Origin of the sequence: Achromobacter sp., assembly GCF_049647645.1 — a bacterium.
Lineage (GTDB): Bacteria > Pseudomonadota > Gammaproteobacteria > Burkholderiales > Burkholderiaceae_B > Achromobacter.
Map to the genome: position 1 here is coordinate 1 of NZ_JBARYB010000074.1, position 57,671 is coordinate 57,671.

General features: G+C 63.3%; 44 protein-coding genes, 1 tRNA gene and 1 pseudogene (1 of these 46 running past the window's edge). 15 read left to right on the forward strand and 31 right to left on the reverse strand.

The window, feature by feature from the left end:
* The 5 genes from WBB14_RS08630 to WBB14_RS08650 all read left to right on the forward strand — a co-directional run.
* Window positions 1-4,984: VCBS domain-containing protein (locus WBB14_RS08630; protein WP_424239454.1), on the forward strand; the 4,984-nt coding region annotated here is incomplete at its 5' end.
* Window positions 4,985-5,146: 162 nt separating this feature from the next.
* Window positions 5,147-9,337: a retention module-containing protein gene (locus WBB14_RS08635; protein ID WP_424239455.1), complete on the forward strand. Its 4,191-nt coding sequence runs from the start codon at window positions 5,147-5,149 to the stop codon at window positions 9,335-9,337.
* A 160-nt stretch (window positions 9,338-9,497) separates the two neighbouring features.
* The gene (locus WBB14_RS08640) at window positions 9,498-12,701 is read left to right on the forward strand and encodes a retention module-containing protein (RefSeq protein WP_424239456.1); all 3,204 of its coding nucleotides are present in this window, start codon (window positions 9,498-9,500) and stop codon (window positions 12,699-12,701) included.
* A 104-nt stretch (window positions 12,702-12,805) separates the two neighbouring features.
* Complete coding sequence (locus WBB14_RS08645) at window positions 12,806-13,489, forward strand: transglutaminase-like cysteine peptidase (protein WP_013392874.1); 684 nt, start codon at window positions 12,806-12,808, stop codon at window positions 13,487-13,489.
* A 17-nt stretch (window positions 13,490-13,506) separates the two neighbouring features.
* The gene (locus WBB14_RS08650; RefSeq protein WP_424239457.1) at window positions 13,507-15,465 is read left to right on the forward strand and encodes a bifunctional diguanylate cyclase/phosphodiesterase; all 1,959 of its coding nucleotides are present in this window, start codon (window positions 13,507-13,509) and stop codon (window positions 15,463-15,465) included.
* A gap of 53 nt (window positions 15,466-15,518) precedes the next feature.
* Here WBB14_RS08650 and WBB14_RS08655 read toward each other — a convergent pair whose 3' ends face one another.
* The 3 genes from WBB14_RS08655 to WBB14_RS08665 are packed head-to-tail and all read right to left on the reverse strand — an operon-like array spanning window position 15,519 to window position 18,885.
* Window positions 15,519-16,358: a M48 family metallopeptidase gene (locus tag WBB14_RS08655; protein WP_424239458.1), complete on the reverse strand. Its 840-nt coding sequence runs from the start codon at window positions 16,356-16,358 to the stop codon at window positions 15,519-15,521.
* A 37-nt stretch (window positions 16,359-16,395) separates the two neighbouring features.
* On the reverse strand, window positions 16,396-17,466 hold the full coding sequence (gene aroC / locus WBB14_RS08660) for a chorismate synthase (protein ID WP_424239459.1): 1,071 nt from the start codon (window positions 17,464-17,466) through the stop codon (window positions 16,396-16,398).
* 36 nt (window positions 17,467-17,502) lie between these two features.
* A complete protein-coding gene (locus WBB14_RS08665) occupies window positions 17,503-18,885 on the reverse strand; it encodes a putative bifunctional diguanylate cyclase/phosphodiesterase (RefSeq protein ID WP_424239460.1) in 1,383 nt (460 codons plus the stop codon).
* 511 nt (window positions 18,886-19,396) lie between these two features.
* Here WBB14_RS08665 and WBB14_RS08670 point away from each other — a divergent pair.
* Window positions 19,397-21,370 carry an EAL domain-containing protein gene (locus WBB14_RS08670; protein ID WP_424239461.1) on the forward strand — a complete coding sequence of 658 codons (1,974 nt, stop codon included), beginning with the start codon at window positions 19,397-19,399 and terminating at the stop codon, window positions 21,368-21,370.
* Window positions 21,355-22,911 carry a sensor histidine kinase gene (locus WBB14_RS08675; RefSeq protein ID WP_424239462.1) on the forward strand — a complete coding sequence of 519 codons (1,557 nt, stop codon included), beginning with the start codon at window positions 21,355-21,357 and terminating at the stop codon, window positions 22,909-22,911. Before WBB14_RS08670 ends, WBB14_RS08675 begins: the two co-directional genes overlap by 16 nt.
* 15 nt (window positions 22,912-22,926) lie before the next feature.
* Here the strand turns inward: WBB14_RS08675 and WBB14_RS08680 are convergent, their stop codons facing one another.
* The 3 genes from WBB14_RS08680 to WBB14_RS08690 form a co-directional block, all read right to left on the reverse strand.
* Complete coding sequence (locus WBB14_RS08680) at window positions 22,927-23,646, reverse strand: response regulator transcription factor (RefSeq protein ID WP_054458575.1); 720 nt, start codon at window positions 23,644-23,646, stop codon at window positions 22,927-22,929.
* A gap of 214 nt (window positions 23,647-23,860) precedes the next feature.
* The gene (locus WBB14_RS08685; RefSeq protein ID WP_424239463.1) at window positions 23,861-25,348 is read right to left on the reverse strand and encodes a protein adenylyltransferase SelO; all 1,488 of its coding nucleotides are present in this window, start codon (window positions 25,346-25,348) and stop codon (window positions 23,861-23,863) included.
* Window positions 25,345-25,716 carry a DUF2069 domain-containing protein gene (locus WBB14_RS08690; RefSeq protein WP_424239464.1) on the reverse strand — a complete coding sequence of 124 codons (372 nt, stop codon included), beginning with the start codon at window positions 25,714-25,716 and terminating at the stop codon, window positions 25,345-25,347. Before WBB14_RS08690 ends, WBB14_RS08685 begins: the two co-directional genes overlap by 4 nt.
* 17 nt (window positions 25,717-25,733) lie before the next feature.
* Here WBB14_RS08690 and WBB14_RS08695 point away from each other — a divergent pair, with 17 nt between their 5' ends.
* Window positions 25,734-27,047: a YihY family inner membrane protein gene (locus WBB14_RS08695; protein WP_424239465.1), complete on the forward strand. Its 1,314-nt coding sequence runs from the start codon at window positions 25,734-25,736 to the stop codon at window positions 27,045-27,047.
* 38 nt (window positions 27,048-27,085) lie between these two features.
* On the forward strand, window positions 27,086-27,544 hold the full coding sequence (locus WBB14_RS08700; protein ID WP_424239466.1) for a CBS domain-containing protein: 459 nt from the start codon (window positions 27,086-27,088) through the stop codon (window positions 27,542-27,544).
* A gap of 29 nt (window positions 27,545-27,573) precedes the next feature.
* Here WBB14_RS08700 and dusA read toward each other — a convergent pair whose 3' ends face one another.
* Window positions 27,574-28,590, reverse strand: a complete 1,017-nt coding sequence (dusA, locus tag WBB14_RS08705) for a tRNA dihydrouridine(20/20a) synthase DusA (RefSeq protein WP_424239467.1) — start codon at window positions 28,588-28,590, stop codon at window positions 27,574-27,576.
* Between the two features lie 185 nt (window positions 28,591-28,775).
* Between dusA and WBB14_RS08710 the strand changes: the two genes are divergently transcribed.
* Window positions 28,776-29,744 (forward strand): homoserine kinase, encoded by a 969-nt coding sequence (locus WBB14_RS08710; RefSeq protein WP_424239468.1) that lies wholly within the window; start codon window positions 28,776-28,778, stop codon window positions 29,742-29,744.
* Window positions 29,745-29,809: 65 nt separating this feature from the next.
* Entirely contained in the window at window positions 29,810-30,613 is an 804-nt protein-coding gene (locus WBB14_RS08715) for a BPSS1780 family membrane protein (protein WP_424239469.1), read from the forward strand.
* A 6-nt stretch (window positions 30,614-30,619) separates the two neighbouring features.
* Here WBB14_RS08715 and WBB14_RS08720 read toward each other — a convergent pair.
* The 20 genes and pseudogenes from WBB14_RS08720 to WBB14_RS08815 form a co-directional block, all read right to left on the reverse strand.
* A pseudogene (locus WBB14_RS08720) lies at window positions 30,620-30,856 on the reverse strand (DUF192 domain-containing protein); the annotation flags it as partial.
* A complete protein-coding gene (locus tag WBB14_RS08725) occupies window positions 30,853-31,725 on the reverse strand; it encodes a type II secretion system F family protein (protein ID WP_424239470.1) in 873 nt (290 codons plus the stop codon). The pseudogene WBB14_RS08720 and the gene WBB14_RS08725, both read right to left, overlap by 4 nt.
* Window positions 31,726-31,738: 13 nt before the next feature.
* Window positions 31,739-32,584: a type II secretion system F family protein gene (locus WBB14_RS08730; RefSeq protein WP_424239471.1), complete on the reverse strand. Its 846-nt coding sequence runs from the start codon at window positions 32,582-32,584 to the stop codon at window positions 31,739-31,741.
* Window positions 32,581-34,275: an ATPase, T2SS/T4P/T4SS family gene (locus WBB14_RS08735; RefSeq protein WP_424239472.1), complete on the reverse strand. Its 1,695-nt coding sequence runs from the start codon at window positions 34,273-34,275 to the stop codon at window positions 32,581-32,583. The genes WBB14_RS08730 and WBB14_RS08735 overlap by 4 nt, the downstream gene beginning before the upstream one ends.
* Window positions 34,272-35,642: a type II and III secretion system protein family protein gene (locus tag WBB14_RS08740; protein WP_424239473.1), complete on the reverse strand. Its 1,371-nt coding sequence runs from the start codon at window positions 35,640-35,642 to the stop codon at window positions 34,272-34,274. Before WBB14_RS08740 ends, WBB14_RS08735 begins: the two co-directional genes overlap by 4 nt.
* Window positions 35,639-36,493 (reverse strand): Flp pilus assembly protein CpaB, encoded by an 855-nt coding sequence (gene cpaB, locus WBB14_RS08745; RefSeq protein WP_424239474.1) that lies wholly within the window; start codon window positions 36,491-36,493, stop codon window positions 35,639-35,641. The genes WBB14_RS08740 and cpaB overlap by 4 nt, the downstream gene beginning before the upstream one ends.
* Entirely contained in the window at window positions 36,490-37,209 is a 720-nt protein-coding gene (locus WBB14_RS08750; protein WP_424239475.1) for a hypothetical protein, read from the reverse strand. Before WBB14_RS08750 ends, cpaB begins: the two co-directional genes overlap by 4 nt.
* A 71-nt stretch (window positions 37,210-37,280) precedes the next feature.
* Window positions 37,281-37,898: a TadE/TadG family type IV pilus assembly protein gene (locus tag WBB14_RS08755; RefSeq protein ID WP_424239476.1), complete on the reverse strand. Its 618-nt coding sequence runs from the start codon at window positions 37,896-37,898 to the stop codon at window positions 37,281-37,283.
* Window positions 37,895-39,313, reverse strand: coding sequence for a pilus assembly protein TadG-related protein (locus WBB14_RS08760; RefSeq protein WP_424239477.1), 1,419 nt, complete (start codon window positions 39,311-39,313; stop codon window positions 37,895-37,897). The genes WBB14_RS08755 and WBB14_RS08760 overlap by 4 nt, the downstream gene beginning before the upstream one ends.
* Window positions 39,310-39,576: a hypothetical protein gene (locus WBB14_RS08765; protein ID WP_013392851.1), complete on the reverse strand. Its 267-nt coding sequence runs from the start codon at window positions 39,574-39,576 to the stop codon at window positions 39,310-39,312. Before WBB14_RS08765 ends, WBB14_RS08760 begins: the two co-directional genes overlap by 4 nt.
* 370 nt (window positions 39,577-39,946) lie before the next feature.
* A complete protein-coding gene (locus WBB14_RS08770; protein ID WP_424239478.1) occupies window positions 39,947-40,795 on the reverse strand; it encodes a MaoC/PaaZ C-terminal domain-containing protein in 849 nt (282 codons plus the stop codon).
* A 51-nt stretch (window positions 40,796-40,846) separates the two neighbouring features.
* Window positions 40,847-41,776, reverse strand: coding sequence for an SDR family oxidoreductase (locus WBB14_RS08775; protein WP_424239479.1), 930 nt, complete (start codon window positions 41,774-41,776; stop codon window positions 40,847-40,849).
* Between the two features lie 62 nt (window positions 41,777-41,838).
* The gene (locus WBB14_RS08780; protein ID WP_424239480.1) at window positions 41,839-42,864 is read right to left on the reverse strand and encodes a Bug family tripartite tricarboxylate transporter substrate binding protein; all 1,026 of its coding nucleotides are present in this window, start codon (window positions 42,862-42,864) and stop codon (window positions 41,839-41,841) included.
* Between the two features lie 42 nt (window positions 42,865-42,906).
* Window positions 42,907-43,119 (reverse strand): acetyl-CoA carboxylase biotin carboxyl carrier protein subunit, encoded by a 213-nt coding sequence (locus WBB14_RS08785; protein ID WP_424239481.1) that lies wholly within the window; start codon window positions 43,117-43,119, stop codon window positions 42,907-42,909.
* Window positions 43,116-44,483 (reverse strand): acetyl-CoA carboxylase biotin carboxylase subunit, encoded by a 1,368-nt coding sequence (locus WBB14_RS08790; protein ID WP_424239482.1) that lies wholly within the window; start codon window positions 44,481-44,483, stop codon window positions 43,116-43,118. Before WBB14_RS08790 ends, WBB14_RS08785 begins: the two co-directional genes overlap by 4 nt.
* A gap of 10 nt (window positions 44,484-44,493) precedes the next feature.
* A complete protein-coding gene (locus WBB14_RS08795; protein WP_424239483.1) occupies window positions 44,494-46,038 on the reverse strand; it encodes an acyl-CoA carboxylase subunit beta in 1,545 nt (514 codons plus the stop codon).
* A gap of 32 nt (window positions 46,039-46,070) precedes the next feature.
* Window positions 46,071-46,739, reverse strand: coding sequence for a 3-oxoacid CoA-transferase subunit B (locus WBB14_RS08800; protein ID WP_424239484.1), 669 nt, complete (start codon window positions 46,737-46,739; stop codon window positions 46,071-46,073).
* Window positions 46,726-47,415: a 3-oxoacid CoA-transferase subunit A gene (locus WBB14_RS08805; RefSeq protein ID WP_424239485.1), complete on the reverse strand. Its 690-nt coding sequence runs from the start codon at window positions 47,413-47,415 to the stop codon at window positions 46,726-46,728. The genes WBB14_RS08800 and WBB14_RS08805 overlap by 14 nt, the downstream gene beginning before the upstream one ends.
* Window positions 47,416-47,473: 58 nt before the next feature.
* Window positions 47,474-48,646, reverse strand: coding sequence for a thiolase (locus WBB14_RS08810; protein ID WP_424239486.1), 1,173 nt, complete (start codon window positions 48,644-48,646; stop codon window positions 47,474-47,476).
* Window positions 48,643-49,044: a Zn-ribbon domain-containing OB-fold protein gene (locus tag WBB14_RS08815; RefSeq protein ID WP_424239487.1), complete on the reverse strand. Its 402-nt coding sequence runs from the start codon at window positions 49,042-49,044 to the stop codon at window positions 48,643-48,645. The genes WBB14_RS08810 and WBB14_RS08815 overlap by 4 nt, the downstream gene beginning before the upstream one ends.
* Window positions 49,045-49,198: 154 nt before the next feature.
* On the opposite strand from WBB14_RS08815, the gene WBB14_RS08820 reads away from it, so the two are divergent.
* Window positions 49,199-50,131, forward strand: a complete 933-nt coding sequence (locus WBB14_RS08820; RefSeq protein WP_424239488.1) for a LysR family transcriptional regulator — start codon at window positions 49,199-49,201, stop codon at window positions 50,129-50,131.
* A gap of 15 nt (window positions 50,132-50,146) precedes the next feature.
* Here the strand turns inward: WBB14_RS08820 and WBB14_RS08825 are convergent, their stop codons facing one another.
* Window positions 50,147-50,740: a BPSL1445 family SYLF domain-containing lipoprotein gene (locus tag WBB14_RS08825; protein ID WP_424239489.1), complete on the reverse strand. Its 594-nt coding sequence runs from the start codon at window positions 50,738-50,740 to the stop codon at window positions 50,147-50,149.
* A 327-nt stretch (window positions 50,741-51,067) separates the two neighbouring features.
* Between WBB14_RS08825 and WBB14_RS08830 the strand changes: the two genes are divergently transcribed.
* A complete protein-coding gene (locus tag WBB14_RS08830) occupies window positions 51,068-51,226 on the forward strand; it encodes a DUF6726 family protein (RefSeq protein ID WP_424239490.1) in 159 nt (52 codons plus the stop codon).
* A 694-nt stretch (window positions 51,227-51,920) separates the two neighbouring features.
* On the opposite strand, the gene WBB14_RS08835 is transcribed toward WBB14_RS08830, so the two are convergent.
* Entirely contained in the window at window positions 51,921-52,778 is an 858-nt protein-coding gene (locus tag WBB14_RS08835) for a hypothetical protein (RefSeq protein ID WP_424239491.1), read from the reverse strand.
* A gap of 226 nt (window positions 52,779-53,004) precedes the next feature.
* On the opposite strand from WBB14_RS08835, the gene WBB14_RS08840 reads away from it, so the two are divergent.
* Together WBB14_RS08840 and WBB14_RS08845 are read left to right on the forward strand one after the other, a co-directional pair.
* Window positions 53,005-54,135: an acyltransferase family protein gene (locus WBB14_RS08840; RefSeq protein WP_424239492.1), complete on the forward strand. Its 1,131-nt coding sequence runs from the start codon at window positions 53,005-53,007 to the stop codon at window positions 54,133-54,135.
* Between the two features lie 64 nt (window positions 54,136-54,199).
* Entirely contained in the window at window positions 54,200-55,279 is a 1,080-nt protein-coding gene (locus tag WBB14_RS08845) for an acyltransferase family protein (RefSeq protein ID WP_424239493.1), read from the forward strand.
* 383 nt (window positions 55,280-55,662) lie between these two features.
* Here the strand turns inward: WBB14_RS08845 and WBB14_RS08850 are convergent.
* A tRNA-Ile gene (locus WBB14_RS08850) sits at window positions 55,663-55,741 on the reverse strand.
* A gap of 9 nt (window positions 55,742-55,750) precedes the next feature.
* Window positions 55,751-57,671 carry the 3' portion of an RNA polymerase sigma factor RpoD gene (rpoD, locus tag WBB14_RS08855; protein ID WP_424239494.1) on the reverse strand. The gene runs 344 nt beyond the window's last position, so the window shows 1,921 of its 2,265 coding nt (coding positions 345-2,265); its start codon lies beyond the right edge, outside the window; the stop codon is at window positions 55,751-55,753.

Consider the following 57,671-nt stretch of genomic DNA (forward strand, 5'->3'; position numbering starts at 1 on the left):
CGGCGCCGACGCTGGCAACATCAGCATCGCCGAGAACGCCACGCAACCGGTCACCGGCGAACTGACCGTCACCGCACCGGAAGGCCTGGCCACCGTCAAGATCGGCGACACCACCCTCACCGTCGCCGAACTGCAGGCGCTGGGCACCACCCCGCGCGTCATCGACGGCACCCAGGGCAAGCTCACGCTGACCGGCTACGACGCCACCACCGGCAAGATCACCTACAGCTACCAGCAGACCGGTACCTCGAAGGATCACTCCGCCGGCGACAACTCCGTCACCGACAAGTTCACCGTCACCGTCACCGATGCGGCCAACCAGGTCAAGTCCGATGACCTGGTGGTGCTCATCACCGACACCGCTCCTGAAGCCAAGAACGACACGGCGGGCATCACCGAAGACACGACCGCCCCCATCACCGGCAACTTGTTGGGCAACGACACGCTCGGCGCCGATGCAGTCACGACGGTCATCACCACCGGCGACGCCAAGTACGGCACGCTGGTGGACAATGGCGACGGTACCTGGTCCTATCAGCTCAACAACAGCCTGCAGGCTGTCCAGGGGCTGCAGGCCGGCCAGTTGCTGACCGAGACCATCCGCTACACCATCACCGACGCCGACGGCGACATCAGCGAAGCCGTGCTGACGATTACCATCACTGGCACCAACGACCTGCCCTCCATCAGCAACGCCAGCATCAACCTGTCCGAAGAAGGCCTGCCGCACGGCATACCGGACAACACGGGCACCACCGATACGACGAACGCCGTCACCTACTCCGGCAACCTGACCATCTCCGATTTGGATGTGAAGGACACCCATACCGTCACCTTGGTCAAGCCGGCGGACAACGCCCTGACCTCGCAAGGGAAACCTGTCGTCTGGACCTTGTCGGACAATGGCCACACCCTGGTCGGCAAGGACTTCCACGGAAACCCCGTCATCACCGTCACGATGACCGACGCGGGCGGCTACACCGTAACCCTGTCGGGCCAAGTGGATCACCCGACGAACTCGATCGAGGACGTGCTCCAGCTTGGCATCGGCGTGCAGGTCAACGATGGCCACGCCACCAGCAACGGCACCATCACGATCAATATCGAGGATGACAGTCCGGAATTCGGCGCCGTCACCAATACGGTGATGGAGAATGCCGCTACCAGCGCCACCGGTACTCTGGAGTTCCATACGGGCGCCGACGCCGTGGGCGCCACGCTGGTTGTGTCGTCTGTCGGTCAGCTGCCGCAGAACTGGACGACCAGCGCGCTCAACAAGTCTTCGGTCGACATCTTCTCGCCCAGCGGGACCAAGATCTTCACGGTGACCCTGAATCCGGAGGGCGGCTATACCGTCACCCAGCACGAAGCCCGGCCCGGGACGACCGCGTCGATCGACCTGGCCTCCTCGATCAGCAACAACCCCCAATCCACCTATGACCTCGGCTATGCCACGCTGAGCGCCGGCGGCGGAAAGACGTTCAACGCCAACACGTTCGGCAGCGGAAATTCGTTCGGGATCGGCAACACCTCCTTCGACTCGGGCGAAAGCTTCCGCATGGACTTCAAGAAAGCCCTCTCGGATTTCACGCTGAATGTCGCGGAAGTCAAGGGAAGCGGCACGCTCAATGTCACGATATGGAGCGATGGCGTTTCCAAGGTCATCACCGTACCCGTGAACAATACAACTGGCGCCATCCACATCACGAAGGAGATGTTGAGCCAGGGCACCCCCTCGTTCTCTCAATTCGATAGCATCGAGGTCACCGCGGGCAGCGGCGTCAAGATGTCCTTCCTCACGACCGGCTCCTATACGGAAAGCGTTCCCGCCGGCCCGATGGACTTCACGGTTGGCGTTACCGGAACGGATGGCGACGGCGACAAGGTGAACACGCATTTCAACGTGACCTCCACCGCGGAGTCCGCCGTTACGAACGCGACGAACAAGGTCGCGGAAGCCACTGGCGACACCGTTACGGGAACGATGCAGATTTCCGCAGCGTTGGGCATCGTGAGCGTCGACGTAAACGGCGTGGACGTCACCAAGGCGACGAATGCCAACCCCGTCAGCCTGACCACGGGCAAGGGCACGCTGAAGATCACCGGCTACGATCCGGCTACCGGCAAGCTCACTTACACCTATACCGAGAAGGGGAAATCCCAGGATCACTCTAACGGCAAGGACAGTGTTCATGACGACTTCACCGTGACCGCCAAGAATGCTGGCGGCCACGGTAGCAGCGGCAAGCTGACCATCCAGATCACCGACAGCGCGCCCGAGGCAAAGCCGGACACGGCCAGCGTGACGGAAGACAAGGTCTTGGAAGCCACGGGCAACGTCATCACCGGCACCGGTGCGGACGCCGTGGGCGCCGACGTGACCACCGTGGTCGGCGTGGCCAAGGGTTCGGCCAACCAGAACAAGGCGATCGAAGGCAACGTCAACGCCGAGGTCAATGGCGTGTACGGCAAGATCACAATCCACGCCGATGGCTCCTATACCTATACCCTGAACAACACCGATCCGCGCGTCAATGCACTGGGGCAAGGCGACAAGCTCTCGGACGTGTTCTCGTACACCATCCGTGATTCCGACGGCGACTTCAGCACCACGACCATCACCATCACGATCAACGGCACCAATGACGTGCCGGTGATGACCAACGACTTCCGGTCGGTCACGGAAGATGTGAACGTCACGGGCGGAAATCTCACCGTCAAGGGCGCGGTCACGATCACGGATCCCGATGCAGGCCAGTCGACCTTCGACACCGCCACCCTCAAGCTCGCCAGCAGCACGCATGCGGGCGGAGCGCTGGGCGTCATCGTAATGAAAGCCGATGGCACCTACACCTACAACGTCAACAACGCCGCGATCCAGTTCCTCAAGGCGGGCGAAAGCATCGTCGAGACCTACACGGTCGCCTCCGCCGACGGCTCGGCCACCAGCACCATCACCATCACCATCAATGGTGTCAACGACGCGCCCACGACCGTGGACGGTTCCGCGAACCTGGAAGCTGGCGATAACCAGTACGTCTTCTCGTTGAACGATTTCCGCTTCGACGATGGAGCCGAAGGCAATAGCCTGCAAAGCGTCATCATCACCCAACCGCCCACCAGCGGCACGATGACCTATAACGGCAAGCCGGTCACGGCCGGCATGGAGATTCCGAAGTCGGCCATCGAACAAGGCCTGCTGAAGTTCACTCCGGGCGCCGACAAGCAGGACAGCTCCTTCAATTTCCAAGTGAAGGACAATGGCGGCACGGCGAATGGCGGCAACGACACCTCGACCGAGCACAAGTTCGTCATCTCCGCCGATCACCTGGTGACCAACAGCAATGACGACAGCGGCAGCGGCGGCAAGCCGCCGCTGAACGGCGGGTCGGGCGATGACATCATCCTGGCGGACCAGGGCGGCTACGTCACGACCGTCAACCCCGGCACGAACTACAACATCGCGCTGGTGGTGGACCGTTCGGGCAGCATGTCCGCGCAATCGGGTTCCGGTGTCAACCGCATGCAGCTGGTCAAGGACGCGCTGGTCAAGCTCGCCAACGATCTCGAGCACCACGACGGCATCGTCAATGTATCGCTGATCGGCTTCGCAACCCATGCTCAAGATCCGATCACGATCAACAACCTCACGAAGGACAATCTGAGCCAGTTGATCAAGGCGATCAACGATCTGACTATCGCGACGGGTAACACTGCGGGGACCAACTACGAAGCCGCCTTCAACGCGACCGTGAAGTGGTTCGCCGATCAGGGCAAAGCAAATTCCAGCGGTACGAAGTTCGAGAATCTGACGTTCTTCCTGACCGACGGAAACCCGACACAGTACTACTACAACGACAAGAAGGGGGTGGACGGACCGGGTAACGATACCGACTACAACACCATGAAGGAATCCGTCGACGCCTTCAAAGCCCTGAGTGGCACCAGCAAGGTCCACGGCATCGGTATCGGGACTGGCATCGACGGCAACATCCTGCGCTTCTTCGACAATACAGACAGCGCTGGCGACGGCCAGATCAGTTTTCCCACGAAGTGGAACTTTTGGGGAACCCCAATTGAATGGACAGCCGTCTCTGGCAAGACTGGCTCCATTGACATCGTCAACACCGCCAACGACCTGGCGGCCGCGCTCAAGGGAGGCAGCAGCACGAGCAATCCGGCTGAAGTCGGCCACGACACCGTCTACGGTGGCGACGGCAACGACATCATCTTCGGTGACGCGATCAACACCGACCACCTGGCGTGGGCCGGCAATCCCGCGGGATCCCACAATGGTGGCGGTCTCGACTCGCTGAAGGACTACCTCAAGGCGGTGGACGGCGTCGCCCCGACGAACGAACGGATATACGAGTTCATCAAGCAGAATCCGGGTCAGTTCGATGCGGCTGGCGACACGCGTGGCGGCAATGACGAATTGCACGGCGGCAAGGGCGACGACATCATCTACGGCCAGGGCGGCAACGATGTCCTGTGGGGTGATGACGGCAACGACAAGCTCTATGGCGGAACCGGCAACGACGAGCTCCACGGCGGCGCCGGCAACGACATCCTGGTCGGCGGCAAGGGCAACGACACCATGTGGGGTGACGGCGGCAGCGACACGTTCAAGTGGCAGCTTGGCGACCAGGGCACCACGGCGCAGCCTGCGATCGACACGATCAAGGACTTCTCGAAGGCCTCGGTCGCCGACGGCGGGGATGTGCTGGACCTGAAGGACCTGCTCGTGGGCGAGAAGGACGCCAACCTGTCGCTGTACCTGAACTTCAAGCAGGATCCGGCCAACTCCAACAACACGCTGATCGAGATCAATACCCAGGGCAAGCTCGCCACCCAGGGCGCGGATCAGAAGATCGTGCTGGAGAACGTCGACCTGACTCACGACGCCAACGGTCAGGCCATGAGCAACCAGGCCATCATCAACGATCTGCTCCTGAAGAGTAAGCTGAACGTCGACCACAACTAAGCAGCAAGCCCCGGGAAGGCCCGCAACGGCCTTCCCGGCTTGGCAAATTTTTCCCTAGCAGCAACGTTGCTGCTAGGCACTATCAGTGTTGCCAGTATCGAGCTCTGGCAACGCCATCTAGTATCTGGCCATCTTGGATAACGCCCTGGAAAGGGAACCAACATGGCCGATACGTCTCCCGCTATCGTCAACGAAATCTCCGGTCGCGCGTGGCTGCGCCATGGCGATGGATCTCTGACCGAACTGCATCAAGGCAGCAAAGTCCCTGCCGGCAGCGATATAGTCACTGCCTCGGGCGCCACGGTTTCCCTTCAGGTTGAAAACGGCATGCCGATCGTCATCGGCGAAGACCGCATGGTCGCGTTGACCAACGAGATGACCGCCACATTGGACGACCCGTCCGAAGCCGCATTGGCGCCGCCCTCGGGCACCGACTCCGATCGTCTGTTGGCTGTCCTGCTCGACAGCCGCGACCTGTTCGATGAACTCGATCCCACCGCCGCCGCCTTGGCCGGCGGCGGTGGCGACGGCGGCAGCAGCTTCGTACGCCTGGCTCGCCTTCTTGAAACCACCAGCCCGCTCGATCTGACCTATTCGAATCCCAGCCGCAGTGACATGAACTTGCCCCGCATGTCCGGCGCTGGTGCCATCAGCAACGACGACGACGAACCGCCCACGCCAGTCAGCGTCAACACCGCGCCCGGCGCGCGGGATGACGCGGGTCTAGGCGATCAGAACAGCCAGGTACGCGGCAACCTGCTCGCCAACGACGCGGACCCAGACGGCGATCCGCTCGCGATAACGTCGGTCGGCGGCCGGTCCATGACCTCGGACGGCGTTGTGGTGGCGGGAAGCAATGGCGGCACATTCACCGTCCTGGCTGACGGCAGCTACGTCTACGAGCCTGGTGATGAATATGAACATCTGGCCGCGGGTGAAGCCGCTACCAGCACCGTGTCATACACCATCGCCGATCCCAGCGGCGCCACCTCCACGGCGACCGTCGTCGTGACGATCGCCGGCACCAACGACGGTCCGGTATCCACCGCCATTTCCAGCATCTCCAGCGTGGATGCGCAGACGGACATAAGCTATGACGTCTCTGGCCACTTCTCGGATCCAGACGCCAGCGACCAGCTTACATACACCGCGGCCGGCCTGCCGCCGGGGTTAAGCATCGACCCAATCACTGGAATCATCAGCGGCGATATCAGCCATTCTGCTTCGCAAGGCGGTATCGAAGGGCGTTACACCGCAACTGTCACAGCAACCGACGCGTCCGGCGCCACGACTTCCCAGGAGCTCCACTGGAACGTCACCAATGCGATGCCTGCCGCAGCTGGCGATGCCGGCGCCACGGATGAGGACACCCCCCTCACCGTCGGCGCCCGGTATGGCGTGCTGACCAACGACAGCGATCCGGACGGCGACACCCTGACTGTCTCCCATGTGAACGGCAGTGCAGCCAGCGTGGGCGCGGCAATCGCAGGAACTCACGGCGGCATGTTCACGCTGAATGCCGACGGCTCCTACATCTTCAGCCCTGGCTCTGCTTTCCAACATCTCGGCGTCGGCGAAAAAGCCTACAGCTCGATCACCTACTCCGTCTCCGATGGCGAGGGAGGAACGACCTCCGCTACTCTCTCAGTCGAAGTCGTCGGAACCAACGACGCGCCCATCCTCCAGGCTCAGATCAACCCGATATTGGAGGACCACGCCGCGTCTGGCAACGTGCTCACGGGCGCGGTCGACGTCGACAATGACACGCTGACCATCACAACATTCACCGTCAATGGCGCAAAGTATGCCGCTGGCAATACCGCATACCTCGCTGGCATGGGTTCGGTTCTCGTCAACGCAGATGGCAGCTATACCTTTACGCCAGATTCGAACTGGAACGGAGATGTCCCGCAGGTCACCTACACCGCGACAGACGGAACAACGACGATCTCATCCACCTTGGATATCCATGTGCTGCCCGTCAACGACGCACCTGTCACGCTAGACGGTTCCGGCAACGTCGCGGCTGGCAATAGCTACGTGTTTGGCATGAATGACTTTCCGTTCTCCGACCCAGGGGAAGGCCATTCGATGTTATCCGTGATCATCGACTCCCTGCCCACCGGCGGCACGCTGTCCCTGGACGGGAAGCCGGTAGTACAGGGACAGGAGATCAGCGCAAAGGATCTGGCCGGCGGCAAGCTGGTGTTCGACCCCGACACATCCAATACCGGCGCAAGCGCCGGCGCATCCCTCGAGTTCCGTGTCAAGGACAACGGCGGCAGCACCGATGGAGGAGAAGACAGATCTGATCAACAAACATTCAAAGTACACGTCGACCAATTTTTGGATAGCTACAACGGCAACGAAACGGTATCTGGCGGCTCAGGTAACGACGTGCTGCTGGGCGATCAAGGTGGTATGGCGAAGAACGTGATTGCAGGTACCAGCTACAACATCGCACTATTGCTGGACCTGTCGTACTCAATGGGCTGGACGAATAGTTCCAACCCGGATGGGGATACGGCGCTCGATGCCGCAAAGAAGGCGCTCAAGCACTTGCTGGAAAGTCAGTTGGCGACGCATGAGGGAACCATCAACGTGTCGCTGATCACGTTCAATGACGAGGATATCAGGGTACAGAAGTCGATCTCGGACCTGACACCAGACAATGTCGACGAAATAGTGAGCAGTCTTCTGCATCTGGAGACCGGGCCAAACACGCCATATGGCGCCGCCCTGCATGAAACCAAAAAATGGTTTGATGGCCAGCCCACGGTGGATGACCACGGCAATCCGTACAAGAATCTCACCTACTTCCTGACGGATGGCGAGCCAACCCCCGAGAAGAACTATGATGCCGACGCCGAGTTCAACAAGCTTGCTGAAATCAGCGACGTGCATGCTATTGGCGTCGGCTCGCGGATTTTTCAAGGCAGACTCGACAATTTCGACAACACCGGCGGTTGGTTCACGAATAGCTCCGGGCATATCAAGCAGATCAACTTCGACGGCGACTGGGTCGAGGGCGCCGACGACCCCGCTAGATGGCAGCGTGAAGGCGATGGCACTGTCGAGCGTCCGACCTACACTTCCAGAGGCAGCTGGGGCCACTTCACATCAGGCAAGATGGCCCTCACGGATACGACAGCGGACGGTCAATCGTTCACCGTAACCATGAATGTGGCCGACAAAATTACGATAACCAATCCGACCGGCGCCTCGTTCAGATTTGACTTGTGGCTTTACAACAAGGGTCCGGTAGATACGTTCAAATGGATCCTGCTGAAATGGAGTGGTTCTGAATGGGTAGCGGTTGAATCGGGCACCGAGGCAGCCACTCAGACCGACAGCTACTATGGGCCGGGCGATTACCTCTTCCAATTTGTGCTCAATGACAATAGCCCAACCGACGATCAACTCCACGCACAAATCGGAGGCATTTATACATCCACGGAGAACCGCAGAGGCGGCTCACAGATTGTGCGGGATCCTTCAGAGCTCACGGCAACGCTAACCGGCAACCAGTCGAGCAATGAAGCCGCCTCGGTCGGTGACGACAAGATCCATGCCGGTGACGGTTCGGACATCCTGTTTGGCGATTCGATCAATACGGATCGTTTGCCCTGGGGTCTCGATGGCACCCCCGCCCAGCCCGCGGACCTCCCCGCCGGGTCCGGCCTGGACGCGCTCAAACAGTTTCTGCTACTAAAGAACGGCATCCAACCCACCGACGCCGATCTGCACAAGTTCATCTCGGACAACCACGCGCTTTTCGACGTGCAGGGCGATACGCGCGGAGGTAACGACGAGCTGCATGGCGGCGCGGGCAACGACATTCTCTATGGCCAGGGTGGAAGCGACCTACTCCACGGCGACGAGGGCAACGACGTCCTGTCTGGCGGTACCGGCAACGACACACTCTTTGGCGACGCCGGCAACGATGTTCTGCTCGGAGGCAAGAGCAATGACATCCTGTACGGTGGTTCGGGCAGCGACACGTTCAAGTGGCTACTCAACGACCAAGGCGCCGCAGGCACCTCGGCGGTGGATACGATCAAGGATTTCTCGGTCCTGAAGCCCGCGGATGGTGGCGACATTCTGGATCTGCAGGGATTGCTGGTCGGCGAGGATGACGGCTCACTGGCCCAGTATCTGAATTTTCACAAGGAAGGCAACGATACGGTCATCGACGTGCATACCCGGGGCAAGCTGAGCGCACAGGGCTCGGACCAGAAGATCGTGCTGGAGAACGTCGACCTGACCCACGATACCTACGGCCAGCTCATGAACAACCAGGCCATCATCAACGACCTGCTGCAAAAGGGAAAGCTGATCGTTGACCACGGCTAAGCAGTGGGTCCACGGAAGAATCGCAGCAATCTTCGCATGATGCACTTTTCCACAAGCCTCAATGCAAATTACTTGACACTATTAGTATTGCCAGTTTCGAGCAATCACGGCGACATTTAGTATCAAACCATCTTGGACAACGCTCTATAACGAGACCAATATGGCCAACAATTCTGCCGCAATCGTCAACGAAATTTCGGGTCGCGCGTGGCTACGCCATGGCGACGGCTCTCTTACCGAACTGCATCAAGGCAGCAAGGTCCCCGCTGGTAGTGACGTCGTCACTGCTTCGGGCGCCACGGTTTCCCTTCAGCTTGAAAACGGTTTGCCGGTTGTCATCGGCGAAGGCCGCATGGTCGCGCTGACCAACGAAATGACAACCACGTTGGACGACCCGTCTGAAGCCGCGGTGGCCACGCCCTCGGGTACCGACTCCAACCGTCTGTTGGCGGCCCTGCGCGAAGGCCGCGACCTGTTCGACGAACTCGATCCCACCGCCGCCGTCGTGACTGGCGGCGGTGGCGACGGTGGCAGCAGCTTCGTACGGCTGGCCCGCCTTCTTGAAACCACCAGCCCGCTGGACTTGGCCTATTCCAATCCCGGCCATCGTGCCGATGTCATGCCACGCGTTTCCAGTAGTACCGGTTCCGTCGTCGACGAAGACGAGGCGCCTCCACTGGTCAACGTCAACCACGGGCCCAGCGCAAGGGACGATGCTGGCCAAGGTGATCAAAACAGTCTGGTGCGCGGCAACTTGCTCTCCAACGATTTGGATCCCGACAACGATCCTCTGGCGATCACGTCGGTGGGCGGCCGCCCCATGACCTCGGGCGGCGTCGCGGTTGAGGCCAGCAATGGCGGCACGTTCACCGTACTGCCTGATGGCAGCTACGTCTTCACGCCCGGCAGCGAATACGACCACCTCGCGGCGGGCGAATCCGTGACCAGCACCGTGTCCTACACCATCACGGATCCCCGCGGCGCCACCTCTACGGCGACCGTCGTCGTGCTCATCATCGGCACCAACGACGGCCCGGCATCCACCGCCATTTCCGGCACCTCCAGCCTGGATGCGCACACGAACGTGAGCTACGACGTCTCCGGCCACTTCTCGGATCCAGACGCCAGTGACAAGCTCACCTACACTGCAACGGGCTTGCCGCCCGGCCTGAGCATAGACCCGCGCACTGGCATCATTACTGGCGACATCGATCCTTCGGCCTCGCAAGGCGGAAGGGCCGGCGTCTATGACATCACCGTTACCGCCACCGATCCCTCAGGCGCAACCACCTCGCAAAAGTTCGACTGGGCCATCGCCAACCCCGCACCCATCGCTGCCGACGACTCGGACGCTGCCAGCGAGGACTCGTCCCTCAACGTCAGTGCTCGAAACGGCGTGCTGGCAAACGACCGTGATCCAGACGGCGACACCCTTACCGTATCGCACGTCAACGGCAACACGGCAAACGTGGGCGTCGCCATCGCGGGTTCCGACGGCGGCACGTTCACGCTGAACGCCGACGGCTCCTACAGTTTCAACCCAGGCTCCGCCTTCCAGCACCTCGGCGCCGGCGAACAGACTCACAGCTCGATCACATACATCGTCTCGGACGGCCAGGGAGGTACAAGCACGGCCATCTTGACGGTCGAAATCACCGGCACCAACGACGTACCGGTCCTGCAGGCTCAAGCCACTCATGTATCTGAGGACAACGCGGCTTCCGGCAACGTGCTCGCGGGAGCGGTCGACGTCGACGATGATGCGCTGACTGTCACTATGTTCACGGTCAACGGTGCGACGTACTCCGCCGGCAGCACCGCGTACATGGCGGGCATGGGTTCGATCCTCATCAACGCCGACGGTAGCTATGTGTTCACGCCGGACGCGAACTGGAATGGAGCCGTCCCGTCTGTCACGTATACCGTGACAGACGGGACGGCTATGACCTCCTCCACGTTGAGCATCAGCGTTCTACCCATCAACGATGCTCCAGTCTCTCAAGACGGCTCCGGCAACGTCGTGGCTGGCGGAGGTCGCTATGTATTCGGGTTGAATGACTTTCCGTTCTCCGACCCAGGGGAAGGCCATTCCATGAAGTCCCTTTTCATCGATTCCCTCCCCTCGGTCGGAACGCTGCTCCTGAACGGCAAAGTGATCAAGTCGGGGCAAGAGATCAGTGCGGAGGACCTGGCCGGCGGTAAGCTGGTGTTCCTGCCCGGCGCTGGAAACGCCAGCGACAACAGCGGCTCGTCATCCTTCGATTTTCGCGTCAGAGATAACGGTGGTACCGCCGACGGCGGCCAGGACATTTCCCGCCAGCATCTGTTCAAGATGAATGCGGGCCTGTTCATCGCCGGCGACGACGACAACGGCGACCGGTCGAAAATCATGGACGATTGGAATGGCGGCAATGGCGATGACGTGATACTGGGCGACCACGGCGGCGTGTTGGGACTCCCCCCTCCTCCGCCGGATCCTACTGACCGGCCGGGTCGACACGCGGAGGCCGGCAGCAGGCCTGACTATGTGCTGGCTACACCCGACATCGACCGCCTCTATGGCGGCGACGGTTCGGACATTCTTTTCGGCGATGCAATCAATACGGACCAGTTGCCCTGGGGCATCGATGGCAACCCCGCCAGACCCGAGGGCTTGCTAGACGGGTCTGGTCTGTGGGCGCTCAAACAGTTTTTGCTGCTGAAGAACGGCGTGCAGCCTACGGATGCCGATCTGCACAAGTTCATCTCGGAAAACCACGACGCCCTGGAGGTACATGGCGATACACGCGGTCGCTTCGACGTACTGTACGGCGGCGATGGCGACGACATCCTCTACGGCCAAGGCGGCAATGACGCATTGTACGGTGGCTATGACCGCGACACCCTGTCGGGCGGCACGGGCAACGACTATCTGGAAGGTGGCGCTGGCAAGGATGTCCTGATCGGCGGCATGGGCAATGACCTCCTGTATGGCGACGGCAATGGCGTCCAGTACGACGACAACAGCGACACGTTCAAGTGGGTACTGGACGACCAAGGCACCACGGCTGCCCCGGCAGCGGATACGATCATGGACTTCTCGACTCAGAAGCAGGCCGACGGTGGCGACATCCTGGATCTGCAGGAACTGCTGATCGGCGAGCACGACAGCACCCTGACCAACTATCTGAATTTTTACCTGGAAGGCAACGGCACCGTCATCGACGTGAATACCCAGGGCAAGCTAGGCACCCAGGGCGCGGACCAGAAGATCGTGCTGGAAAACGTGGATCTCACCCACGATGTCTACGGCCAGTCCATGAGCAATCAGGCCATCATCAACGACCTGCTGCAGAAAGGTAAGCTGAACGTCGACCATGCCTGAGCAATAGCTCCCGGGAAGATCCGCAACGGGTCTTCCCGCCCCGCATGACGCATTTTTTCCCTGGGCGCGTCTAAGATGCCCGGAAAAATGTGAAAATCCGTTTCATGCCATCGTCCCGCCGTTTCCGCCGCACGCTGAATCTGTGCCGATTGGCTTTGCTATGCCTGGCTTGCGGCTGGGGCGGAAGTTCCGCCCTGGAGGTGAACGCCGACCGGCTGCAGAGCCTGTCGGCCAGCCGCTATGGCGCCAAGGGCTCGAAGGCTGTGTCGGAATGGTTGCAGCTGATGCGCAGCCCCGCCCCCGCCCAGGAAAGAGGCGCGCTGACACAGGCTAATGATTTCTGGAACCGCTCCCTGATGTCCGGCGAGGACATCACCATATGGAAGCAGGCCGATTATTGGGCCACGCCCTTAGAATCGCTGGGCAGAGGCGCTGGCGACTGTGAAGACTACGTTATCGGCAAGTACTTCACGCTGCTGGCGCTGGGCGTGCCGGCCAACAAGCTGCGCTTCATCTACGTCCGCGCACGGATCGGCGGCGCCGCAAGCAGCACCCAGATCGCCCACATGGTGCTGGGCTATTACGAAACTCCCAACGCCGTGCCGCTGGTGCTGGACAATCTGATCTCGACCATTTTGCCCGCCACGCAGCGTCGCGACCTGACGCCGGTGTTCAGTTTCAATGCCGACGGCGTCTATGTGGACGGCAAACCCGCCGCGCCGGTTGACCGTCTCAGCCGCTGGCGTGATCTACTTCAACGCATGGAACGGGAAGGCGTACGCCCCTGACGTCCGGAAATAAGACTATGTCCATACTTCGACAGCTATTGCTCAGCGTTACCCTTGCCATCGGCGTCATTCTGCTGGGCACGCTGGCGCTCAGCGTGAATTCCGCCAGGGAATACCTGTCCGGCCAACTGCAGGTGCAGAGCACCGACGCCGCGGTGTCGTTGGCGTTGTCGCTCTCGCAGCCCGCGAACAATGATCCGGTCGTACAGGAGCTGTTGGTATCGGCGCTGTATGACGGCGGGCACTTCTCGCTGGTGCGCCTGGCCGATCCAGAAGGCAAAGTCTTGATCGAACGGAAATCCACGGCCACCGCGGCGTCGGTTCCCGCCTGGTTCCAGGCGCTGGCTCCGCTGACCACGCAATCGGCCAGCCATGCCGTCAGCGACGGCTGGCGCCAGATCGGTGAAGTCACGCTGATCGCGAACGACGCTTATGCGTGGGAAGCCCTGTGGCGCAGCAGCCTCAAGATGATCGCCCTGGTGGTGGGCGCCGGCATCCTGTGGGCCGTGTTCGCCTTCATGCTGGTGGGCTGGATCAAGAACCGGCTGCTGCGCGAAATCAGCGACCACGTGCGCAGCATTGGCCAGGAATCGCCGACGGAACAGGTCGAGGCGCGCGTGCCTGAATTGTCCGGGGTGGTGCAGGCCCTGAACCAGACCCGCGAGCGCATCCATGCCAGCGTCGAAGAGCAAAACGCCAAGATCGAATCGCTGGAGCTGGAACTGAACCAGGATCCGGTCACCGGGCTGCCTAACCGCAAGTACTTCGTCAACGAGTTCCGCCGTGCGCTGGAGACCACTACCGTCACGACGGGACGCGGCATCGACGGCGGCCATGTGCTGGTGTTCCGCCAGCGCGACCTGGCGGACCTGAACCGCCACATGCCGCGGGAGTTCATCGACCAATGGTTGCGCGCGGCCTGCGAGCGCATCCGCGGCACCCTCAAGAGCATGCATGTGGCCTCGCCGCTGCTGGCCCGCCTGAACGGCTCGGATTTCGCCTTGCTGTTGCCCGGCTGCGCGGCGCCCCAGGCCATGATGGTGGCGGAACAGGTGCGCGCCGACCTGCACGCTTCGCGCATTCCCGTGGGTGAAGGGCATCTGTGCCGTTGGGCCCAGGCCATGACCGACTATGGACACGGCAGCCTGGCCGGCCCGGTGCTCGCGCGCCTGGACTTCGGCTTGATGCGCGCTGAAAGCGCCGGCAACGACCAGGTTGTGATCGCGGGCGCGACCGACATGCAGTCGCCTTCGGAATCGGGTGAACGCGCCTGGAAGGACGCAATCCAATCCGCGCTGGAAGAGCACCGTTTCGAGCTGTCCACGGAAAACCTCCAAGCCACCGATGGCAGCATCGTCCGCACCGAAGCGATGCTGATGATGCGCACTGCCGCCGATCAGGTGCCGATTCCCGCCACGCTGTTCATCCCGCCGGCGGTGCGCCTGGACCTGGTGGCAGATTGCGACCTGGAGGCCGTCAGCCTGGGGCTGGATTGGCTGGCTGCCAACACCGGCGAACTCGCCGTGCGGGTGGCGCTGCCCTCATTGCGAGGCCAGAAGTTCTTCCGCCAATTGGCCCTGCTGCTGACCGAACACCGGCCGCTGGCGCGCCGCCTGTACCTGGAAATCGACGCGCACGGCCTGGTGGAATGCCACGAGCAGATCGCGACGCTGGCCCGCGTCGCCTCGGAGTTCGGCGCGCATATCGGTGTGCGCCGCCTGGCGCAGCAGTTCGGCGCGGTGGCGCAACTGCACACGCTGCCCTTGTCGTACGTGAAACTGGGTGGGGGCTTCGTCGGTGGCATGTCTCAAAGCCCCGGCAGCCAGCAGTTGACGGCTTCGGTGCTGGAAACCGCACGCAACCTGAAGATCGCGGTCTATGCCGAGGATGTGCCGGACGCCGAAACGCAGCGCATTCTGGCCAGGCTGGGCATAGGTATCATGCGCGGCCCCGGTGTCAAGACGGCTGCGGCCTAAGGCGGCCACAGCCGGGACCCCGGTCAAAAGCCACCGCGGCCGCCGCAGCGGCCTTAGCGGGAGGCTTTGCCTTTCGATTGTTCGTAAAGCGGCAGCACCTGCTGCGCGGCGGCCTGCAGATCGCTGATGCGCGATGCGGCCGACGGGTGGGTCGACAGGATTTCCGGCGGGGCGCTGCCCTGATCGGCGGCGCCCATCTTCTGCCACAGCGTCACGGCGGCGCGCGGGTCGTAGCCCGCCCTGGCTGCCAACTCCACGCCCATGCGGTCAGCTTCGGTTTCATGCGTGCGGCTATTGGGCAGCGTGAACATGACGCTAGTGAACTGCCCGCCCAGGTCGGACGCCGCGGAAGACCCGGTGGCGATAGCCAATACCGACAATCCCAGGTTGGTCGCCATCTGCTGGGATACGCGCTCGCGCGCATGCTCGCGCAAGGCGTGCGAAATCTCGTGGCCCAGCACCGCCGCCAACTCATCGTCCGTAGGTTTGATCTTGCCGAGCAGCCCCGTGTAGACGGCGATCTTGCCGCCCGGCATGCACCAGGCGTTGATCTCGTTGCTGGACAGCACATGCACTTCCCATTTCCAGCTGGCGGCGTCAGGCCGGAAGATTCCCGCCTGCGCGATCAACCGCTGCGAAATGGTGCGAACCCGCGCCACCTGTTGGGCGTCGCGGTCCAGCAGGCCCTTGGCCTGCGCCTGCTTGAGTATGTCGGCATACTGCTGGGTCGCTTCCTGCTCCAGCGCCTGCGAAGGCACCATGCTGGACATGTACTGGGTCCGGTTGACGCCGATGGCGCCCGACTGCGTGGTGTTCATGCCGGTGCAGCCAGCCATGGCCGCCAGCGCGAGCGCCGCGCCCGCATTGCGCAGCAGATGACGTTTCCGGTTCATGGCGGATCTCCCGGTCGATTCGAAGAGCGACAGCGTATCAGACTACCGGATCGCCGCACTGGCCGCGGTGGCGCAGGGCATGGTCGATCAGGACCAGCGCCAGCATCGCTTCGACGATGGGCGTGGCGCGGATGCCGACGCAAGGATCATGGCGGCCCAGCGTCTGCACCATGACCGGATCGTTGGCGCGGTTCACGGAGCGGCGCTCGACCCGGATACTGGAGGTCGGCTTGATCGCCAGCGACACCGTGACGGGCTGGCCAGTTGAAATGCCGCCCAATACGCCGCCCGCGTTATTGGTGAGAAAGCCGTCCGGCGTGAGTTCGTCGCCATGCTCCGAGCCGCGCTGCGCGATGCTGTCGAAACCCGCACCGATCGATACGCCCTTCACGGCATTCAACCCCATCATCACGTGGGCGATGTCGGCGTCCAGGCGGTCATAGATCGGTTCACCCCAGCCGGCGGGCAGGTTTTCAGCCACCACCTCGATCCGCGCGCCCACGGAGTCACCGTCGCGGCGCAATAGGTCCATGTAGGCTTCCAGTTCCGGCACGACCTCGGCGTTGGGCGCGTAGAACGGATTATTAGGGACCTCGTCCCAGGAAACGAAGGGAATGGCGATGGGGCCAAGCTGGCTCATGTAGCCACGCACCTTGACGCCGTATTGCTCTGCCAACCATTTCTTGGCGATGGCGCCCGCCGCAACCGTCGGCGCCGTCAGGCGCGCCGATGACCGGCCGCCCCCGCGCGGGTCGCGCACACCGAACTTGCGCCAATAGGCATAGTCGGCATGGCCTGGACGGAAGGTATCGGCAATGTTGGTGTAGTCCTTGCTGCGCGCATCCGTATTGCGGATGAGCAGGCCGATCGGCGTGCCCGTCGTCACTCCCTCGTATACGCCCGACAGGATTTCCACCTGATCGGCTTCCTGGCGCTGCGTAACATGGCGGGACGTGCCTGGGCGGCGACGGTCCAGTTCGAGCTGGATGTCGGAGGCATCCAGCGACAGTCCCGGAGGACAGCCATCCACGACGCAACCGATGGCCGGCCCGTGGGATTCGCCGAAATTGGTGACGGTAAAGAGGGTACCTAGGGTGTTGCCGGGCATAGGGAGTCAAGAGGTCGGGTTTGCAAGCAACCCCGATTATGACACCGCCGAGGCCAAAGCCTGGATTTCGGAGGCAGGCGCAGGACGTCCCAACAGGAAACCTTGCATCACCCGGCATCCCAGGGACTTCAGAATCTCGCGTTGGCCCTCGGTTTCGACCCCCTCCGCCACCACCGGCAGATGCATGGCCTGGCACAGGCCGAACAGCGCGGACACCACCTCGCGGCTGCCGGCATCGGATTCCAGCGCGGAGATGAAGCTGCGGTCGATCTTGACCCAATCGATGGGCAGGCAGCGCAGATGGTTCAAGCTGGAATAGCCGCAGCCGAAATCGTCCAACGCCACGCCTATACCCATCGCCCGCAGCGTGTTCAGGATTTTCACATGACGTTCGTAGTGCAGGATGAAGAGGGATTCCGTGATTTCCAGCACCAGCTTGCGCGGCGCCAGGTTCGCCGCCGCCAGCGCATTGGACACGAGTTCGACCAGGCCATCCTCGTTCATCTGCTTGACTGACAGGTTGACATGCACGCGCCAGGTCGCCGGCCATGACGCCGCCTGCGTACATGCACGTTCCAGGATCCAGGCCCCCAGCGGTACGATCAGGCCGCTGCGCTCAGCCAGTTCGATGGTGACGGCAGGCGATACGCTGCCGAGCACGGGATGATGCCAGCGCAGCAGCGCCTCGCATCCCTGTACCGTGCCGGTGCTGCTGTCACAGACCGGCTGGTAATACAGTTCGAACTGTTCCATGGCGGGTGTGGTGAGCGCCAGCCGCAGGTCGTTTTCCAGCCCCTGCTGGTCGCGCTGGCGCGCCAGCATGCGGAAATCGAACAGGTTCCAGCCCGGCCCGCCGCGCTCCTTCAGTGGCAGCAAGGCCACTTGCACGCAGCGCTGCAGCTCTTCCACGCTGCGGCCATGCTCGGGATACAGGGCCGCGCCGACGCGGAACATGGCCATCAGCGGACGTCCGCCCAACTCGTAGGGAGCGCTCAGGGCTTCCAGCAGCTTGGACGACACCTGGGCCGCCCCGGCTTCGTCCACATCAGGTGCGCAGACCGTGAACGCGTCCGCCCCGGAGCGCGCCACCATGCCGCCCATGGACCTGCAGATCAGGCCCAGGCGGTTGGCCACCTGCACCAGCAGGGCCTGATCTTCGCCCGCGCGCAACATGGCGCTGATCTCGGCATATTGTTCGAAGCTCACCAGGAAGAACGCGCCCCGGCGCGAACGGCCCTCGGCATTGTTAAGCCAGGCACGGGCGCGCCGGTGCAATTCCTGCTGGCTCAGGACACCGGTCAGTTCATCGCGCGTCAGCCGTTGACGCAACAGGCGCTCCCTGCGCACGAAGACCCAGCACATCGCTACAAGTGCGCCCGCAAGCGTCAGGCACAGTGCGAGCAGGTAACTCTCACGCACGAAGCCCCCTATCCATAAGCCCCTGGCGTTGCGGTTCGAAAGAGAACCCAAGGACTGTAACATTTTTTAAAATATGCATTATTTTCGCAAAAAACGCCACACTTCAGAGGCAACGCGCCTCTTTCCCTTGTATTCCTACGGTTACTCTGGTTGCTCACGGAAGGTTCGGGATGGGCCACGAAGGCTTGCGCCGGCCCTTAGTGCCATGCTCGCCCTACTACTTACGACAGGTACACCCGAAAAATTAATACACGCTGTCTCGATAGTTGTCATTCAAAAACGGGCTCCATCGAAATAATTGCACAGCTTGCCCCCTTACGGCATGAATTTAGTAATATTCGGCACGTTCTGTGACATGTAGAATTGCTGTTCCACTGATGTATTAGTGACTCGTGTCACGCCCTGTATCCAGGCCCTCTCGCGCTGATCGCGACCCGACGCCGTTCCAACCGGACACCTGGCAGTCCTCAGTTCAGGCCATGCAGCGGCCAGGAAGGGAACCTCCAAATACATGTCCACATTCCGCCGGCTACTTTTCTTCACCGCTCTTCTGATCGGCCTCGTTCTGTTCGCCGCGCAGGCGGTGGGGATGCTGGCCGCGCACCGCTATCTGAGCTCGCAGTTGGCGCAGCAAAGCGACGACGGCGCCACCGCGCTCGCCTGGGCCTTGTCGCACGCGGCGGCCAGCCCAGGCGACCGAATGGCGCTGGCGGATGAGCTGTACGCGGGGGGAGATTACGCCCTGGTACGCATTACCGACGAAAAGGGCGCCCCAGCCATCGAACGGCAAACGCCGCAAACCGACCCTCAGTCCAGAGAGCACGATTGGCGCGACACCTGGTTGAGCATGGAAGCGCCCGCCGTGTCGCGGCCTTACGCGGCGCCGGACGGCGGCGCGCGGGGTATCGTCACCGTGCAGGCGGATTCGCGGGAAGCCCGCGACACCTTGTGGCAAGGCGGCGTGCGGGTCCTGGGGCTGATGCTGGCCGCAGGCCTGCTGTGGATCCTGTTCTCCCTCAATCTGGCACGGCGGACAGAAGCGCGCACCTCGCGCGACATCTGCGAGCGCGTGCGCGCGCTGGCCCCGGGCAATCGCAAGGCATTGAACGGTACGTGCGAGCTGGCTGGCGTCGATCAGGCGCTGGTGGACGCGCAACGCATGGTCGCCGCCACCGTCCAGGAACAGAATGCCCGGATTGAATCGCTTCAGAGCGAGATATACAAGGATCCCATCACCCGCCTGCACAATCGCAAGTATTTTGTCGATCAGTTCAGGCTGGCGCTGGCGGAAAAAGACCCCGAAGCCGGCGGCCACCTACTGATGTTCCGCCAGCGCGACCTGGCGCAAATCAACCGGCATCTCTCGCGCGCCTTCACGGACCAGTGGCTGCGCTCAGCTTCCGACCGGCTGCGCAAGCTGGTCGCCGAATTCGGCGGTCCGGCCGCCATGCTCGCGCGCATCAGCGGTTCTGATTTTGCGCTGCTGCTGCCCCGCACCTCGGCGCCGCAAGCCAGCCTGCTGGCCGAGCGGGTACGCCGCGAACTGCGCTCGCTGCGCGTACCGATGGACAAGCATGAGTCCTGCCGCTGGGCCCTGGCGATGGCCTCCTACGCACCAGGAGACGGCATGAGCGACACGCTGGCGCGCCTGGACCACGCCCTGATGTGCGCCGAAAGCGCCGACGACGACCAGATCGCGTCGGCTAGCCGCGCGCCGGACAGTACGCACATCGGCGAGTACAGTTGGCACGACGCCCTGGTCACGGCGCTCGAACAGCACAGGTTCTCCTTGTCCGTGCAGCCCCTGCACGACTTGTCCGGCGCCCTGCTGCACCAGGAAGCCAGCCTGACCCTGCACGACACTACCGGCGCCGATCCCGTGCCGGCCTCAATCTTCATGCCCCCGGCCGTCCGCCTCGGCCTGGCCGCCGAGTGCGACATACAAGCCATCCGCCTGGGGCTGGACTGGCTGTTCGCGCGCCCTGGCGCGCTGGCGGTGCCGATATCGCTGGCATCAATCGCCCAGCCGTCGTTCCAGTCCCGGCTACAGCGCATGCTGGCCGACCGACCGGCCTTGAGCGCGCGCCTGGTCGTGGAAATCGACGCGGCGGCCCTGGCCGCGCAAGGGGCCGACTTGCACCCGCTTTGCGACATCGTCGTCGCTGCCGGCGCCCGGATCGGCGTGAGCCGGCTGTCGTACCAGTTCGGCGCCATCGAGCATCTGCACGAGTTCCCCTTGTCATATTTGAAGCTATGTGGCGGTTTCATTGCCGGCTTGCTCCACAGCCCAGGCAGCCAGCACCTCGCCGCCACGGTGGTGGCGACCGCCGCGGCGCTGGATATCGCGGTCTACGCCGAAGACGTGCCTGACCTCGCCACGCAAAACGTCCTGGCGGGCCTCGGCGTCCATGCCATGCGCGGGCCTGTCGTAAACTCCGCCCAGACGCACGACCTCGCACCTGATCATCCATGGGTTTCCAGTTGACGGAAGGCATGCTGCTTCGCATCTGTTGGCTTTTTCGCATCCGCTGGCCTTTGCGCCCGCGCCGCAGCGGCAACACCCCCAAGGTCCGGCAAGCCATGCTGCCGCGCCTGGGACTGTTGCTGTGCGCCCTCCTCGGTCCCGGCGCGGTCCAGGCCTACGGCCTGGGCGTCTCTCACGAAGACCTGCATCTGGGCCTGACGGCCGGCGTTGCCACGGCCGGTGGCGTGGCCTGTGCCGTCGCGTGGGCGGCCACCCGCAATGCGATTTATGGCGCGGGGCTGGCATTCACGCTGCTCGAAGGCGTGTTCCGCTCCATGCCCACGCTTTTGCCGCCCGCAGCGCTGCAAGCGGGCTCCTATGCGGCCTTGCTCGCGCTCACCGCGCCCATCCTTGCGGGAGCGGCCGCCACCAAGCTGGCAGCAGCCTGCCGTTGGGCCAGCGTGACGTTGACGATAGTCGCAATACTGGCGCTGATAATCGCCTACGACCCGGGCAACGGCATCGCATCCGCCGCAATCGCCAGCGCCTGCGCCATCGCCAGCCTGCCGCTGGCCGCCTGGTTCCTGATCCGCGCCGCAAGCAAAACACCCAGGCGCGCGGCCGCGCTAGCGCTGGCTGGCGCCTACGGCATCTCGGTATGGTTACTTGGGCATGACGCCTGGTTGCCCCAGGACGCACCAGGAACGATCGCCGAACTGGCGCGGCTACTGCTGGTATCGAGTGCCTTGATCCTGCTGGCGATCGATCAACACTGCCATCCGCAGCAGGAATCGAAACGCGCGGGCCACGAACACAGCGATGCGGAACACCTGGCCCAGGGTGAACTGAGGCTGGCAGAACTGGCCAGCGCGCTCGATACGCAACGCCAGATGAATGCGCTGATCTCGCACGAATTGCGCGCACCGCTAGCCACCGTCAGTGCGGCAGCCCAGTCCCTGGACATGATTCTTGCTGAAAGCGGCGAAGCCGTGGACAACCGCCTGGCGCGCATTCATCGCTCGGTCGCCCGCATGACCGAACTCATGGATCAGCTGCTGAATCAGGACAGGCTGGGCGAGCAGGCATGGACGCCCCGCAGGGAACAAACGGACATGGCGGATCTAGTACGCGACGTGGTCACCTCGATGCAACCCGATACGGCGCATGCGCTGATGTTGCAGGCCGGCGCCTCCCTGCCGGTCTATTGCGACCGCCCCCTGACCAGCGTGGTGGTGCGCAATCTGATCCACAATGCCATCAAGTATTCGCCGGCGAATGAGCCCGTCCGCATAGAAACCGGCGAAACCCGGGTGGGGGCCATTCCCATGGCTTGGGTAGCCGTTACTGACCGCGGTCCCGGCATAGGCGTGGAGGAGCAGGCCAATATCTTCGAACCGCATTTCCGGCGCTCGGCGCACCGGGAGACACAAGGCATGGGCATCGGCCTCTACCTGGCCCGGCGCATCTGCCAGAACCAGGGCGGCTCGTTGACCATGGAAAGCGAGGTAGGCGTGGGCACGCGCTTCGTCGTCACCTTGCCGTCCAGCGCTCCGGCGGCTTGACCGCTGCTGGCGTCTTCAGGCTGCGAACACGTAACCTTGGCCACGCACTGACAGCACGGGCAGCTTTAGGCCCGCGCTTTGCGCCTTGGCGCGCAGACGGCTGACCAGCACATCGATGCGACGCAGTTCAAAGCCGCCCGGGCTGTCCGGCAGGAACAATTCCGCCAGCACCTGGCGGCTGACGGCGCTGCCAGCGGCATCCATCAAGGCGACCAGGAAGGTCCGCTCCTGCGCGCTGAGGTGCAGCGAAGCGCCATCGGGCGCAACCAGGATCCAGCCGCCGTCCTGCAGGGACCACGAGGTATCCGCGGTGGCCCGCGTTTCCGCATCCACGGGACGCGGCGCCTTGGCCAAACGCATCCGGCGAGCCAGGCTGCGGATGACCGAACTAAGTTCCAGCAGATCCACGGGCTTGGTCATATAGACGTCGGCGCCGCCTTCCAGGCCGCGCACCCGGTCTTCCAACGCGCTGCGGCCCGTCAGCATGACGATACCGACTGGACTAAGCGCGCGCAGGCGGGTCGCCACGGAGAAACCGTCTTCTCCGGGCAGGTGGGCGTCAAGAATGACGATATCGCAGGGCTGCTCCTGCAACCGACGATAAAACGCCGCAGCATTATCACAGGCAAATGCCACCCGGAAACCATAGCCACCCAAGCCTAACGCCAACTCCTCCCGGAAGTCCGCGTCATCCTCAAGCAGACCGATACACAGCAAACCATCTGCGCCAGCCATATTTAGAGTGCTTTATTTTGAAGATTATCGACAAATGCCCCGCAGACGCAGAGTCCCGGGTATTCCGTTGGCGACAATCTTACGTCTTTTACAATGGAAACGAATGATTGCAGTGAAAAAAACTGCGATATTCCTTGTCCAAACAGTTATTTTCCCGTAAATCCCGGGAAAACCGCTTTCACCCATCTCTGCTTTGCATGGCTGGCCGCCAGTATCACGAGGAACAACTGACCTCCAGGCTGCCTGCCCAATTCGGCGGCAGTGCCGCATACCGCTCATGCCCTGGCAGGGCCTCGTACGGGTTGCGCAACAGCTTCATCAAGGTGTCGATCTCGCCGGCATCGCCTGATTTGGCCGCCCGGATCGCCTCCTCTGCCAGGTGATTGCGCAGCACGTAAAGCGGATTCACGCGATTCATGCCTGCGGTTACATCCTGCACCGGGCGTCCATCCTGCGCATGCCGCTCCACCAGGCGGTCCAGCCACGCTCCCGCCGCCGGCCGGTCGATGAACAGGTCTTCGAACGCGGCGCGCTGGCCCGACAGGGCGTCGGCGAGGCGCCGCCAGGTCAACGTGAAGTCAGCCTGATTGGCGTCCATCAACTTGAGCAGATCGTCCAGCAGCGCTTCGTCGGCCGGCCGCCATGCGGCCAGGCCCAGCTTGGCGCCCATGCGGTCATGGAAGGCGCGCGTGAACACAGCCTCGAATTCGTCCAGGACAGCCCGCAGGCCCTCCACATCCTGCACCAGCGCGTGCAGGCTGCCGCCCAGGCGGTAAAGGTTCCAGAGCGCCACCGACGGCTGGCGGTTCCAGGAATAACGCCCTTCCGAGTCCGAGTGATTACATACGTGGCCCAGGCGGAAACCGTCCATGAAGCCATAAGGGCCGTAATCCAGCGTCAACCCCAGTATGGACATATTGTCGGTATTCATCACGCCATGGCAGAAGCCCACCGCCTGCCAATCCGCCATCAGCAGCGCCGTGCGCCGCGTGACGGCGCGTAGCAGATTCATATATGGCGCCACGTCGTTCGAGGCCTCGCCCGCGCCGGTCTCCCGGCATTCCGGGTAATAGCGATCTATGACGTAATCGGCCAGCGTTTTCAGCAAATCGGGCTGGCGGCGCGACGACCAATGCTCGAAAGAGCCGAAACGCACGAAACTGGGGGACATGCGCGTCACGATGGCGGCCGTCTCCACGGTTTCCCGCATGACGGGGTCATCGGAAACCACCAGCGCCAACGCGCGCGTCGTAGGCACGCCTAGGCCATGCATGGCCTCGCTGGCCAGGTACTCGCGCACCGACGAACGCAGCACCGCGCGGCCATCGCCCATGCGCGAATAGGGCGTCATGCCCGAGCCCTTGAGCTGCAGTTCCCAGTTGCCCTGCGGCCCCACGACCTCGCCCAACAGATGGGCGCGCCCATCGCCCAACTGGCCAGCCCAGACGCCGAACTGATGGCCGCTGTAAACCGCCGCCAGCGTGTCGCCGCCCGGCAGCGGCTGGGCGCCGGAAAACACGTTCAGGAATTCGGGCGTGGACAGGGCCGACGGCGCCAGGCCGATCAGCTCCGCCGCCTCCGCATTGCCGTGCAGCAGGCGCGGCTTGTTCAAGGCCTGGGGCGCAAGCCGGGTGTAGAACGCCGCGGGTAAAGCGGCAAAGGAATTGACGACGCGCAGGTCGGACAGCGTATGGGCGCTCATGCGCGTTGCCTCCTGGCGGCCCGCTTGGCGGGCCGCACGTAGAAAATGGCGCTAAGGAAGAAAATGGCCGACAGCAGGATCTCGCCCCAGGCCATCAACACGGACAGCGGGGCCGGATCCGACATGGCCCGTACCGCTCCCTCCATCAGGTAGAGCAGCGACAGCATGGACGCCCATTGGTAGGTGTAGAGATTCCCGCGCAGGATGCCGCGCAGCGGAAACGCCAGCGGCAGGGCCTTGAGCAGCATCCAGGAACCGCCGGGCCGCACGGGCGCCACCACGGTTTCCCAGGTGACGCACAGCACGATCAGGGCGAACAGCGAAACCGAGGCCAGCAGGCGCAAACGGGGATTGAGTTCGGAGTTCATGCTGCTATTATCGCCTGATGAATCGCCCCGCCGAGCCTGCCGCCACTACGCCGGCGGCCACCGAGCACTCGACCCCGCGCTCTTCATGGATCGCGAGGGCCGGACGCGTTGTGCGCTTCAGCGCCGAACGCGCCGGTGAAGAGAAACTGCTGCAAGTGGCGTCCAGCCTGACCTTCACAACGGTCCTGGCCATCGTGCCGATGCTGGCGGTGGTCCTGTCGCTGTTCACCGCCTTTCCGGTATTCCAGGAATTCCGCGTTGCGCTCGAGGATTTCCTGACCAACAGCCTGATGCCCCCGTCCGTGTCGGACAACATCATGGATTACCTGAACCAGTTCGCGCGCCAGGCTTCACGCCTGACCGCCATTGGCGGCGTGTTTCTCCTGATCACCTCGCTGTTGCTGATCATGACGATCGACAAGGCGTTCAACGACATCTGGCATGTGACGCGCCAACGCCCCCTGCGGCAGCGCGCGCTGGTGTATTGGGCCATCATCACGCTGGGGCCGGTCGTGGCCGGCGCCAGCCTTTGGGCGACCTCGTTCGTGGCGCGCGAATCGCTGGGCCTGGTCCGCGATGTGCCTGAAGCCCTCAGCGTCGCGGTGTCGTTCATCCCGCTGGTACTCACCGCCCTCGGTTTCGCCACGCTGTTTGTCATGGTCCCGAACCGCGAAGTTCTATGGCGCGACGCCCTGGTCGGCGGCTGCGTGACCGCGGTCGTGCTGGAAATCATGAAGTCGGCGTTCGCCTATTACCTGACGCGCTTCCCAACCTACACCGTCATCTACGGCGCATTTGCCACCCTGCCGATCTTCCTTCTCTGGATTTACCTATCGTGGCTGGCCGTGCTGCTGGGGGCTATTCTGGCTTCCAGCGCACCCCTTATCCGCCTGGGCCGCTGGGAAATCAACCGCTACCCCGGCGCGCCCTTCGTGGATGCCGTGGATGCGCTGCGCGCGCTGCGCCAGGCGCAGGCGGCCAATCCGCCGGGACTGCCCGCAAATCTCCTGGCCGCGCAATTGCGGCTGCACCAGGACGAACTGAACGAAGTGCTGGAAACGTTGGCTGAAATGGGGCTGGCGACGCGCAGCCCTGAAGGCCTTTGGGTTCTGACCTGCGATGCCCGCAATACCTCGATGGCGCCCGTGGTGGATCATTTTCTGCTCGATCGCAGCCAGCCCAGGGTCCGCAATGACCCGGAAATATTGCGAGTCGCCTCGGCCGTGATTTCGCAGCAAAATACGCCCACGCTGGAAGAAGTCTGCGGAGAAGCGCAAAATACTGAAAATGGAATCGCTCCAGTACTGCAGCTGGAAGCGAAAAAGAACTAGCAAATAGGATCAGGGCGTAGTCCGCCCAGGAGGAACCGATGTTGAAGGTCAGCGAGATTTTGCGCGTCAAGGGCGATACGCTCTATACGGCGTCGCCCGACATGCCTGTGTCCCAGGCCGTGCAAACAATGAGCGAGCAGGACATAGGCTCGCTGGTGATCATGGAATTCGGGACGCTGACCGGCATGCTCACGTTCCGCGAGATCATCCGCCACATGCATGCACATGGCGGCGCCGGCGACACCACCATCCGCTCCATCATGGACGACGCTCCGGTCAGCGTGTCGCCCAATACCAGCGCCGACGAAGTGCAGCGCCTGATGCTCGAAAAGCACGCGCGCTACATCCCGGTCATGGACGGCCCCACCCTGATGGGCGTCATTTCGTTCTACGACATGGCCCAGGCCATCGTCGCGGCGCAGCAATTCGAAAACAACATGCTGAAAGCCTATATCCGCGACTGGCCGACGGAAAGCGTCGAACCCGCCAAGTCCTGAGCCGGCGGCCAGCCGTAGCTGGCCAGCGGTCACACCCCAGCCGGCGCCGCTTCGATCGCGGCGCCGCGCATATCAGGCGCATGCCGCTGGCTGCGCCAGGCATCGTAAATCAGTTCAGGGTTGTTCGCGGCCAGCAGGGCCGGATCGGACAGCATGCGGCGCCAACGGCGCGCGCCCGACTGGCCGTTCACCAACCCCAGCATCGGCCGCGTCATCACCCGCAAGGGCACGCCGACGGCGACTTGCCGCGCCGCGTATTCCATCATGGCGTCCACCACCTGCGCATCGCTGGGCAGCCGCAGCGACGGCCACAGCTGCAGGGACACTTCCGACAGCACCCGCGGCGTATGCCAGGCGGCCCGGCCCAGCATGACGCCGTCGAAATCGCCCGCGGCGCGCACGGACTGCTCGGCGTCGGCCAGGCCGCCATTGAGCACGAAGGTGCAATCCGGGAAGTCGCGCTTCAATTGCCGCACCACCTCGTAGCGCAAGGGCGGAATCTCGCGATTATCCTTGGGCGTCAGCCCCTTGAGCACTGCGTTGCGGGCATGCGCGATGAACACCCGGCAACCTGTGTCATAGACCTTGCCGACGAAATCGCGGACAAACTCATAGGACTCGTCATAGTCCAGCCCAAGCCGGTGTTTGACGGTGATCGGGATATCCACGGCGTCCTGCATGGCCTTCATGCAATCGGCCACCAAGGACGGTTCGGCCATCAGGCAGGCGCCAAAAGCGCCCTTCTGCACCCGCTCCGAAGGACAGCCGCAATTCAGGTTGATCTCGTCGTAACCCCACTTTTTGCCAAGTCTGGCCGAATGCGCCAGTGCGTCGGGCTCGCTGCCGCCAAGCTGCAGGGCCACGGGATGCTCGGTTTCGTCAAAGTCCAGGTGGCGCTCGACATTGCCGTGCAGCAGCGCGCCGGTGGTGATCATTTCCGTGTACAAGCGTGCGCGCGGCGCCAGCAGCCGATGGAAAAAGCGGCAATGGCGGTCGGTCACATCTATCATCGGGGCGACGCACAGCCGCCAGTCGGGGGAGTCCAAGAATCACTCTACAAAACAAGGGGATGCGGTATTTTACGGTGCTTGGCGGCTTTGTGTCCGGCCGGCGGCTCCGCCCGCTCCACCAGATGGCGGACAGCCTGGCCCGCCATGTGGTCTAAAATTGCGCCGCCGCAGCCGAAACAGGCATGCCCGCGCGTCCGCTAACCCCTAGATTCCGCACATCAATGGCCGTATTCACCCCTGTCTCCGAAGACGACGCTCGCGCCCTCCTGGCGCATTTCGATCTGGGCGAGTTTGTCTCGCTTCGCGGGATTACGGCGGGTATCGAGAATACCAATTACTTCCTGTACACGACCCGCGGCGAGTATGTGCTGACGCTGTTCGAGGTGCTCACGCAGGCCCAGTTGCCGTTCTACATCGAACTGATGTACCACCTGGCCGAGCGGGACATCCCGGTGCCCCGGCCCCAGACCCTGCGCAACGGCACCCGCCTGACGACGCTGCACGGCAAGCCTTGCGCCATCGTTTCACGCCTGCCGGGCGGCTACGAACCCGCGCCCGGCGCGACGCATTGCGCCCTGGCCGGCGCCACGCTGGCCCGTGCCCACCTGGCAGCGAGCGACTTCCCGCTGCACCAGCCCAATCTGCGCGGGCTGTCCTGGTGGCTGGAAACCGCTCCCAAGGTCATGCCCTTCCTGGAACCGGCGCAGGCCCAACTGCTATCGTCGGAGCTGGCCGACCAGCAGACCGCCGCCGCGACGCCGGCCTGGCAGGCATTGCAGATCGGCCCGGCCCACTGCGACCTGTTCCGGGACAACGTCCTGTTTGCCGGCACCTTCGAGGATCCGCTCATGGGCGGCATCATCGATTTCTACTTCGCTGGCTGCGATACCTGGCTGTTCGACGTCGCGGTAAGCGTCAACGACTGGTGCATCGAGCGCGACACGGGCGAATTCGTGCCCGAACTGGTCGAATCCTGGCTGGCGGCCTATGCGGCCGTGCGCCCATTCACTGACGCGGAACGCGAGGTCTGGCCGCTGATGCTGCGCGCCGCCGCGCTGCGCTTCTGGATATCGCGCCTATACGACTTTTTCCTGCCGCGGCCGGCTCAGACCCTCAAACCCCACGATCCCCGGCATTTCGAAAGAGTGTTGCAAGCACGCCACCGCCCGGGTCTGCCAATATTGCCGTAACTGTTGCTCCCCCCATAATGGGGATAGCGCGTCCCTTTTTGAGAGATCTCCCCCTTTAAAGAGCCATGCAAGCAGCATTCCTACCCGCAACATCCGGCTGGCAATGGGTCCGAGACGGCTTCCGTCTGTTCCGCAAGCAACCACTGGCCATGTTCACTTGGGCCATGGCCATCAGCCTCCTGGTCATCTTCGCCACGGCAACGCCGCCAGTCGGCCCCATCCTGGTGGTGGCGCTGATGCCCATCATCACGTTGATGACGCTATCGGCGTGCAAACATGTCGAAGCAGACCGCATCATGCTGCCCTCGATGTGGGCCAAGCCGCTCAAGCAGCCCGGCGTGTTCAGGAAGCTGTTCCTGATGGGGCTGCTGTACGCGGCACTTTGCATTGCCTGCGGCCTGATTATTTTCCTGCCGTTCACCGACGCGATGGTCGAGGGCATGCGCATCGCCTCCGTGGAAAAATCCATGGAGCCCATCCTGTCCGCCATGGCCGTTCCGCTGACTTTGTTCGCGATCACGTACGTCGTGATCGCGGCGCTGTTCTGGCATGCGCCCGTCCTGGTCGCCTGGCATGGGCTACGCTTGGTCCAGGCGCTGTTTTTCTCCGGCATCGCCTGCTGGCGCAACAAGCTGCCGTTCCTGGTCTACGGCGCCACCTGGATCCTGGTGTTTCTTTTCATCGATCTCTGCGCCGGCCTCCTGGTCGCGCTCGGCCTGTCGCCGCAGCTTGCCGGGACGCTGCAGATTCCCTTCAATATCGCCGCGGGTGGCGTGCTGTACTGCAGCTTCTATCCGGCCTATACCTCCGTGTTCGGCATCGAGAATACCGGCGCGCATCTCGACGACGGCAACGGCGCCCAGGCATGATGCCACGCGGCGGGGCGCTAGCGCCCTGCGTACCGCGAGCACCCTTCCCTGCCGTGAGATGAACGCCACGTCGATGGCATAACGCATGCCAAAGGTATGCACCGCGGCACAAGGCATCAACAAGATGCCGGACCGCGGCCCTGGCGGCTTGCGTCCCAGCAAGCCGCGGGCGCGGCCACACCAGCTGGCGACCTTGAGCAACCTGAGCCTGCCGCGCAGCCCCGGAGGCTGGCCGCTCCTCATTGCACGCTCTGCAGCAATTGCACCATGACCGGGAAGGCCAGCACGATGAACGTGCAGGGAAAGATGCAGCCAATCAGCGGCAACAGCATCTTCACGGGCGCCTGCATCGCCAGTTGTTCGGCGCGCACGTGGCGATCGCTGCGGCTTTGCGCCGCCTGCGCGCGCAGCACCGGCCCCAGGCTTATCCCCAGCGCCTCGGCCTGCGCCAAGGCGGCAGCCCAATTGCGCGCAAGCGGACTGTTACTGCGTTCCGCCAGGGCCTTGATCGCCGCGGTCCGGGAGACTCCCGCACGCATTTCCGCCAGCGCATCGGCCAATGCATCGCGCAATATGCCGGCCGGCCCGCTCTGCGCAGCCATCTGCAATGCCCCGTGCACGCTCAGCCCCGCTTCCACGCATAAGGTCATCATGTCGAAAACGAAAGGCAGGTCGCGTTCGATGCTGCGCCGCCGCTTGACGCTCAAACTCCGTAGCCAGAGGCCCGGCACGATGCCAGCCGCCAGGGCAGACGCTACCGTCCAAGGAATCCAACTCCAGGAGCGAGCCTGCGCCAGGACGGTGGCCGCCGTCGCCGTCAACCCGCCTGCAGCTATTGCCGCGCTCCAGCACAGCGCCGCTACATGCGCGTAGCTGATACCGGCGGGCAATGCCGCCCGCTCGATCGCGCGAGTCAGCCGGATGCGCCAACGCCAGGTGCACAAAGGCCCCGCCAAGGGCGCCACCGCCGAAATCCAGGGCCAAGCCGCTCGCCACCACCACGGCAAGGCCGATGACGCGCCCTCACCGTCCAGCAACAATGGCTTCAAGATCACCCAGGCCAGCCACCCCGCAGCCAACGCGGCCGTCAACAGACTCAAGTACAGCCACATCGCAGCGTCCCCTTCAGATATCGATCCGAATAATGCGCCGGATCAGCAGCATGCCCGCGGTCTCCAGCACCGCCACGATGGCCAGCACGCCCCAACCCACGGGCGTATGCCACAGCAAACCCATGATTTCCGGTTCCAGGCGGTCCAGCACGGCAAGCAGCAGCAGGGGCAACGCCCCTACTATCCAGGCCTGCAAACGCCCCTGCGAAGTCAGCGCCAGCAGCTTCGCCTGCAATTGCAACCGGGCGCGCAGGGTCTGTGCGATGCTCTCCAGCGCCTCCGCCAGATTGCCGCCCGTCTGCGTCGCGATGCGCATCGCCGCCACCACCAGAGCGGTCGAATCGGCTGGCATGCGGCCGCGCAGGTTTTCAAGTGCGGCGTCCCACGGCACTCCCATGCGCTGCTCACGCAGCATCAAGCCGAACTCCTGGGCCAGGGGCGCGCTGCTTTGTTCGACGACGTGGCGCAGGCCTGTCGTCAGTGCCACGCCTGCGCGCAAGGCTGAGGCAAGCATCAACAACGCCATTGGCAGTTGCTGTTCGAACCGCCGGGCACGCCGGCGCCGCAGCGCATTCACGAGCACCCGGGGCAAGCGTGAGGCAAACACCGCCGCCAGGGCGGCCACCAGGCCGCTACCTGTCGCGGCAAAGGCTAGCGCTGCCGCCACCGTGGCGCAGGCCACCGCCCCAGCCCATAGTTGGGCCGGGTCTATGAACAGGAACACCTCGCTCAGGCGCAAGCCCGCCTCCTGGGTGTAGACCTCGCGGTAGCGGCGCAGCGCAGGCGCAAACCAGCCCTGCGCGCGCCACGCGAGCAGCAGCACCGAAATCATGGCGGCCCCCGCCGCTAGCCAGATCATGGCGTCCCTTGCGAAAAGACTGCAAGTCCCGGCGCTGCCTTTTCCGTTTCGGAGAACCAGGCAGGATCGAAGGCCTCGTCGGCCTGCGTCCCATCGCGCGCGAAACCGGGCAAGGCACCACAACCGGTGAACCCCCGGACGCGGTCGTACCGGAACAAATCCTGCAGCTGTATGCGCCCGCTTTCCATACCGGCGATCTCCGCGATCGACGTCACGACGCGCCGCCCGTCAGCCAACCTGGCCTGCTGCACCACGATGTCGACGCTGGCGGCGATATGTTCGCGCACGGCCGCCAGGGGAAGGTCGAGGCCCGCCATCAGGATCATCGATTCCAGACGCGCCAGCGCATCGCGAGGCGAGTTGGCATGCAGCGTCGTCAGGGATCCCTCGTGGCCGGTGTTCATGGCGGTCAGCATGTCGAATGCCTCCGGCCCGCGGCACTCGCCCACGACGATCCGGTCTGGCCGCATGCGCAAGGCGTTGCGCACGAGCTCGCGGATATCGATGCGTCCACGCCCCTCCTGGTTGGCGGGACGCGCCTCCAGCGCCACCAGATGATCGTGGTTCAGGCGCAGCTCCGCTGCATCTTCGATGGTGACCACGCGTTCGCCATCGGGAATCTCGTTGGACAGGATATTGAGCAAGGTCGTCTTGCCAGCCCCCGTGCCTCCGGATACCACCAGATTCCTGCGCAACCTCACGCAGAGCGCAAGGAATTGCGCCATGGCGCCACTCAGCGAGCCCGCCGCGATCAGATCGGGCATGCCGGGACGCCGCTGCGGAAACTTGCGTATGGTGAGGCTCGCGCCCCTCATGGCCACCGGCGGAATGATGGCGTGCACCCGGGATCCATCAGCCAGGCGAGCGTCCACCATTGGCGAGCTCTCGTCGATGCGCCGCCCCAGGGGAGTGACGATGCGCTCGATGGTCCAGCGCAACGATTGCTCGCTGGTGAAGGCCGCCTGATGGCGCGACAGACGCCCGGCGCGTTCGACATAGATCTCGTCATGGCGGTTGACCATGATCTCCGTGATGTCGGCAGCGGCGAGCAAGGGCTCCAGAGGCCCCAGACCGACCGCTTCGTCCAGCACCTCGCGGCAAAGCGCCGCCCGGTCCGCCCCCGGCGGCAAATCCGCGTCCGTGGCGACGATGTGCGTCAGCAGCCGCTCGGCCTCGGCGCGCAGCATGCCGTCGCTCATGCCGGCCACGTCACGGCGGCGCAGGTCCAGCGCCGCCAGCAAGGCTCCATGCAGGCGCCGGCGCTCCTGCAACTGATGCAGCGCAGGGCGAACCTGCAACGGCGATGCTGGCGCGGCCAGCATCGGCGGATCCTGCGCTGCGGCCAAGTTGCGCGCGGCGCTGTCGGACGCGCGCCCGCTCGATTCCCCGGTGCGCTCAGAGGCGACCGCCAGCGATGCGCGCAGCCGGCAAGGGCCGATCAGTATTTCGTCGCCGGGCAGTACCGGTACATGGCGCACGATCCTCTCGCCATTCACCAGCGTCCCTCCCAGCGTGCCCAGGTCTTCGAGAACCATACCGGCCTCTTCGCATGACAGGCGGGCGTGCTGGCGTCCCACCCGCCAGTTCACGATGCGCAGGCCGCAATGCGCGCCGCGTCCGATCAGCACGGGAGCGGCCACCGTCGATCTGTGTACCGTGGCGTCCTCGAACATCATTTCTATATCGATCATGGCCTTACTTCCGATGGAGATATCGGGACGCCGTCAGGTTGAGCCCCCCATTGCGAACCCGCGCCCGCGTAGGCATCCCAACCTGCAGGCGCAGGCACGGCGGTGCCCAGCCGGGGCGGCGCGGGAAAAGCTGCTTCCAGCACGCCACGTCCACGCCGCACGCGGTCCGCCATGGCGGGCTCAGCCTGAGAAATGAGCTTGGGCGTCACAAATATGGCGAGCTCGGTTTCCCGCAACTGATAGCGCCGGGATGAGAACAAGGCGCCCAGGACCGGGACGTCCTTCAGCCATGGCAGACCGTCGCTTGCCTCGTCCCGCTCGCGCGACAGGAAGCCGCCGATGACCAGCGTATCGCCGGACCGCACGTTGAATTCGGTGGATGCGCGGCGCGTGCGCAGCGCCGGTCCGCCCGGCACGCTCAGCGCGTTGTCCACCGAACTCGCCTCTACCTCGATCAAGGATCGGATGACCCCGTTGCGGTCGACGCGGGGCGTAATCCTGAGCATGACGCCGTAGGGTTTGAACAGCGTGGTCGAATTGCCACGCGTATCGGTCGACGAGTAAGGAACCTCGCCACCGGCCAGGAAAGTTGCGCTGGCGCCACTACGCGCAAGCAATTGAGGTTGGGCCAGCATCACGGCTTCCCCGCTTTGAGCCAGCATCGCGATGCGGGACGACAGGAGTGCATTGACGCCGAAGTAGCCGGCCGCCGACGAAACCGGGCCTAATGTCTCTATGATTTCCTCGCCTGGGCGGCTCATGCGCCCCCGGGATCCGGCATCCCAGGCCAGGCCGGCATTGATGCCGCCTTGAGACATCCCGTCCCAGCGCACGCCGAGGTCCCTGAGCTTCGATGTAGGAATCTCCACGACCTGCACGTCCAGTTGCACCATGCGGTCCCAGCCCACTTGCCCGGTGAAATCCAGCACGGCGGGATAGCGGTCTGCCAGGGCCGTGATGCGCAAACGGTCGTCGTCGGAAAGATCGTCGCCCTCGATCAGGATGCGGCCGCCCACCTCGGTACTGCGCGCGCCAGGGATGCGGGCCAGCAAGGCCTCGACTTCCGCCCGCAGGCGCGGCGCCCCGGCCGGCACCACCCTGAGTTCATAGGCCTTGACGCGGGCGCCGTTGGCCCAGACATGCAGGGACGATACGCCCTCGGCGCGGGCGAACACGACGACCTCGCGCCCTTCGGCCTCGATGGCGCCGATCACCTGGCCGTTGCCTATCGCCACGCGCTTGACTCCGGGGTGCGACAGGATCCGCGTTTCGCCCACCTGGAGTTCGATTGCCTGATCCTCCGGCCACGCGGCGGTGCTGACCAGGCATAACGCCCAGGCAAACATGTTGATGACGGCACGCCTCATGGCCGCCCCCTTTTAAGCCGAGTCGGAACGGCAGTTTCCATCGCCATGGCTGCTTCACCTGCCGAGGACTCCAGCCGGTCTCCGTACAAAATGGCCACGCCGGGCGCATTCCGGGGCTCCAGGTCCAATCCGATCAGCGAAGCAAGGTCGCCTTGAACGGCACCGCTGACTACGGCGGCGTCATCGCGATGGCGCAGCATGGCTGTCAGCACCCCGGTCTGCCTGGCCGCCACAAATCGCATCGCCTCTTCCGGCGTCGCTGCCAAGGTGATGTTGCCGCCCTTGTTTTCGCCATCGGCCTCGCCCCCTACCATCAGCACGCGCATGCCTTGCAGGAGAGGCACGGTCAGGTCCTGCTGGCGATGTGTAAAGCTCACATAGATATCGATGGCGTCGCCCACGCGCAACACCTCCGCCAGGCCGCCCAGGTCGGTGGCCGCCACCGTCAGCGCGCGTTGCCCGCGACGCAGTCGGGATGCCAAGGCCGGGACCGGCGCAGTAAACGTCAAGTGCCCCCGGAGCAAGGGTTCACCATTGGCGACATCGGCCAGCAGGATGGCGCCAAGCAAGCCGGAAAGATCCAGGGGATCGATGCTGGCCCGCGAAGCCCACGGCTCCGGGATCTCGCGCACGGCGAGATGCACCTCTTCGAGTTGCGTGCCTGCTGGCAGGTCGTACGCCGCGACCAGCCGGCTGACCATCGGCGTGCGCGCCTCGGCCTCCAGCGCCTGGACCCGCTGCTGCACGTGTTCTCGCACCGCCCACGCCGATACCAGGCCCGCGATCAGCGCGATGGCGTACACGCCGGTTCTGCGCAGGCGCATCAGGACAGGGGTGATCCAGTTCTTCATGGCGTTCTTCCGCTGACCAGAAGCCCGCTGCCGCCTTGCAGCGGCACCAGCGACAGCTTCATGCGCGCGCCCGGGCGCGCCCACCAATGCGCCGACTCCTCGGACGGCGGCAAGCGACGCCAGCCGTTCTGGATCAGGCGCTCCTCCAGCAACGGAGCCAACTGTCGCGGCGACAAGGCGTATTGCCAGATACGTTCGGAGACCTGCACACCATCCTCCATCACCGCCACGTCCAGCCTCAGACGAGCGCCCACCGGGAGCCAGGCGGGCGACGGAGAATCTGGCGCAGCCAGCAGGCTGATCGCCGAAACGCTGCCGGCCGTTCGACGCACGCCCAGACCTTCCATCTGGACGACCCATTGTTCCTGCCCCACCTGACCCGACAGAATGGCCTGGCCGGACAACACGTTGAGGTCGGCCAGAGCGGGCTGCTGCGCAGACAGGTGGCGGATCAGTTCGGGCGTGCTGAGCGGAGTGTCGAAAATGAGCACGCGCGCCGGGATTCCATGCAGCCAGATACTTTCCGCCAGCAGCCCGCGCCGCGAACCCGCGGGAAAACGCAACGCCTCCAGCGCGGCGACGCCGCGCCTGCCCTTGCTGGCAGCCCCAGCTTCCGTGGAGCCAATCGCGAGATCCTGAGCAGCGGCAATGTCGCGCCCCCCCACTGCAGCGACGGCCAATGCGCCAGCCAACAACAGGCGCAGTGTCCGTGCCACCGCCAAGGTCCGCCAACCGCTACCCCACGGCACAACCCAATCCGTAGAAGACGGCGCAAGACACAGCCCGGTCATTTTCCCATCCCCTTGCGTCTGGCCAGCCGATCCGCAGGCACCACATCCGCCCATTCGGACAGCCAGTCCAGCGACAGGCCAGGCCTGCGCCATGGCCCGTCCAGGCGATCGATGACCGGCTTCAAGCGCCGGGCCTCGGCCAGCGAAGCGCTTCCGGCCTTGCGCCAGGATGTAGGCGCACGGCCGATGCGGCGCTGCGCGTCGGCGTCGCCATGCGCATATCCAGCGCCGCTTGCCACGTGCGTGCGGCGAGCGATCCGCAACCAGGCCGCATTGTCCCGATCTCGGCGCGCAGTGCTTGCCGTGGCTGACAGCAGTTGCAATTCCGCGCCGAACCATTCGTCCTGCAAGGCGGTGACCTGCGATGGCGCGATACCGGGCAGCGAACTGGCTTTCCGCGACAGCGCCATGCCGCCAGGGGTCTGCAGGTTCTGCATGCGTTGCCCCAAAGCGCCGGCCATCGCGGTCTTGCGGCTGGCCTGCGCGACTTCCTGAGCCGCGAACTGCAATCCGCCTATCCAGCACGCCGCCCACAGCAGCAGGGCCAGCAGCGGCAGCATCAGCAAGGCTTCGATCAAGGCCTGCCCTTGCTGCCGCGCCCGAGTCCGGTTCATGGCGACCTCCTTGCCCGCGCGGCCTCGCCAGCGGTAACGGCCGACAAGCGCGCTTGCCAATAGGGACGGAAAAGCGTGGCAAGTTCATCACGGCCGTCGGCACGTGGTTCCGGCCGGGCAAAATAGGTCTCTGCAGCTGAGGTCACCGTGACGGCGTCCTCCGGAGCGAGGGAGGCATAGCGGAACCTTCCCACGGGCGCCCGGACCGCACTTTCCGCATCCGTGGTTTTCAAGGATGCACTGGCACGCCTGACAGCCACCGCGAAGCGCAGGGGATCGGCGCCGCGCGGCAAAGCGACGTCGCGGTAGGCGGGCAGGCCACGGCCCGGCCAGCGCTGAGCGGCAGCCATGGCGTACGAATTGGCCATGGGATTGCTGATGTCGTTGAGCAGATCCCAGTTTGTCGACAGCTCCACCCAGCGCCAGAAATCCTGGTCGGAAAAATCGAGCGGTGGCTCGTCCACGTACTCCAGGCCTGCAGGCGCCTTGATCTTCTGGCCCTGCACCGTGCCCCAGCCCATGGCGTACTCACGAAAATAACAGCCCCTCCAGCGGTTGAAACGCAGCGCATGGTAGGACTGGGTATCGAGCGCCCCCCAGCGCCCGTCCGGCCCCAACCAGGTGTAGCCCCGGCGCCGCAACTCATGACGATGCAGGGGACACAGCGGATGGACCATCCACGGGTTGCGGCGCGTAACGCTGCGGCGATCGAGAAAACCATAGCGCTCCGCCGCCTGTTCGACGGCGGGCCTCAGGCCTGCCTCGCGCGTGGCCAGGCGGCGCCCCACGTAGCCAGGCCATCCGTCCGCCAGCAGTCGCAGGCTCGCGTCTCGGGAATGCACGCCCTCCGCGTCGGGCGCCGGAACGTCGTCCGCAAGATTGGCGGACAAGACCTTGTTCATGATGCGGTTGCGCGAAGCCGCCAGACCAGCAACAGCAGACGTTGCCGTGGCTGCCAGGACCTGGTGGACTACCCTGTCATGCTCGCCAAACGCCGCTGCCAGCCGCTGTTCCGCATTGGACACGGCTTGTGCAGATTGATAGGCCATGCCTACGTCCGGCCCGAACAGCATGGTGATCAGGCCTGCAGGCGGATTGCCACGATTGCGCTGCGACTGCATGGTGCGGGCATATTGCGCGGATGCACCCAGCGTGACCAGATGCGCCATGGCGACCTGATGCGCGATCTGCGTCCGGTTGATGTAGGCAAGGGTATTGAGCGCGCGCGCTTGCTCCAGCGCCCCGCTGTACGCTGCCGCGTCCGCGGCATGCGTCAGCCGCTGGCGTGCTCCGACGGTTTGCCCCAGGTTGTACAGGACCACCAGGGAGATGCCCCCCACCGCAGCCATCAGCAGGCCCAGGACCAGCGCCTGGCCGCGCTGGTCGGCAAGCGATGCGCAAGAACGCGTAGTCACTTCGCGTCCGCGGCATTGCCGGTGAAGGATTTGAGCGAACGGGCCTTGGTCTGCGCTGCCGCCTTCTGCGCCGCCTGTTGCGCCGCGCGGCTCTGCGCGCCGCCGTCTTCGCCGGCAAGTTCGCGCGCCATGGCGGCAGTCTGCGATCGCACCACCTGGCCGAAGTATTGATACACCGCAATGGCCGCCACGGCGACCAGGGCCACGACCACGATGTATTCGGTCATGCCTTGTCCCAACTGACGCTTCCGCAACCCTGACATATCCGCTCTCCGGCACTGTGAAGACAGGCTTCAGTGTCGACGTCTGCCCCCGGCGTCACAATTCGCGGATACCGAGGCGGATAAAGTTGTCGCGGGCCCGTTGACAGTGGCCTTCAGCGGCCGGCGCGGGGGGCCTCTCTGCGGCCGCATGAATCTTGTAACCCTTTAATATTCCAGGGTTTTCCCTATTGCCCAGCATATGGCTCAGCAGTAGATTTGAGTTGCCGGGCTGTCTGACACCCATCGCGTGCGAAGCCTGGCAGGAGCGCCTCAGACTCACCTTGAGCTGGGGCGCTCTTCCATTTTGCAGCGCGCAAATGCGCGCCACCCTCAAGCATGCGGCCCCCCTGTCGGCCCGCCAGGTCCGACGCTAGACGACCCGCAAGACCCCATTGTCGATGACGATCGCGTCGCGCTCCACGACCTTCGCACGGAATGACCCGTCCCGCCAGACGTCCACACTCAACGCCTCGCCGGGATACACCGGGCCAGAAAAACGCAGCGATACGGAGCGCACGGCGCCTTCCCCCGCCGGCTGCAACTGCCTGGCGACAGCGTGCGACACCATGCCAAAGGTGCACAAGCCATGCAGTATGGGGCGCGGAAATCCCGCGGCCCGGGCGACCTGCGGATCGCTGTGCAGCGGGTTGTAGTCGCCATTGAGCCGATAGACCAGCGCCTGCTCGGGCCGGGTTCGCGCCAGCACGGTCCAGTCCGGCGGGCTGCCAGGCATGGCGTGCACTGGGCGCGCCTGTTTGCCGGCATTCGCCATGCCGCCATCGCCCCTGAGCACATGAGTCGCGAAAGTCCGCGCGATGAGCAGACCCGTGCCGGCATCCGTCAAGGTTTTCTCGGAGTACAGCAGCAGTCCCTTTTCTCCTTTGTCCACCACCTCGACGACGCGGGTCTTGCCTATCAGTTCACCGGCGGCCGGAATGGGATGGAGAAGGTCCAGCCCCTGTTCACCGTGCAGCAGCCGCACCGTATCGGCCCCGATGTCGGGCGCGTTCAGCCAGAAGCCCGGATAGCCAAGAACCACGGCCATATAGGGCAGCACAAGCGGATCGTGCCGCCTGCCCACGTAGGCGAGGTCGCAGGCATCCACGGGATCCTGTCCCAGGCCCACCGACAGCGCGTACAGCATGGCGTCGCGCGCCGTGTAGCGTTGCCTGATCTCCGGCAATTCGTAGTTCAACAATTGCTCATGGCTCAAACGCATGGCGTTCCTCCCCTTTATCCCGCAGACAATTCCATGACCAGGGTTGCAGAATCAGATCGGGTCCCAGCTCATCACGTCGGGTGAGCGCTCCAGGGGGTAGAAGTGCTTCTGCATCGCCGGAATGGCGATCTCGGCAATGCGCTGCGGGGTCCAGCCTTCGCTGAAATGCACCGATCGCAAGGGACGCGGCTGGCTCATCAGCATGATTTCGTTGGCGCGCACCGCGAATATCTGGCCGCTGACTTCCCGCGCGGCATCGCTGAGCAAGTAGACGGCCATCGGCGCGATCTTTCCCGCCTCCATCTTCTTTAGCTTTTCCACCCGGTCCCGCTGCTGCGGCGTGTCGGTGGGGATGGAACTGGTCATGCGGCTCCAGGCCGACGGCGCGATGCAGTTGGAGCGCACGCCATACCGGCCCATGTCCAGCGCGATCATCTTGGACAAGGCCACGATGCCCAGTTTGGCCGCGCCATAATTGGCCTGGCCATAGTTGCCGATCAGCCCGGAAGTCGAGGTCATGTGCACCATCGCCCCGCTCTCCTGTTCGCGGAAGTGCGTGGCCGCGGCGCGGCTGACGAAGAACGTGCCGTCAAGATGCACCGCGATGACGGCGCGCCATTCTTCCTCGCTCATCTTGTGAAAGGAGCGGTCGCGCAGATTGCCTGCGTTGTTGACCACGCCATCGATGCGCCCGAACTGGTCCATCGCGCACTGGACGATGGCATTGGCGGAGGCATGCGTCGCGACCGAATCGAAGTTGGCGACCGCCACGCCGCCCGCGGCGCGTATCTCTGCGACCACGGCGTCGGCAGGCGCTACCGGCGCTTGCGCGGCGGACAGGCCATCGCCATTGAGTGCGACCCCGATGTCGTTGACAACGACCTTGGCGCCCTCGGCCGCCAGTTGCAGGGCCACCTCGCGGCCGATGCCGCCTCCCGCCCCAGTCACCACCACCACCTTGCCTTGCATCATGCGTTCCATGCCTAAGTCTCCTCAAAACGCGCCTGCCGGCGTCATCCGGCAGGCGCGGTACGGTCGAATTCCTACTCGGTCGTCACGTTGGCGCGGCGCACCACCTCGGCCCACTTCTTGCCTTCGCTGCCGATGAAGGCGGCGAACTCCGCGGGCGTATCGGGATTGGGCACCGCTCCCTGGTCCCGGATCTGCTTCTGCATATCGGGGGTCTGAATGATGGCGACTACCTGCTTGTTGATTTCCGCCACCACGTCGTCCGGCGTCCTGGCGGGTGCCCACAGGCCGAACCACGACACGACCTCGTAGCCGGGTACGCCGGCCTCCGCCACGGTGGGCACCTCGGGCAGCTGGTCGCTGCGCTGCGCCGAGGTCACCGCCAGCACCTTCAGCCGGCCGGCCTTGATGTGCGGCAGCGCCGAAGGCAGGTTGTCGAAAATCATCGAGATCTGGCCTCCCAGCAGATCCGTCACCGCCGGCGTGCTGCCCTTGTAGGGCACGTGCACCATGTCGACCCCCGTCATCATCTTGAAGGTCTCGCCGGACATGTGCAGCGTGCTCCCATGTCCGGAAGAGCCGAAGGTGAGCTTCCCGGGATGGGTCTTGCCGTAGGCAATCAGCTCCTTCACGGTGTCATACGGCGCATTCTTGGGCACCACCAGGGCATTCGGCACCATGGCCGTGCGCGTGATCGGCGCGAAGTCCTTGATGGCGTCGTAGGGCATGGACTTGTACAGGCTGGGATTGATGGCGTGCGTGCCGATCGTGCCCATTACCAGCGTATAGCCGTCCGGCGCAGCCCGCGCCACCTGCGCCGTGCCGATGTTGCCGCCCGCGCCGGGCTTGTTTTCGACCACCACGGACACGCCCCAGCGCTCGCTCAGGCGCTGGCCTATCACGCGCGCCAGGATGTCGGTCGTGCCGCCCGCCGAGAACGGCACATTGATGGTCACCGGCTTGTTCGGAAAGCCCTGCGCGGTCTGTGCGCCCACCGCGCCAGCGCCCAGCAGGGCCGCCCATCCCAGCAGCGCCAGGGTCTTCAGGGGACGCTTGCGCGCAAGAGCTGCGGGCGCGTCTTTTTTGATTGTCTTGAACATTGTCTCCTCGCTTTTTTTATCCAGGTTCAGAGGCGGTCCGCCTCAATCCAGCAACGCAAGATCCTGCCCTTCCTCCACTTCATCGCCGACCGCCACCAGCACCTTGGCGATACGGCCTGCTGCCTCGCTTTCAACGGGGATCTCCATCTTCATGGACTCGACCTTGAAAACCTCGTCGCCCGCCTGAATCCGCGCGCCCTCTTCCACGCAACAAGCGACCACGCGGCCCGCCACGTTGGAGACTATTTTTTTCATGCCAGCTCCTTTACCGACTCTGTTGAAATCACTTCCTGCAAGCCGTCGACGGTCATCGCGCCGGCCTGGAACCGCTTCGATCCGAGCACCTGGAGAATCATGGGAATGTTGGTCTTGATGCCCTCTACCCGCATGCGGCCGAGCGCGCTGCTCAGTTCGCGGATGGCGGCGGCGCGGTCGGCCGAGTGTGCAATGACCTTCGCCACCATAGGGTCGTAATGGCTGGAAACCCGGTTGCCCTGTGCATAGCCCGTCTCTATCCGCAGGCCCGGACGTGGCTCGGGCAACTCGAACGCCTTCAGGACGCCAGGCGAAGGCAGGAAGCGCACGGGATCCTCGGCATAGACGCGTGCCTCGATGGCATGCCCCGTCACGATCGGCTGCCTGCCGATCACCGAGGACAGCTTTTCGCCCGCCGCCAGGCGGATCTGCGCCTGCACGATGTCCACGCCGGTGACCGCTTCCGAGATGGCGTGTTCGACCTGCAAGCGCGTGTTGACTTCGAGGAACGAGAAGCCACTGTCCGGCGTGTACAGCATCTCGACCGTGCCGATGACGTCGTAGCCGATCTCTCCCAGGATCGCCGACAGCCGCTGCGACATGCCGGCCACGGCCTGGCGGTCGATGGCCGGCGCCGGCGCTTCCTCGATCACCTTCTGGTATCTGCGCTGGGTGGAGCAGTCCCGTTCGAACAAGGACAGGACATTGCCGAACCTGTCCGCCAGGAACTGGAATTCGATATGCCGCGGAGACGGCACGAATCGCTCCATGTACAGGGCGGGATTGGCGAAGGCCTTTTCGGCCATGCCGCTGGCGCGCTCCCAGCAATCAGATAGAGACTGAGGGTCGTGGACGGGGATCATGCCTATGCCCCCGCCGCCGCCCGCAGGCTTGATCAGCACCGGATACCCCAGCGCGTCGGCGGCCCGCCGTACCGTCGCCATGTCGTCCCTGGGCAGGATGCCCGTGCTGCCTCCGGCCTGCAGGCCATGCCGTTGCATCAATGCGCGTGCGCTCGCCTTGTTGCCCAACGCGTCGATCCACTTGGACGAAGGGCCAATGAAGCAATGCCCCGCCGTTTCCACCCTGCGGGCGAACTGCGCGTTCTCGGACAGGAATCCGTAGCCCGGATGCAGCGCGTCGGCGCCGCAGCGCGCCATGACTTCAAGCAACAGGTCCTGATTCAGGTAGCTGGCCCGCGCCGCTGCCGGCCCGATGCAGAAACTCTCGTCGGCCTGACGCACGTAAGGAAGGTCGGCATCGGCCTCGGAGTACACCGCCACGGACTGCAGGCCCAGCGCCTTCACGGCGCGCAGGATGCGCGCGGCGGCGGCCCCCCGGTTGGCGATCAGGATCTTCTTCATCTGCATCACCTCAGGGCCGGTACGCGCTGGACACTTGGCCGGGCTGGCGCAGCGGCGCGGCCAGATTCGCGAACTCCACCAGGCGTGCGCGCGTGCAGGCCGGATCGATGATGTCCTCGATGACGAAGGCCTCCGCGCTGCGGAAGGGAGACGTCAGGGCGCGCACTCTTGCCTCGATTTCCGCGCGCTTGGCTTCGGGATCGGCGGCCGCCTCGATCTCCGACCGGTACGCCACCTCCAGGCCGCCCTCGATCGGCAGCGAACCCCACTGAGCCGAAGGCCAGGCATAGCGGAAATTGAAACGGCTGGAATTCTGGTGGCCGCCCGCGGCCACGCCGAAGGCCCGCCGCATGATCAGGGAAAACCACGGCACCGTGGACTGCGAGACCGCCGTCAGCGCTCTGACTCCAGCGCGCATCACGCCGTCCTTCTCGGCTTCCAGGCCAATCTGGAAACCCGCGATGTCCACCAGGTTCACCACGGGCAGGTGGAAGGTTTCGGCCAGGTCGACCAGGCGGGTGAATTTCTCGGCGGTGTGCCGGTCCCAGCCGCCGCCATAGTGATAGGGATTGCTGGCGACGAACAGCACGGGCCAGCCATCCACCCGAGCCAGCCCGCCCACGATCGCCCTGCCCCAATGCCGGCCGATTTCGAACACGGTGCCGGGATCGAACAATGTTTCCAGTATCGGACGGATCTTGTAGACCTTGCGCGTGTCCTTCGGAATGGCCGTCCGCAGCCATTCCTGCTCAGCCGCGGCGACAGGGGTCTCTCCCCTGGGCGCGAGTTCGTAGGCCGACGCCGGCAGATACGACAGGAAGCGCCGGGCCGCCGCAAAAGCTTCGTCCTCGGAATCCACTTCATCGTCCACCACGCCGTTGCGGGTGTGTATGGCGCTTCCGCCCAGCTCGTTCTTGCTCAGTTTCTGGCCGATCTTGGCCACCACCGGAGGCCCCGCGATGAACAGCTGGGAGGTGTCCTTGACCATGACGGAGTAGTGGCTGCCGGCGACGCGCGCGGCCCCCTGGCCGGCCACCGATCCGAGGGCGAGCGACACCACGGGGACCTGGGCCAGGTTGCGCGCCACGTAGGCCCAGATCTTCATCTTCGGCAGCAGCGCATGTCCCATCTTCTCGATATTCTTGACCGAGCCGCCTCCACCCGTGCCGTCGATCAGGCGCACCAGCGGCAGACGCAGGTCAAACGCCATCTGTTCGGCGTAGATCATCTTGTCGCCCACGGCGCCGTCATTCGCGCCGCCGCGCACGGTGAAGTCGTCGCCCACCACCACGACGTTTTTCCTGTCCAGCGCTGCGCGCCCCATGATCACGTTCGACGGCATCACGTCAACCAGGCGGCCCTGCTCGTCATATTCGCCGCTTCCGGCCAGGCCTCCCACCTCGACGAACGAACCGCCATCGACCAGCCGTTCGATCCGCTGGCGGATGTCCAGCTTGCCCGCGTCATGCTGACGCTGCACCTTTTCCACGCCGCCCATGCGCAGGGAATACTCCTTGCGGCGTGCCAGTTCGTCCAACTCCTGCGTCCAGCTCATGACTTCCTCCAATGACGGCGCCAGCCTGAAATTCAGGGCGCCAGTTCGATCCACGCATCGTCCAGCTTCAAGTCCACCGCGGTCCGCGCCTGCAGCGCCGCGAAATCCAGGCCCCGCACCATCGCCCGCACATGCAGTCCGTCCGGCGTGATATCCAGGATGGCCAGATCGCTGTAGATGCGATCGACCACGGCCTTGCCGGTAAGGGGGTAGGTGCATTCAGGCACGATCTTCGGCCGGCCATCCCGGTCCACGTGCTGCATCATCACGAAGATGCGCTTCGCGCCCGCCACCAGGTCCATGGCCCCGCCTACTGCCGGAATCGAGTCCTCGCGTCCCGTGTCCCAGTTGGCCAGGTCGCCGTCGGCCGATACCTGGAAGGCGCCCAGCACGGTCAGATCGATATGGCCGCCGCGCATCATGGCGAAGGAGACCACGTGGTCGGTGATCGAGGCCCCGATGTCCAGCGCAACGGGCTCCTTGCTGGCGTTGAGCAGATCCCTATCGACCGCGGCGCCCGGCGGCAGGCCTTTCATGCCCAGGATGCCGTTTTCGCTGTGCAGCACCACGCCACGCTCCGGCTTCAGATAGTCGGCCACCGACGTCGGCATGCCGATACCCAGGTTGACGTAGGAGGCGGGCGGAATGTCGTCGGCGACGATCTGCGCCATGCGCGCGCGGGACAGGCTATTGATACTCATTGGGGCACTCGACGATGCGTTGAACGAAAATCCCGGGCGTCATGATCTGCTCCGGCGCCAGCTCCCCCAGAGGCGCCACCTGGTCCACCTGGGCCACCGTCAGCCTCGCGGCCATGCACATCACGGGTCCGAAGTTGCGGCTGGCGTAGCGGTAGGTCAGATTGCCCGCACTGTCGCCGTACTGCGCCTTCACGAAAGCCACATCGCCCGGCAACGGATCTTCCAGCACGTAGCCGCGACCGTCGATGGAGCGCGTTTCCTTGCCTTGCGCCAAGCGGGTGCCATAGGCCGTGGGCGTGAAGAACGGGCCCATGCCGGCCCCGGCAGCCCGCAGGCGTTCGGCCAGCGTGCCCTGCGGCACCACCTCCAGATCGATTCTGCCCGCGGCATACCACTCTCCGAACGCCGCCGCATTGGGCTTCTTGGGATTCGACGAGCGTGCAAAGGAGCAGATCACTTTCCGCACCCGCCCCGCCCGGATCAGCTGACTCAAACCCTGCTCGCCGTTGCCTGCGTTGTTGTTGACGACCGTCAGTTCGCGGGCGCCAGTCTCCAGCAGCGCCTGCAGCAGTTCCGTCGGCACGCCCGAAGCGCCAAACCCGCCTATCAGCAACGTGGCGCCATCCGCCACTCCGGCCACGGCCTCCTCCAGCGAAGGCACGATCTTGTTCAACATCGCTTACCCCTGGCGGTGGACGCGGCTGCTCCGCCTCCACCGCAAATTTGTTGGACGGTCACAGCGTAGGCAACGCGCTGAGGATCGCGGTGGACTGGCTGGACAGCGTGCCGCCATTGCCGTGCACCAGGGCCAGGTTCGGATCCCTCAGCTGGCGCTCACCGCACTCTCCGCGCAACTGCCTGACCGCCTCCACCATGAGAAACACGCCATACATGCCCGGATGCACACAGGACAGGCCGCCGCCGTTGGTATTGACCGCCAGGCGCCCGCCGGGCGCGATCGCGCCATCGTCCACAAATGCGCCGCCTTCGCCCTTCCGGCAGAAACCCAGGTCTTCCAGGAACAGAATGGTGTTGATGGTGAAGGCGTCGTACAGCATGGCCAGGTCCATGTCTTTCGCGCCGACGCCGGCCATCTCGTAGCAACGCTTGCCGGATTCGAGCGCCGCGGTCACCGTCAGGTCATGCATGGACGAAACCTGCCGGTTCCAAATCGCGGTCGCGTTGCCCATCACGTACACCGGTTTCTTGGCGCAATCGCGCGCGCGGTCGGATCGGGTCAGCACGAACGCGCCGGCGCCGTCGCTGACCATGCAGCAATCGCGGACCGTGAAAGGCTCGCAGACCGGACGAGCGGCCGCCACGTCTTCCAGCGACAGCGGCGCCCGCATGGCGGCTTCGGGATTCAACTGCGCCCATTTCCGCGCCGCCACCGCCACTTCAGACAACTGTTTGCGCGTGGTGCCGTACTGGTGCATATGGCGGCTGGCGGCCAAGGCGTAGGCCGCCACCGGCATGGGCGGGTCATAGGGCGTTTCGTAGGGCTGCGGGTCCAGAAACTTCCGCACGCGGGTCAGATCCGCCCGGTTGAACGTGGCGGTGCGCTGCGTACTCCCATAGCAGACCAGGACCGCATTGCATTGGCCGGACGCAAGCGCGTGCATGACCGGGAGCAGATGCGCCACATAGCTGGAGCCGCCGATCATGGTGCTGTCGACAAAGGTCGGACGTATGCCGAGATATTCGACGACCGACATCGCCCACATGGGCGACAGGGAACTGCAGGTCGTGATGCCGTCTATGTCCTTGAGGCTCAGGCCGGCGTCCGCAATCGCAGCCATGGCAGCCTGCGCCAGCACTTCCTGCTCGCTATGGCCGCTGGCCTGTCCCAGCCCGGCCAGCCCCACGCCAACCACGGCCGTCTTGCCTCTCAAATCGTGCAGAGTCATGCCGCCCTCCCCGAGGGTACGAACACCACTTGCACAGCCTGGCCGTCCGCCACGATCCGGGCGCTTACGCGCATGCCGATGCGCACCTGCGCGGGCGCCAGCTCCGCCACCCGGCTCATCATCCGCACGCCTTCCGGCAAGTCCACCAGGCAGACGTTGTAGTCGCCACCCTGCTCCGGCTTGCGGTACACGGTGGTGGTGGCGTACACCACTCCCTCGCCTGAAGGCGCGAACCAGCACAATGCCGCGCCGCCGCAATGGGGACACACGCAGCGTGGATAGAAAACCGCCTGCCTGCAATCCACGCAACGTTGAATCTGAAACCGGCCCGCCGCCAGGCCATCTAGATAGATCTGCTCTGGTCCGCCCGCTACCTGCGCACTGCTTTGGATCTCCACCCATGCCTCCTGTCGTGTCGTCTTCTGCACCTGCCAACATTGCGGCTCAGTGTAGGGACAGGCATGCGGCAGATAAACCGGCCCGAGGGCAAATCACCTTTAACTTTCGGCGAAGGAATGGCTAAGATGGCGTGCACCCATCAGCCCGAGCGCCATGTACATCCTGATAGACCATCTCAAGCATGTTCTGAATTTCGTGCGGGTCGCGGACAGCGGCAGTTTCACGGCAGCGGCGCATCGGCTCGACATTTCAACGGCTTCGGTGAGCAAGAGCGTATCGCTGCTTGAAGCGAAATTGGGCGTGAAACTGCTGAACCGCACCACGCGCAACCTGTCGCTGACGGACGATGGCGAATTGCTGCTGCAGCGTTGCCGCCAGATCCTACTGGAAGTGGAAGCCGCCGAAGCCGAGGTAACCGGGGCGAGCGTGATCCCGCGCGGCAAGCTGCGTGTGCATGCGCCGGTAGGGTTGGGCAGAAAGGTCATCATGCCCGCGCTGCTGTCGCTGACCGCGCGCTATCCGGAACTATCGATCAACGCCGATTTCAGCGACCGCATTCCCAATCTGGCCGAAGAGGGACTGGATGCGACCATACGGATCGGCGTCACCGCGGATTCGCGCGTGATCGCCAAGACCTTGTCGCAGCTGCGCTACGTCACGTGCGCCAGCCCCGCCTATCTGGCCAAGCATGGCACGCCGGCCACGCCCGCCGAACTGGAACGACACAATTGCCTGGCCTACGTCCAATGGCAGACCGGCCGATACCATGAATGGGATTTCCAAAAGAACGATGAGCGCTACACGATCACCCCTGCGGGCAATCTGAATGTGAACCATCCGGAAGCCATCCTGGATGCGGTGGTGGCCGGCGCGGGCATCGCCCGCATGGCCAGCTTCATTGCGGAGTCCGCCGTCATGGACGGACGCCTGAAACTGGTGTTGACCGACTGGATGGCGCCTGGCGCGCCGGTCCAGCTGGTCTATCTGCCGAACCGGCACCTATCGCCGCGCATCCGCGCTTTTGTGGATGCAATGACGCAGGCCATGCCTTCCGAATTGCCTTGGGAAAAGGCCATGGGCCTGTAAGGGCACGCCCGCCTGCTACAACAGCAGCGGCGAAATCTTGCTGCCGTCCACCGACACGCCGGCCATGAGACCGCCGTTGTTCAAGACGAAACCGACGATGGGTTGCTGTGCGGTGTTGGTATCGATGCTGCCGTTGACGCCCACGTTGGCCACTGCGACCGTCGCATCCGCTCCGACCGTCCAACCGCTGCTGGCGCGGAACTTGGCCAAGGCATCGTCCGTCATGAACAACACCACCATGGCCTTGGACTGGGCGCCGGCCTGCAAGCCAATAGAACCGCCCGTGATGCTGTAGTACCCGGTATCCGAACCGTTCACGCGCAGCACGCCGGACCCATGCTGGGCTCCCACGATGAAGCTTGCGCTCAATACGCCCGGAAACACCAACACCCCGCGCGCGCGTTCGACCAATTGCCTGGCCTGGGACGAGGACTGATAAAGCTTGGTCAGGGTGGCGTCCGCGGCGGTATCGAGTTCCTGCCGCTTTTCCGCGGCCGTGGCCGCGGATTGGGCGGTGGTCGTGGTGCAGCCGGTGAACACCAGACTGGTCACACCGAGCATCGCGGCGACCATGCCCGCCCGGTATGCCTTGGGGAAAGTATCAAGCATGTAGCGCTCCTTCTCTTTGTTGGACGCCCTTCCGAGTACGCCCGGAAAGAACGTCTCCATCCTACCTGGGATTTTGCGGACCTGGCGCCGTGCAAGCGGAAGGCTGCGTTACCTCCTGTTCCAAGACGGGCAAATGTCATTACACTTGGCCCGCACTTCCCCACTAATTGGCGTGGAGACACATAGCAGAATGCCGCCCTGCGCATTGCATCGTGCACATTTTCTTCAGATGGAATTATGCGTCTGGACATAATCGAAATCGACGCAGCGCGACTCTGCCAGCCCTTGATCAGGCTGCGCCTGGCTCAATCAATTCGGGCACGCCCAATGAAGTGGATCTTGATTTCAATGCTATGCATATTCGCTTCCGGTTGCGGCGTAGTTGCCGCCCCCTGCCGTATTGCGTCTGCCGCCATCAAGATCGTGCCCGTCGTCGGCGACGTCGCCGCGGCACCGACGGATGCTTGCGCGGAAGTTATCGACTGATTGCTGCGACGGCGCGGTGGATCGGAAAGGCAGCCTGAGCGGCGCCCTGCACGTCGTCTCATGAGCCCGGATGTGCAAAAAAACGGGGCACGGGCTGCTCCGAGACCCGCGTCTTCCTTGATTCGAACTCGGCACCGACGGATTACGCACAGCAGCAGCCAGACATCCATTTTCGGAATCAACGCCATGTGGCGGGCCTAGCGGTAGCGCTGCTTACTTCCTGCAGACCACCAGAGCGATGCAGCACATTCCGGCCAGAGTGCTACCCAAGACATAGCCTGCGCGCTTGCCCTTCTCGCCGCCGGAAAGCATCAGCCAGCATGAAAATCCCAGGGTCAGTGAAATGAGCACCCCCATGAGCAGCGCGCGCCATCCGCAGGCAGTTCGCCGGGGGGGATACTCCTGGGCAAGTCTGGCCTTGCTCTTGGATTGGCAAATTGAATGTGGAAGGCCGGTCTTTTTGTCCATCGCACCAGTCAGGCACCCGCCGCCCATCGATATTCCGCGTCCGATCGCTCAAATCTCCTCAACGGAGCTAAATCACGGCCGGACAGCGGGTCCGGATAACAACATCAACGCCATCTTCATATGCACGAAAATCCGAGACAATCGTAGGAATATCAAAAAATAAAGCAGGGCTCGGACGCGTCCGAACCCTGCTTTATTTTTTCGAGGCATGTTGCGGCAAGACATATCAACCACACTCGGCCGGCCAGGCCAGGATCGGTAGCGGATTCTGGCCGCCTGGCTCATGCCGCCTGCAATACCGCAGCACACGAAATTTGCGCCAAGTGCGAGGCTCGAGTCCGCCGGCAGCCGCGAAAGCCTCCTTTGGCAGCGGCCATTGGGTTGTTGCCAGGCGGAGAGCTGCATTGACGCGGTTGTAGCACCAGGAGCGTGAGATCAGAAGATGGTTGGCAAGATCCAGCATCCGGTTGTCGAAGCGCTGCAGCAGTTGCAAGTACGCTGCGGCTGGCGATTCATACGCGGCAGGCTCGTCGTTGCCATCGGAGGTTGCCGCTTCTCGTTCCAACAACGCAGCGAGCGGCTCGAACTGCTCCGCCGCAGCCAACTTGGCAAGTAGCGGGTGCGCACCATCTTTCAAGGCATCGCCTGGTGCATGATCAAGTCGAATCGCATGGCGAACATTGAGCTCGGAATATCGAACAAGCTTCTGGTACAGATAGCTGATGATCTTCTGTTGATACTCAACGCATCCGAACTCTGGAACTATCGCCCTCTCGAGTCTGAGTTCCTCCGCAAGCAACCAAGCCTCGCCCTCAACATCTGACAATTGGTACTCGCCCCGAGAGTGAGCAGAGATGCGTTTCAACGCTGAACGGCAACTACGAAGGAACGTCTCAAACAGGACGTCCGCATCATCGTCTGCGGCCGCTGCTCGGCCTCGCTGTGAGAGCCCCATGCCGACACCATATTCGTCTGCCATCCGTCCGCCTGATCTACCGATAAAGCGACGAATGTCACGAAAAACGAATTGCTCGTCGATCAGCGTCGTCCGAATCCGCCGAAATACGGATAGACGGCTGCTCAAGTTGGGGGAGGGGCACTGGCGCCGATGACGAGATCAAGCTAGCTGCGAAACGGACCGATGTTGCCACAGCGGTTTTCCCTCTGAAGCGGCAAGGGCACCCTCCCTAGTTGTGTCACCACGCGGGTCCGGGTAGCGCCGCCATTAACTGTAACAAAACGATCCAAATATAGACCAGGTTAAACTAATGCGCGCCAAAAAGTAGCAGACCAAGTAACGAGAGAATCGTATGTCCCCTCCAAACGCAGGAAGGCTGGAATTCGCCAATACACTACGTGGCTTTGCCGCCATATCGGTGCTTTTATCCCACTTCGCCGGCATTTTCTGGGTCATGAATCCCCTGATATGCGACCTGCTTGGCGTTCCAAAGCTGGCAACCCTCCCGGAGAGGTCTGATTTCCTGTCATTCGTCGGCGATTACTGCATCGTCCTGGGCCAGTTCGGGGTGGGCATCTTCTTCATCATCAGCGGCATGGTGATTCCGTTTTCCATGCAAAATAGCAGCAAGCGAGATTTCCTGTACAGACGGGGGCTCCGGATATATCCGGTCTATATAGCCGGCTTCTCGTTCGCCATGCTCATGCTATACGCGCTCTCGATGTACAAAGGGAACGGTTTTAACTTCTCATTGCTTGGCATACTTGCCCACTTTGGCATCGTTACCCGCGCGCCAGCAGGCGTGTCCCGTATCGACGGCATAAGTTGGACGCTGGAAGTTGAAATATATTTCTACTTGGTTCTTTGCGTGTTGGGCGCCAAGGCCATGCGGTTTGACTTCCCTCGACACATCATCGCGATGCTCGTGGTTGCATCCCTAGCGAGATGGGCATTCAAATTTGAAGGTTACGCGGTCGGAGTGCAGATTGCGTCCGGCCTGCTGCTACTGCTTGGAATGGCTTACTACTCATTGCTGAACAACAGAGTCACCGCCGCCCAGTTCCGGAGCCTGCAGTTGTTAGTATGTATCCTGATCCCGATCTTATGGCTGTGGATCGCACAACGTGCTGAGTACACCTACCAATGGATGTCCGGATACATGGTCGCCATTGCCGTCTTTCATATTTGCTATCTGCTGAGAACTCGCTTCACGAGCAACAGACTCCTCGGCCATTTCGCCGACATCAGTTATCCGCTTTATGTAGTTCATGCCTTGTTTGGCTACGCCATCATGTATGTACTAGTGGAAATGGGAGCTGAACCTGTGGCAGCCATAGCTGGGGCATCGCTGGCCTCGTACCTGGCCGCACTCGGCATTCATCTGGGAGTCGAGAGACCGTTCTTACGCTGGAGCAAAAGGACGCGCCAAGGTGCCACTTTCGCCGAGGCCAGATTGGGCTCCCCCACTCCCATCAAAACTTGAAGGAAGTGCCTTCCAACTCTGACCCCATCCTCCGAACCAAATGTTGTGCTGGTAGAGATAAGAAATGATAAAAAATATCCCGGCTCTCACAGGTATCCGCGGCTACGCGGCGCTCTGGGTTGTCCTAATGCACTACACCTGGGGAGGAGGCATGAAAGGCGAAGGTCTTTTCATGCAGATTCTGCAATACGGCTTTGCCGGCGTTATCGTGTTTCTTGTCCTGAGTGGCTTCGTGATGGCACATAGCTATCCAGAATTCCGACAATCAATACGCGCCCCAACCTACGGTAGCTATTTCTACAAACGAATAGCCCGCATCTATCCTCTGCATTTGGTGACGCTGCTCGCCTTCCTGGCGCTGGCAGGAGTTGGCTACCCCTTACGCACACCAAATGACACGGCATTCACTTTTGGCTTGAATTTGCTCTTGGTCCAGGCGTGGGGATTTGTGAACGAGTTTTCCTGGAACGCGCTGTCTTGGACTATCAGTGTGGAGATGTTCGCCTATATCTGGTTCCCATTTATCGCTCTAGCCCTGTTCAAGCTTCCGAAGGTCTATTCGGCAGCAGTTGCGGCGTTAATGGTTTGGATTCTCATGGAAAGGCCGAACCTTGCTCTTCTGAAAACTGCCGGAATTGAGACTACCTACATCACCTTGTCCTACGGCAATTTTCTGATTCAGTTCACGGCTGTCTTCATTGGCGGCGTCGCCTTGTACCGTGTTGCTCAAGGTATAGAAAAGCTCCCAATCAAGGTTTCCAACTCGCTGGTGATAGCTGGTATCGCAATCCTAGGGTATGCCTGCACTGTGCCGTTCCGTTCATGGATCTTGATGTGCGGCGCTCTCCTGCTGATCGCCGGCCTGCTCTGTGACAAGGGCTTAGGCCGGCTGCTGTTCGGGAATCGCGTTTCGGTATTCCTTGGCGAAATCTCCTACTCCCTCTACCTGACGCATGTATTGCTCAACGTGGTCATGTCCAGCGAGATTGCGAGCCTACGTCTGGCTGACAAAATTTCGCTTGCCATCTGCACTGCCACGATCTCCTACTACCTGATCGAGCGTCCGTCCCGCAACTTCCTGCGTAAGTTGGGTAGCAGAAAGCCGGAATACGCCCAACCGGCAACAGCCCCGGCTACAGCTTAGGCGTCTGCCAAGCATCTACGACGGCTGGGTTCCGAGTAGCGCATTCCGCATATTTGAATGCCAGCGCCATGTAACGGCGGGCGAAGTCGTCCCAGCTATCGCTGGTCACCTCGGGCACCGGTGGGCACGGCTGTGCCAGGTTGGCTGGCGCCATACCTATGCTTTCACGACCTGCGGCACAGTGCAGCCAGCGCAACGATCAATGCAAAGGTCGATCTGTACACCGTGGGTGCGGCTAGGCCATAAATCAGCGGCAAGCACCAAGCGCCGTGCGCACCTGGCAACCGACGCTATGAAAATGGCGCTTGGAGAGATTGGCAAAAATCCCCCGACAAAAGAAAAGCGCGGGTTGCGTAAACTACCCGCAAACCCGCGCCATTACTTGGTAGGCCCCCCGAGAGTCGAACTCGGCACCAACGGATTATGAGTCCGCTGCTCTAACCAGGCATGAGCTAGAGGCCCAGAAAACGATTACTGCCCTTCCAGGAAGCTCTTGAGCTTATCGGCCCGGCTGGGGTGACGCAGTTTGCGCAGTGCTTTCGCCTCTATTTGGCGAATGCGCTCGCGCGTGACGTCGAATTGCTTGCCCACTTCTTCCAGGGTCTGGTCCGTGCTCATTTCGATGCCGAAACGCATGCGCAGAACCTTGGCTTCACGCGGGGTCAGAGAGTCTAGCACTTCCTTGACCACATCGCGCATCGAACCGTGCAAAGCCGCGTCGGAAGGCGCCAGCGTGGACGTGTCTTCGATGAAATCACCCAGGTGCGAGTCGTCGTCGTCACCGATGGGCGTTTCCATGGAGATCGGTTCCTTGGCGATCTTCAGGATCTTGCGGATCTTGTCCTCGGGCATGTCCATCTTCTGCGCCAGGGTCGCGGGATCCGGTTCGGCGCCGGTTTCCTGCAGGATCTGGCGGCTGATCCGGTTCATCTTGTTGATCGTTTCGATCATGTGAACCGGAATACGGATGGTACGCGCCTGGTCGGCGATGGAACGCGTGATGGCCTGACGGATCCACCAGGTCGCGTAGGTCGAGAACTTGTAGCCGCGGCGGTACTCGAACTTGTCCACGGCCTTCATCAGGCCGATGTTGCCTTCCTGGATCAGGTCCAGGAACTGCAGGCCGCGGTTCGTGTACTTCTTGGCGATCGAGATCACCAGGCGCAGGTTGGCCTCGGTCATTTCGCGCTTGGCCTTGCGGGCCTTGGCTTCGCCGGTGGCCATGCGCTTATTGACGTCCTTCAGGTCCTTCAGCGGCAGCACGACGCGCGTTTGCAGGTCGATGAGCTTCTGCTGCAGTTCTTGCACGGCAGGGATCTGACGCTCCAGCGTTTCGGCGTACGGGTGGCCCGCGGCCACCTCATCGACGACCCACTGCATGTTGGTTTCGTTGCCCGGGAACACCTTGATGAAGTGCGTGCGCGGCATGCCGGCACGGTCCACACACGTGTGCAGGACGGCGCGCTCAAGCTGGCGTACTTCCTCGACCTGCTGGCGCAACGTGTCCGCCAGCTTCTCGACCATCTTGGCCGTGAAGCGGATGCCCATCAGTTCGTTCTGGATGGATTCCTGGGCGCGCACGTAGACGTCCGACTTGTAGCCGTCCTTCTCGTACGAGTGGCGCATCTTGTCGAATTGCTTGCCCACTTCGTCGAACTTGGCCAGGGCCTTCACGCGCAGGTCTTCCAGTTGCTTGCTGGACATACCGCCGGCGGGGCCATCATCGCCTTCGTCTTCTTCGGCCGTGACGCCGGCGCCGGCGTATTCCTCGCCGTCTTCCGGGTCTACCAGGCCGTCGACCACTTCGTCGATCTGGGCCTGGCCTTCGCGCACGCGCAGGATGTGGGCCAGGATCTCGTTGATCGTGGTCGGGCAGGCCGAGATGGCCATGACCATGTGCTTCAGGCCGTCTTCGATACGCTTGGCGATTTCAATTTCGCCTTCGCGCGTCAGCAGTTCCACCGAACCCATTTCACGCATGTACATGCGCACGGGGTCCGTGGTGCGGCCGAAATCGGAGTCCACGGTGGTCAGCGCGGCTTCGGCTTCGTCTTCGACGTCGTCGTCGTTGGAGGCCACCGGCGCGTTTTCGCTCATCAGCAGCGTTTCGGCATCGGGCGCCTGGTCGTAGACCGCGATGCCCATGTCGCTGAACGTGCTGATGATCCCGTCGATCGCTTCTGCATCGACCAGGTCGTCAGGCAGATGATCGTTGATTTCGCCGTAAGTCAGGTAGCCGCGGTCCTTGCCCAGCTTGATCAGCTGCTTCAGGCGATTGCGGCGGGCTTCGTATTCTTCGGGCGTGACGGGGCCGCGGGCGATCAGATCCTTGGGATCTGCCTTGCCGCGCTTGCCGCCGCGCTTCGGCGGCTTCAGATCGGGCAGGACTTCG

Coding starts and splice junctions, on each gene's coding strand:
- WBB14_RS08635 (WP_424239455.1), top strand. CDS start 5,147: ATGGCCGATACGTCTCCCGCTATCGTCAACGAAATCTCCGGTCGCGCG.
- WBB14_RS08640 (WP_424239456.1), top strand. CDS start 9,498: ATGGCCAACAATTCTGCCGCAATCGTCAACGAAATTTCGGGTCGCGCG.
- WBB14_RS08645 (WP_013392874.1), top strand. CDS start 12,806: ATGCCATCGTCCCGCCGTTTCCGCCGCACGCTGAATCTGTGCCGATTG.
- WBB14_RS08650 (WP_424239457.1), top strand. CDS start 13,507: ATGTCCATACTTCGACAGCTATTGCTCAGCGTTACCCTTGCCATCGGC.
- WBB14_RS08655 (WP_424239458.1), bottom strand. CDS start 16,358: ATGAACCGGAAACGTCATCTGCTGCGCAATGCGGGCGCGGCGCTCGCG.
- aroC (WP_424239459.1), bottom strand. CDS start 17,466: ATGCCCGGCAACACCCTAGGTACCCTCTTTACCGTCACCAATTTCGGC.
- WBB14_RS08670 (WP_424239461.1), top strand. CDS start 19,397: ATGTCCACATTCCGCCGGCTACTTTTCTTCACCGCTCTTCTGATCGGC.
- WBB14_RS08675 (WP_424239462.1), top strand. CDS start 21,355: ATGGGTTTCCAGTTGACGGAAGGCATGCTGCTTCGCATCTGTTGGCTT.
- WBB14_RS08680 (WP_054458575.1), bottom strand. CDS start 23,646: ATGGCTGGCGCAGATGGTTTGCTGTGTATCGGTCTGCTTGAGGATGAC.
- WBB14_RS08685 (WP_424239463.1), bottom strand. CDS start 25,348: ATGAGCGCCCATACGCTGTCCGACCTGCGCGTCGTCAATTCCTTTGCC.
- WBB14_RS08690 (WP_424239464.1), bottom strand. CDS start 25,716: ATGAACTCCGAACTCAATCCCCGTTTGCGCCTGCTGGCCTCGGTTTCG.
- WBB14_RS08695 (WP_424239465.1), top strand. CDS start 25,734: ATGAATCGCCCCGCCGAGCCTGCCGCCACTACGCCGGCGGCCACCGAG.
- WBB14_RS08700 (WP_424239466.1), top strand. CDS start 27,086: ATGTTGAAGGTCAGCGAGATTTTGCGCGTCAAGGGCGATACGCTCTAT.
- WBB14_RS08710 (WP_424239468.1), top strand. CDS start 28,776: ATGGCCGTATTCACCCCTGTCTCCGAAGACGACGCTCGCGCCCTCCTG.
- WBB14_RS08715 (WP_424239469.1), top strand. CDS start 29,810: ATGCAAGCAGCATTCCTACCCGCAACATCCGGCTGGCAATGGGTCCGA.
- WBB14_RS08725 (WP_424239470.1), bottom strand. CDS start 31,725: ATGTGGCTGTACTTGAGTCTGTTGACGGCCGCGTTGGCTGCGGGGTGG.
- WBB14_RS08730 (WP_424239471.1), bottom strand. CDS start 32,584: ATGATCTGGCTAGCGGCGGGGGCCGCCATGATTTCGGTGCTGCTGCTC.
- WBB14_RS08735 (WP_424239472.1), bottom strand. CDS start 34,275: ATGATCGATATAGAAATGATGTTCGAGGACGCCACGGTACACAGATCG.
- WBB14_RS08740 (WP_424239473.1), bottom strand. CDS start 35,642: ATGAGGCGTGCCGTCATCAACATGTTTGCCTGGGCGTTATGCCTGGTC.
- cpaB (WP_424239474.1), bottom strand. CDS start 36,493: ATGAAGAACTGGATCACCCCTGTCCTGATGCGCCTGCGCAGAACCGGC.
- WBB14_RS08755 (WP_424239476.1), bottom strand. CDS start 37,898: ATGAACCGGACTCGGGCGCGGCAGCAAGGGCAGGCCTTGATCGAAGCC.
- WBB14_RS08765 (WP_013392851.1), bottom strand. CDS start 39,576: ATGTCAGGGTTGCGGAAGCGTCAGTTGGGACAAGGCATGACCGAATAC.
- WBB14_RS08770 (WP_424239478.1), bottom strand. CDS start 40,795: ATGCGTTTGAGCCATGAGCAATTGTTGAACTACGAATTGCCGGAGATC.
- WBB14_RS08775 (WP_424239479.1), bottom strand. CDS start 41,776: ATGGAACGCATGATGCAAGGCAAGGTGGTGGTGGTGACTGGGGCGGGA.
- WBB14_RS08780 (WP_424239480.1), bottom strand. CDS start 42,864: ATGTTCAAGACAATCAAAAAAGACGCGCCCGCAGCTCTTGCGCGCAAG.
- WBB14_RS08785 (WP_424239481.1), bottom strand. CDS start 43,119: ATGAAAAAAATAGTCTCCAACGTGGCGGGCCGCGTGGTCGCTTGTTGC.
- WBB14_RS08790 (WP_424239482.1), bottom strand. CDS start 44,483: ATGAAGAAGATCCTGATCGCCAACCGGGGGGCCGCCGCCGCGCGCATC.
- WBB14_RS08795 (WP_424239483.1), bottom strand. CDS start 46,038: ATGAGCTGGACGCAGGAGTTGGACGAACTGGCACGCCGCAAGGAGTAT.
- WBB14_RS08800 (WP_424239484.1), bottom strand. CDS start 46,739: ATGAGTATCAATAGCCTGTCCCGCGCGCGCATGGCGCAGATCGTCGCC.
- WBB14_RS08805 (WP_424239485.1), bottom strand. CDS start 47,415: ATGTTGAACAAGATCGTGCCTTCGCTGGAGGAGGCCGTGGCCGGAGTG.
- WBB14_RS08810 (WP_424239486.1), bottom strand. CDS start 48,646: ATGACTCTGCACGATTTGAGAGGCAAGACGGCCGTGGTTGGCGTGGGG.
- WBB14_RS08820 (WP_424239488.1), top strand. CDS start 49,199: ATGTACATCCTGATAGACCATCTCAAGCATGTTCTGAATTTCGTGCGG.
- WBB14_RS08825 (WP_424239489.1), bottom strand. CDS start 50,740: ATGCTTGATACTTTCCCCAAGGCATACCGGGCGGGCATGGTCGCCGCG.
- WBB14_RS08830 (WP_424239490.1), top strand. CDS start 51,068: ATGAAGTGGATCTTGATTTCAATGCTATGCATATTCGCTTCCGGTTGC.
- WBB14_RS08840 (WP_424239492.1), top strand. CDS start 53,005: ATGTCCCCTCCAAACGCAGGAAGGCTGGAATTCGCCAATACACTACGT.
- WBB14_RS08845 (WP_424239493.1), top strand. CDS start 54,200: ATGATAAAAAATATCCCGGCTCTCACAGGTATCCGCGGCTACGCGGCG.